This is a genomic window from Salmonella sp. 3C (assembly GCF_025426275.1).
GTDB lineage: Bacteria > Pseudomonadota > Gammaproteobacteria > Enterobacterales > Enterobacteriaceae > Salmonella > Salmonella enterica.
Map to the genome: position 1 here is coordinate 1,845,108 of NZ_CP104858.1, position 57,671 is coordinate 1,902,778.

The 57,671-nt window shown below is 52.6% G+C and carries 50 protein-coding genes, 2 tRNA genes and 3 rRNA genes (1 of these 55 only partly in view); 42 read left to right on the forward strand and 13 right to left on the reverse strand.

Annotation, left to right across the window (positions count from 1 at the left end):
* The 7 genes from dapF to corA form a co-directional block, all read left to right on the forward strand.
* Nucleotides 1-499 carry the 3' portion of a diaminopimelate epimerase gene (gene dapF, locus N7E69_RS08795; RefSeq protein WP_001160674.1) on the forward strand. The gene continues 326 nt to the left of window position 1, outside the view, so the window shows 499 of its 825 coding nt (coding positions 327-825); its start codon lies off the left edge, out of view; its stop codon occupies nt 497-499.
* The gene (locus N7E69_RS08800; protein ID WP_000812763.1) at nt 496-1,203 is read left to right on the forward strand and encodes a DUF484 domain-containing protein; all 708 of its coding nucleotides are present in this window, start codon (nt 496-498) and stop codon (nt 1,201-1,203) included. Before dapF ends, N7E69_RS08800 begins: the two co-directional genes overlap by 4 nt.
* The gene (xerC, locus tag N7E69_RS08805; protein ID WP_000132878.1) at nt 1,200-2,102 is read left to right on the forward strand and encodes a tyrosine recombinase XerC; all 903 of its coding nucleotides are present in this window, start codon (nt 1,200-1,202) and stop codon (nt 2,100-2,102) included. Before N7E69_RS08800 ends, xerC begins: the two co-directional genes overlap by 4 nt.
* Nucleotides 2,102-2,818, forward strand: coding sequence for a 5-amino-6-(5-phospho-D-ribitylamino)uracil phosphatase YigB (yigB, locus tag N7E69_RS08810; RefSeq protein WP_001213560.1), 717 nt, complete (start codon nt 2,102-2,104; stop codon nt 2,816-2,818). Before xerC ends, yigB begins: the two co-directional genes overlap by 1 nt.
* Nucleotides 2,819-2,953: 135 nt before the next feature.
* Nucleotides 2,954-5,116: a DNA helicase II gene (gene uvrD, locus N7E69_RS08815; RefSeq protein ID WP_000383436.1), complete on the forward strand. Its 2,163-nt coding sequence runs from the start codon at nt 2,954-2,956 to the stop codon at nt 5,114-5,116.
* Nucleotides 5,117-5,375: 259 nt separating this feature from the next.
* Nucleotides 5,376-5,432 (forward strand): YsgD/CorL family protein, encoded by a 57-nt coding sequence (ysgD, locus tag N7E69_RS08820; protein WP_212723238.1) that lies wholly within the window; start codon nt 5,376-5,378, stop codon nt 5,430-5,432.
* A 155-nt stretch (nt 5,433-5,587) separates the two neighbouring features.
* Nucleotides 5,588-6,538: a magnesium/cobalt transporter CorA gene (corA, locus tag N7E69_RS08825; protein WP_000947139.1), complete on the forward strand. Its 951-nt coding sequence runs from the start codon at nt 5,588-5,590 to the stop codon at nt 6,536-6,538.
* A 47-nt stretch (nt 6,539-6,585) separates the two neighbouring features.
* Here corA and N7E69_RS08830 read toward each other — a convergent pair whose 3' ends face one another.
* Complete coding sequence (locus N7E69_RS08830; protein ID WP_000619297.1) at nt 6,586-6,966, reverse strand: hypothetical protein; 381 nt, start codon at nt 6,964-6,966, stop codon at nt 6,586-6,588.
* A 174-nt stretch (nt 6,967-7,140) separates the two neighbouring features.
* Between N7E69_RS08830 and N7E69_RS08835 the strand changes: the two genes are divergently transcribed.
* A complete protein-coding gene (locus tag N7E69_RS08835; RefSeq protein WP_001170054.1) occupies nt 7,141-7,437 on the forward strand; it encodes a hypothetical protein in 297 nt (98 codons plus the stop codon).
* Nucleotides 7,438-7,476: 39 nt separating this feature from the next.
* Here N7E69_RS08835 and rarD read toward each other — a convergent pair whose 3' ends face one another.
* Together rarD and yigI are read right to left on the reverse strand one after the other, a co-directional pair.
* Nucleotides 7,477-8,364 (reverse strand): EamA family transporter RarD, encoded by an 888-nt coding sequence (gene rarD, locus N7E69_RS08840; protein ID WP_000339081.1) that lies wholly within the window; start codon nt 8,362-8,364, stop codon nt 7,477-7,479.
* Between the two features lie 43 nt (nt 8,365-8,407).
* Nucleotides 8,408-8,875 carry an acyl-CoA thioesterase YigI gene (gene yigI / locus N7E69_RS08845; protein ID WP_001277136.1) on the reverse strand — a complete coding sequence of 156 codons (468 nt, stop codon included), beginning with the start codon at nt 8,873-8,875 and terminating at the stop codon, nt 8,408-8,410.
* Between the two features lie 164 nt (nt 8,876-9,039).
* Here yigI and pldA point away from each other — a divergent pair, with 164 nt between their 5' ends.
* From pldA to rhtC, 3 genes are all read left to right on the forward strand, one after another.
* On the forward strand, nt 9,040-9,909 hold the full coding sequence (pldA, locus tag N7E69_RS08850) for a phospholipase A (RefSeq protein WP_001201692.1): 870 nt from the start codon (nt 9,040-9,042) through the stop codon (nt 9,907-9,909).
* A gap of 83 nt (nt 9,910-9,992) precedes the next feature.
* Nucleotides 9,993-11,822: an ATP-dependent DNA helicase RecQ gene (recQ, locus tag N7E69_RS08855; protein ID WP_001664819.1), complete on the forward strand. Its 1,830-nt coding sequence runs from the start codon at nt 9,993-9,995 to the stop codon at nt 11,820-11,822.
* A 63-nt stretch (nt 11,823-11,885) separates the two neighbouring features.
* A complete protein-coding gene (gene rhtC / locus N7E69_RS08860) occupies nt 11,886-12,506 on the forward strand; it encodes a threonine export protein RhtC (protein ID WP_000928814.1) in 621 nt (206 codons plus the stop codon).
* Nucleotides 12,507-12,545: 39 nt separating this feature from the next.
* Here the strand turns inward: rhtC and rhtB are convergent, their stop codons facing one another.
* On the reverse strand, nt 12,546-13,166 hold the full coding sequence (gene rhtB, locus N7E69_RS08865) for a homoserine/homoserine lactone efflux protein (RefSeq protein ID WP_000142525.1): 621 nt from the start codon (nt 13,164-13,166) through the stop codon (nt 12,546-12,548).
* A gap of 110 nt (nt 13,167-13,276) precedes the next feature.
* On the opposite strand from rhtB, the gene pldB reads away from it, so the two are divergent.
* The 3 genes from pldB to N7E69_RS08880 all read left to right on the forward strand — a co-directional run bounded on the left by pldB (nt 13,277) and on the right by N7E69_RS08880 (nt 16,089).
* Complete coding sequence (pldB, locus tag N7E69_RS08870; protein WP_000487685.1) at nt 13,277-14,293, forward strand: lysophospholipase L2; 1,017 nt, start codon at nt 13,277-13,279, stop codon at nt 14,291-14,293.
* Between the two features lie 15 nt (nt 14,294-14,308).
* The gene (yigL, locus tag N7E69_RS08875) at nt 14,309-15,109 is read left to right on the forward strand and encodes a sugar/pyridoxal phosphate phosphatase YigL (protein ID WP_000285338.1); all 801 of its coding nucleotides are present in this window, start codon (nt 14,309-14,311) and stop codon (nt 15,107-15,109) included.
* Between the two features lie 80 nt (nt 15,110-15,189).
* On the forward strand, nt 15,190-16,089 hold the full coding sequence (locus tag N7E69_RS08880) for a carboxylate/amino acid/amine transporter (RefSeq protein WP_001196257.1): 900 nt from the start codon (nt 15,190-15,192) through the stop codon (nt 16,087-16,089).
* On the opposite strand, the gene metR is transcribed toward N7E69_RS08880, so the two are convergent.
* The gene (metR, locus tag N7E69_RS08885) at nt 15,977-16,930 is read right to left on the reverse strand and encodes an HTH-type transcriptional regulator MetR (protein WP_000569791.1); all 954 of its coding nucleotides are present in this window, start codon (nt 16,928-16,930) and stop codon (nt 15,977-15,979) included. The genes N7E69_RS08880 and metR overlap by 113 nt on opposite strands.
* Nucleotides 16,931-17,178: 248 nt before the next feature.
* Here metR and metE point away from each other — a divergent pair, with 248 nt between their 5' ends.
* Together metE and N7E69_RS08895 are read left to right on the forward strand one after the other, a co-directional pair.
* Nucleotides 17,179-19,443, forward strand: coding sequence for a 5-methyltetrahydropteroyltriglutamate--homocysteine S-methyltransferase (gene metE / locus N7E69_RS08890; protein WP_000154200.1), 2,265 nt, complete (start codon nt 17,179-17,181; stop codon nt 19,441-19,443).
* Nucleotides 19,444-19,785: 342 nt separating this feature from the next.
* Nucleotides 19,786-21,129, forward strand: a complete 1,344-nt coding sequence (locus tag N7E69_RS08895) for an anaerobic sulfatase maturase (RefSeq protein ID WP_000017955.1) — start codon at nt 19,786-19,788, stop codon at nt 21,127-21,129.
* 79 nt (nt 21,130-21,208) lie between these two features.
* Here the strand turns inward: N7E69_RS08895 and N7E69_RS08900 are convergent, their stop codons facing one another.
* Nucleotides 21,209-21,964, reverse strand: coding sequence for a dienelactone hydrolase family protein (locus N7E69_RS08900; protein WP_000582017.1), 756 nt, complete (start codon nt 21,962-21,964; stop codon nt 21,209-21,211).
* A gap of 308 nt (nt 21,965-22,272) precedes the next feature.
* On the opposite strand from N7E69_RS08900, the gene udp reads away from it, so the two are divergent.
* From udp to tatD, 9 genes are all read left to right on the forward strand, one after another.
* Nucleotides 22,273-23,034 carry a uridine phosphorylase gene (gene udp / locus N7E69_RS08905; RefSeq protein ID WP_000045169.1) on the forward strand — a complete coding sequence of 254 codons (762 nt, stop codon included), beginning with the start codon at nt 22,273-22,275 and terminating at the stop codon, nt 23,032-23,034.
* 139 nt (nt 23,035-23,173) lie between these two features.
* The gene (rmuC, locus tag N7E69_RS08910) at nt 23,174-24,604 is read left to right on the forward strand and encodes a DNA recombination protein RmuC (protein ID WP_000355562.1); all 1,431 of its coding nucleotides are present in this window, start codon (nt 23,174-23,176) and stop codon (nt 24,602-24,604) included.
* Between the two features lie 95 nt (nt 24,605-24,699).
* The gene (gene ubiE, locus N7E69_RS08915) at nt 24,700-25,455 is read left to right on the forward strand and encodes a bifunctional demethylmenaquinone methyltransferase/2-methoxy-6-polyprenyl-1,4-benzoquinol methylase UbiE (protein WP_000229009.1); all 756 of its coding nucleotides are present in this window, start codon (nt 24,700-24,702) and stop codon (nt 25,453-25,455) included.
* Nucleotides 25,456-25,464: 9 nt separating this feature from the next.
* Nucleotides 25,465-26,070 (forward strand): ubiquinone biosynthesis protein UbiJ, encoded by a 606-nt coding sequence (ubiJ, locus tag N7E69_RS08920; protein WP_001116092.1) that lies wholly within the window; start codon nt 25,465-25,467, stop codon nt 26,068-26,070.
* Nucleotides 26,067-27,707, forward strand: coding sequence for a ubiquinone biosynthesis regulatory protein kinase UbiB (gene ubiB / locus N7E69_RS08925; protein ID WP_000187559.1), 1,641 nt, complete (start codon nt 26,067-26,069; stop codon nt 27,705-27,707). The genes ubiJ and ubiB overlap by 4 nt, the downstream gene beginning before the upstream one ends.
* Before the next feature lie 205 nt (nt 27,708-27,912).
* On the forward strand, nt 27,913-28,167 hold the full coding sequence (gene tatA, locus N7E69_RS08930; protein ID WP_000508972.1) for a Sec-independent protein translocase subunit TatA: 255 nt from the start codon (nt 27,913-27,915) through the stop codon (nt 28,165-28,167).
* A gap of 3 nt (nt 28,168-28,170) precedes the next feature.
* Complete coding sequence (gene tatB, locus N7E69_RS08935; protein ID WP_000459612.1) at nt 28,171-28,719, forward strand: Sec-independent protein translocase protein TatB; 549 nt, start codon at nt 28,171-28,173, stop codon at nt 28,717-28,719.
* 2 nt (nt 28,720-28,721) lie between these two features.
* On the forward strand, nt 28,722-29,501 hold the full coding sequence (gene tatC / locus N7E69_RS08940; protein ID WP_000257554.1) for a Sec-independent protein translocase subunit TatC: 780 nt from the start codon (nt 28,722-28,724) through the stop codon (nt 29,499-29,501).
* Nucleotides 29,502-29,542: 41 nt separating this feature from the next.
* The gene (gene tatD / locus N7E69_RS08945; RefSeq protein ID WP_000459637.1) at nt 29,543-30,325 is read left to right on the forward strand and encodes a 3'-5' ssDNA/RNA exonuclease TatD; all 783 of its coding nucleotides are present in this window, start codon (nt 29,543-29,545) and stop codon (nt 30,323-30,325) included.
* A 7-nt stretch (nt 30,326-30,332) separates the two neighbouring features.
* Here tatD and rfaH read toward each other — a convergent pair whose 3' ends face one another.
* Complete coding sequence (gene rfaH, locus N7E69_RS08950; protein WP_001192409.1) at nt 30,333-30,821, reverse strand: transcription/translation regulatory transformer protein RfaH; 489 nt, start codon at nt 30,819-30,821, stop codon at nt 30,333-30,335.
* 185 nt (nt 30,822-31,006) lie between these two features.
* On the opposite strand from rfaH, the gene ubiD reads away from it, so the two are divergent.
* From ubiD to N7E69_RS08965, 3 genes are all read left to right on the forward strand, one after another.
* Nucleotides 31,007-32,485: a 4-hydroxy-3-polyprenylbenzoate decarboxylase gene (gene ubiD / locus N7E69_RS08955; protein ID WP_000339754.1), complete on the forward strand. Its 1,479-nt coding sequence runs from the start codon at nt 31,007-31,009 to the stop codon at nt 32,483-32,485.
* Nucleotides 32,486-32,570: 85 nt separating this feature from the next.
* Complete coding sequence (gene fre / locus N7E69_RS08960; protein ID WP_000209832.1) at nt 32,571-33,272, forward strand: NAD(P)H-flavin reductase; 702 nt, start codon at nt 32,571-32,573, stop codon at nt 33,270-33,272.
* Between the two features lie 202 nt (nt 33,273-33,474).
* Nucleotides 33,475-35,298 (forward strand): aryl-sulfate sulfotransferase, encoded by a 1,824-nt coding sequence (locus tag N7E69_RS08965; RefSeq protein WP_000669887.1) that lies wholly within the window; start codon nt 33,475-33,477, stop codon nt 35,296-35,298.
* 196 nt (nt 35,299-35,494) lie between these two features.
* Here the strand turns inward: N7E69_RS08965 and fadA are convergent, their stop codons facing one another.
* Together fadA and fadB are read right to left on the reverse strand one after the other, a co-directional pair.
* Nucleotides 35,495-36,658: an acetyl-CoA C-acyltransferase FadA gene (gene fadA, locus N7E69_RS08970; protein WP_000438783.1), complete on the reverse strand. Its 1,164-nt coding sequence runs from the start codon at nt 36,656-36,658 to the stop codon at nt 35,495-35,497.
* A gap of 9 nt (nt 36,659-36,667) precedes the next feature.
* A complete protein-coding gene (gene fadB, locus N7E69_RS08975) occupies nt 36,668-38,857 on the reverse strand; it encodes a fatty acid oxidation complex subunit alpha FadB (RefSeq protein ID WP_000966003.1) in 2,190 nt (729 codons plus the stop codon).
* Nucleotides 38,858-39,046: 189 nt separating this feature from the next.
* Here fadB and pepQ point away from each other — a divergent pair, with 189 nt between their 5' ends.
* The 9 genes from pepQ to rrf all read left to right on the forward strand — a co-directional run bounded on the left by pepQ (nt 39,047) and on the right by rrf (nt 48,694).
* Entirely contained in the window at nt 39,047-40,378 is a 1,332-nt protein-coding gene (pepQ, locus tag N7E69_RS08980; RefSeq protein ID WP_000444529.1) for a Xaa-Pro dipeptidase, read from the forward strand.
* Nucleotides 40,378-40,992, forward strand: a complete 615-nt coding sequence (locus N7E69_RS08985; RefSeq protein ID WP_000378897.1) for an IMPACT family protein — start codon at nt 40,378-40,380, stop codon at nt 40,990-40,992. Before pepQ ends, N7E69_RS08985 begins: the two co-directional genes overlap by 1 nt.
* A 38-nt stretch (nt 40,993-41,030) precedes the next feature.
* Nucleotides 41,031-42,482 (forward strand): Trk system potassium transporter TrkH, encoded by a 1,452-nt coding sequence (gene trkH, locus N7E69_RS08990; protein WP_000545688.1) that lies wholly within the window; start codon nt 41,031-41,033, stop codon nt 42,480-42,482.
* 11 nt (nt 42,483-42,493) lie between these two features.
* The gene (hemG, locus tag N7E69_RS08995; protein WP_000853982.1) at nt 42,494-43,039 is read left to right on the forward strand and encodes a menaquinone-dependent protoporphyrinogen IX dehydrogenase; all 546 of its coding nucleotides are present in this window, start codon (nt 42,494-42,496) and stop codon (nt 43,037-43,039) included.
* Nucleotides 43,040-43,416: 377 nt separating this feature from the next.
* A 16S ribosomal RNA gene (locus N7E69_RS09000) occupies nt 43,417-44,958 on the forward strand.
* Between the two features lie 69 nt (nt 44,959-45,027).
* Nucleotides 45,028-45,104: transfer RNA gene (locus N7E69_RS09005), tRNA-Ile, on the forward strand.
* A 111-nt stretch (nt 45,105-45,215) separates the two neighbouring features.
* Nucleotides 45,216-45,291 (forward strand) — tRNA-Ala (locus tag N7E69_RS09010).
* Between the two features lie 182 nt (nt 45,292-45,473).
* Nucleotides 45,474-48,381: ribosomal RNA gene (locus N7E69_RS09015) — 23S ribosomal RNA — on the forward strand.
* Between the two features lie 197 nt (nt 48,382-48,578).
* A 5S ribosomal RNA gene (rrf, locus tag N7E69_RS09020) occupies nt 48,579-48,694 on the forward strand.
* Together the 16S, 23S and 5S rRNA genes with 2 tRNA genes alongside form the textbook arrangement of a ribosomal RNA operon.
* 302 nt (nt 48,695-48,996) lie before the next feature.
* On the opposite strand, the gene mobB is transcribed toward rrf, so the two are convergent.
* Nucleotides 48,997-49,512 (reverse strand): molybdopterin-guanine dinucleotide biosynthesis protein MobB, encoded by a 516-nt coding sequence (gene mobB / locus N7E69_RS09025; RefSeq protein ID WP_072103999.1) that lies wholly within the window; start codon nt 49,510-49,512, stop codon nt 48,997-48,999.
* Nucleotides 49,509-50,093, reverse strand: coding sequence for a molybdenum cofactor guanylyltransferase MobA (mobA, locus tag N7E69_RS09030; RefSeq protein ID WP_001046879.1), 585 nt, complete (start codon nt 50,091-50,093; stop codon nt 49,509-49,511). The genes mobB and mobA overlap by 4 nt, the downstream gene beginning before the upstream one ends.
* 69 nt (nt 50,094-50,162) lie before the next feature.
* Here mobA and N7E69_RS09035 point away from each other — a divergent pair, with 69 nt between their 5' ends.
* The 3 genes from N7E69_RS09035 (at nt 50,163) to dsbA (ending at nt 52,135) form a co-directional block, all read left to right on the forward strand.
* On the forward strand, nt 50,163-50,432 hold the full coding sequence (locus N7E69_RS09035; protein ID WP_000649858.1) for a YihD family protein: 270 nt from the start codon (nt 50,163-50,165) through the stop codon (nt 50,430-50,432).
* Nucleotides 50,433-50,508: 76 nt separating this feature from the next.
* Complete coding sequence (locus N7E69_RS09040; RefSeq protein ID WP_000999264.1) at nt 50,509-51,495, forward strand: serine/threonine protein kinase; 987 nt, start codon at nt 50,509-50,511, stop codon at nt 51,493-51,495.
* 16 nt (nt 51,496-51,511) lie between these two features.
* A complete protein-coding gene (gene dsbA / locus N7E69_RS09045) occupies nt 51,512-52,135 on the forward strand; it encodes a thiol:disulfide interchange protein DsbA (protein WP_000725364.1) in 624 nt (207 codons plus the stop codon).
* 12 nt (nt 52,136-52,147) lie between these two features.
* Here dsbA and N7E69_RS09050 read toward each other — a convergent pair whose 3' ends face one another.
* Nucleotides 52,148-53,056: an acyltransferase gene (locus N7E69_RS09050; protein WP_000196894.1), complete on the reverse strand. Its 909-nt coding sequence runs from the start codon at nt 53,054-53,056 to the stop codon at nt 52,148-52,150.
* 387 nt (nt 53,057-53,443) lie between these two features.
* Here N7E69_RS09050 and polA point away from each other — a divergent pair, with 387 nt between their 5' ends.
* Nucleotides 53,444-56,230, forward strand: a complete 2,787-nt coding sequence (gene polA, locus N7E69_RS09055; RefSeq protein WP_000249966.1) for a DNA polymerase I — start codon at nt 53,444-53,446, stop codon at nt 56,228-56,230.
* Nucleotides 56,231-56,564: 334 nt separating this feature from the next.
* On the opposite strand, the gene yihA is transcribed toward polA, so the two are convergent.
* Nucleotides 56,565-57,197 carry a ribosome biogenesis GTP-binding protein YihA/YsxC gene (gene yihA / locus N7E69_RS09060; RefSeq protein ID WP_000183331.1) on the reverse strand — a complete coding sequence of 211 codons (633 nt, stop codon included), beginning with the start codon at nt 57,195-57,197 and terminating at the stop codon, nt 56,565-56,567.
* A 239-nt stretch (nt 57,198-57,436) separates the two neighbouring features.
* On the opposite strand from yihA, the gene N7E69_RS09065 reads away from it, so the two are divergent.
* The gene (locus N7E69_RS09065) at nt 57,437-57,661 is read left to right on the forward strand and encodes a hypothetical protein (RefSeq protein WP_001541209.1); all 225 of its coding nucleotides are present in this window, start codon (nt 57,437-57,439) and stop codon (nt 57,659-57,661) included.
* Nucleotides 57,662-57,671 lie beyond the last annotated feature (10 nt).

A 57,671-nucleotide genomic window follows, 5' to 3' on the forward strand; every position in this document is an offset into this window, starting at 1 on the left:
GGAAGATGAACTGGTGCGGGTGAATATGGGGGAGCCAAACTTTGAACCCGCGCAGGTGACTTTTCGCGCCAACAAAGCGGAAAAGACGTATATTATGCGAGCGGCGGAACAGACCATACTGTGCGGCGTGGTTTCAATGGGCAATCCGCACTGTGTCATTCAGGTTGATAACGTCGACACGGCGGCCGTTGAAACACTGGGGCCGGTTCTGGAAAGCCATGAGCGTTTTCCGGAGCGCGCCAACATTGGTTTTATGCAGGTTGTAAGACGTGAGCATATCCGGCTGCGAGTCTATGAACGCGGCGCAGGGGAGACCCGCGCGTGCGGCAGCGGCGCGTGCGCTGCCGTTGCCGTGGGGATTCAGCAGGGGCTGCTGGCTGAAGAAGTACGCGTGGAATTACCGGGCGGTCGGCTGGATATCGCCTGGAAAGGTCCGGGTCATCCGTTATACATGACTGGTCCGGCGGCACATATCTACGACGGATTTATCCATTTATGAAGCAACCAGAGGAAGAACTACAGGAAACGCTCACGGAACTGGACGATCGAGCGGTCGTCGATTACCTGCGCCATCACCCTGAGTTTTTTATCCGTAACGCCCATGCCGTGGAAGCGATGCGTGTTCCACATCCCGTGCGGGGAACGGTTTCGCTCGTTGAGTGGCATATGGCCCGCGCGCGTAATCACATCAATGTGCTTGAAGAAAATATGACGCTGCTGATGGAACAGGCTCATGCCAATGAAAGCCTGTTTTATCGCTTGCTGCATCTGCAAAGCCGTCTGGTCGCCGCGGATAGTCTGGATGAGATGCTGGTGCGGTTTCACCGCTGGGCGCGCGATTTGGGGCTTGCCGGCGCGACGCTGCGTTTGTTCCCGGATCGGTGGCGTCTTGGCGCGCCATCGCGCTATACGCATCTGGCTTTAAACCGTCAGGCCTTCGAGCCGCTGCGTATTCAACGACTGGGACAGTCGCAGCATTATCTTGGCCCGCTAAACGGCCCGGAACTGCTGGTGGTCTTGCCGGAGGCGAAGGCTGTAGGCTCGGTAGCTATGTCGATGATGGGCAGCGATGGCGACCTCGGGGTGATTCTCTTCAGCAGCCGTGACCCGCACCACTATCAGCCGGGGCAGGGGACGCAGCTTTTACAGGAGATCGCGCTGATGCTGCCGGAACTGCTGGAACGCTGGATTAAACGCGTATGACGGATGTCGCGCTTTCTCAGGATGTCTCGCGGTTCCTGCGCTATTTAGGCGTGGAGCGCCAGCTTAGCCCCATTACCGTGCAGAACTACCAGCGTCAGCTTGATGCCATTATCGCTTTAGCCGGAGAAACCGGGCTGAAAAGCTGGCAACAATGTGACGCTGCGATTGTGCGCAGTTTTGCGGTGCGCAGTCGGCGTAAAGGGCTTGGCCCTGCCAGTCTGGCGCTACGTCTCTCGGCATTGCGAAGCTTTTTTGACTGGTTAGTCAGTCAGGGCGAATTGAAAGCTAACCCGGCGAAGGGCGTCTCCGCACCGAAAGCGCCGCGTCATCTGCCGAAAAATATTGATGTCGACGACGTTAACCGCCTGCTGGACATCGATCTTAACGATCCGCTCGCCGTACGTGACCGGGCGATGCTGGAGGTCATGTACGGCGCGGGGCTGCGTTTATCCGAACTGGTTGGCCTGGATATAAAGCACCTCGATCTTGATACCGGCGAAGTGTGGGTAATGGGTAAAGGCAGCAAAGAGCGACGCCTGCCGATTGGCCGTAACGCGGTGACGTGGATTGAGCACTGGCTGGATCTGCGCGGCCTGTTCGCCAGCGATGAAGAGGCGTTATTCCTGTCGAAGCTCGGCAAGCGTATCTCCGCGCGCAATGTCCAAAAACGGTTCGCCGAATGGGGCATAAAGCAGGGGCTAAACAGCCACGTGCATCCACATAAGCTGCGCCATTCGTTCGCGACCCATATGCTGGAATCGAGCGGCGATCTGCGCGGCGTGCAAGAGCTGCTGGGTCATGCCAACCTTTCCACCACCCAAATTTATACTCATCTTGATTTTCAACATCTTGCTTCAGTGTACGACGCGGCGCATCCGCGCGCTAAACGGGGGAAATAATGCGTTTTTACCGGCCTTTGGGGCGTATTGCCGCGCTCACCTTTGACCTGGATGATACCCTTTATGATAACCGTCCGGTGATTTTGCGTACTGAGCAGGAAGCGCTCGCTTTTATGCAAAATTATCACCCGTCGCTACGTTCGTTTCAAAACGTCGATTTACAGCGGATACGGCAGGCGGTGCGTGAAGCGGAGCCGGAAATCTATCATGACGTTACCCGCTGGCGCCATCGTGCGATAGAGCAGGCCATGCGGGATGCGGGATTATCGGCGCAGGAGGCCATTGCCGGCGCGAATGCGGCGATGATGCATTTTGCCAAATGGCGCAGCCAGATTGAGGTTCCGCAGGCTACCCATGAGACATTACAGCAGCTTGCGAAAAAATGGCCGCTGGTGGCGATCACTAACGGCAACGCCCAGCCGGAACTATTTGGTCTCGGCGATTACTTTAAGTTTGTACTGCGCGCCGGCCCGGATGGACGTTCCAAGCCGTTTAGCGACATGTATTTCCTGGCGGCGGAAAAGCTGCATGTGCCGATCGGCGAGATCCTGCATGTCGGCGACGATCTGACTACCGATGTGGCTGGCGCTATTCGCTGTGGGATGCAGGCCTGCTGGATTAAACCTGAAAATGCCGACCTGATGCGGACGCAGGACAGCCGTTTACTGCCGCATATCGAAATTTCGCGGTTGGCATCTCTCACCTCGCTGATATAATCACCAGTAGTTCTGTATAAATTCCCAGTTATTCTGGCGGATGGCGCTATGCTTATCCGCCCTACGATAAGTAGCCCCGGTAAGCGAAGCGCCACCGGGCGTTTTTAGTTTTCATGTTTTTACGCGGCGGTGCCAATGGACGTTTCTTACCTGCTCGACAGCCTTAATGATAAACAGCGCGAAGCGGTGGCCGCGCCACGTAGCAACATGCTGGTGCTGGCGGGCGCGGGAAGCGGGAAAACCCGCGTGCTGGTGCACCGTATCGCCTGGTTACTGAGCGTAGAAAACAATTCGCCATACTCCATCATGGCGGTGACCTTTACCAATAAAGCGGCGGCGGAAATGCGCCATCGTATTGGCCAGTTGATGGGGACCAGCCAGGGCGGAATGTGGGTAGGGACGTTCCACGGTCTGGCGCACCGCCTGCTGCGCGCGCATCATATGGACGCTAATTTGCCGCAGGATTTCCAGATTCTCGACAGCGAAGATCAGATGCGTTTGCTTAAACGCCTGATTAAGGCGATGAATCTTGATGAGAAGCAGTGGCCGCCGCGTCAGGCGATGTGGTACATCAATAGCCAGAAAGACGAAGGGCTACGCCCGCACCATATCCAAAGCTATGGCAATCCGGTGGAACAGACCTGGCAGAAGGTGTATCAGGCCTATCAGGAAGCGTGCGATCGCGCTGGTCTGGTGGATTTCGCCGAGCTACTGCTGCGCGCTCATGAACTATGGCTGAACAAGCCGCACATCCTGCAACACTATCGCGAGCGGTTTACTAACATCCTGGTGGACGAATTCCAGGATACCAACAACATTCAGTACGCCTGGGTTCGTCTGCTGGCGGGCGATACCGGTAAGGTGATGATTGTCGGCGACGATGACCAGTCGATTTACGGCTGGCGCGGGGCCCAGGTAGAGAACATCCAGCGCTTCCTCAATGATTTCCCCGGCGCGCAGACCATTCGTCTGGAGCAGAATTACCGCTCGACCAGCAACATCCTTAGCGCGGCGAACGCTCTGATTGAGAATAACAATGGGCGTTTGGGTAAAAAGCTGTGGACTGACGGCGTTGATGGCGAACCGATATCGCTGTACTGCGCTTTCAACGAACTGGATGAAGCGCGCTTTGTGGTTAACCGTATCAAAACCTGGCAGGACAACGGCGGCGCGCTTGCGCAATGCGCCATCCTTTATCGCAGCAACGCCCAGTCGCGCGTGCTGGAAGAAGCGTTATTACAGGCCAGTATGCCGTACCGGATTTACGGCGGTATGCGCTTCTTCGAACGCCAGGAGATCAAAGATGCGCTCTCTTATCTGCGTTTGATTGCCAATCGCAACGATGATGCCGCCTTTGAACGCGTGGTGAATACCCCAACGCGCGGTATCGGCGACCGCACGCTGGACGTGGTGCGCCAGACCTCGCGCGATCGCCAGCTAACATTGTGGCAGGCGTGCCGTGAATTGTTACAGGAAAAAGCCCTGGCCGGGCGTGCGGCCAGCGCGCTGCAACGCTTTATGGAACTGATCGACGCTCTGGCGCAGGAAACTGCCGACATGCCGCTGCATGTGCAGACTGACCGGGTGATCAAAGATTCCGGCCTGCGCACCATGTATGAGCAAGAAAAAGGCGAGAAAGGCCAGACGCGCATCGAAAACTTAGAGGAACTGGTGACGGCGACGCGGCAGTTCAGCTACAACGACGAAGATGAAGATTTAATGCCATTGCAGGCCTTCCTCTCTCACGCGGCGCTGGAAGCGGGCGAGGGGCAGGCGGATACCTGGCAGGATGCGGTACAGCTGATGACGCTGCACTCGGCCAAAGGGCTGGAGTTCCCGCAGGTGTTTATCGTCGGGATGGAAGAGGGGATGTTCCCCAGCCAGATGTCGCTGGATGAGGGCGGGCGTTTGGAAGAGGAGCGTCGTCTGGCCTACGTCGGCGTTACCCGTGCCATGCAGAAACTGACGCTAACCTATGCCGAAACTCGCCGTCTGTATGGTAAAGAGGTCTACCATCGCCCGTCGCGTTTTATCGGCGAGTTGCCGGAGGAGTGCGTGGAAGAGGTCCGTCTGCGCGCCACCGTCAGTCGTCCGGTGAGCCATCAACGAATGGGAACGCCGCTGGCGGAAAACGACACAGGCTACAAACTCGGCCAACGCGTGCGCCATGCGAAGTTCGGCGAGGGAACTATTGTCAACCTGGAGGGCAGCGGCGAGCATAGCCGGTTGCAGGTGGCTTTTCAGGGGCAAGGGATCAAATGGCTGGTTGCCGCGTATGCGAAGCTGGAAACGGTTTGACCGGCTCTCATATTGCCGGATGGCACCTCTTATCCGGCCTACGTGCTGGCTAACATTTTGATTTGTAGGCCGGATAAGGCGAAGCCGCCATCCGGCGATATATTGATGTTAATATTCTGAAATCATAGATAAATACTCTCACTCTGCTAACCTTTCTGCATAAGGGGAAATTATTGCTTTTTCGCGTTTCGTTGCGTGTTGACGGCAAATTTTTGCTGGCGTAACATGCGCCCACGATTACGCTAAGAGGACATTCGCCTTGGACACACCCAGTAGATACTGGCTCATTATCCTGTCATCCAGGATCAACTCCTAAGGCTATCCCTTTTTGCTGATAGCCTTAGCGGTTGTCAGCGACCTTTCATTTTTTCCCGTCGCGTTGAGTCAGGCTGTTTAATGGTCTGAAACCCAATTTGTTTCTGTGTGCCCATCTGAACTGTCCGATATTTTTACGCATTGGGAGTCCCGGTCATGCTGAGCGCATTTCAACTGGAAAAAAACCGACTGACCCGGCTGGAAGTCGAGGAGTCACAAAGCCTGATTGATGCCGTATGGGTCGATTTGGTCGAACCGGACGACGACGAGCGATTGCGCGTACAATCTGAGCTGGGCCAGAGTCTGGCGACGCGTCCTGAACTGGAAGATATCGAAGCATCCGCGCGCTTCTTTGAAGACGAAGACGGACTGCATATCCACTCCTTCTTCTTCTTCGAAGATGCGGAAGATCATGCCGGTAACTCTACGGTGGCATTCACTATTCGCGATGGCCGTCTGTTTACGCTGCGTGAACGTGAACTGCCCGCCTTCCGTTTGTATCGTATGCGCGCCCGCAGCCAGGCGATGGTCGACGGTAATGCTTATGAATTACTGCTCGATCTGTTCGAAACCAAAATTGAACAGCTAGCGGATGAGATCGAAAACATTTACAGCGATCTGGAAAAACTGAGCCGCGTCATTATGGAAGGGCATCAGGGCGATGAATACGACGAAGCGCTCTCCACGCTGGCGGAGCTGGAAGATATCGGCTGGAAAGTACGCCTGTGTCTGATGGATACCCAGCGCGCGCTGAACTTCCTGGTGCGCAAGGCGCGCTTACCGGGCGGACAGCTGGAGCAGGCGCGTGAGATCCTGCGCGATATCGAATCTCTGCTACCGCACAATGAATCGCTGTTCCAGAAGGTGAACTTCCTGATGCAGGCGGCGATGGGGTTCATCAACATCGAGCAGAACCGCATTATCAAAATCTTCTCGGTGGTTTCCGTGGTGTTCCTGCCGCCGACGCTGGTCGCTTCCAGCTATGGGATGAACTTCGAGTTTATGCCGGAACTTAAGTGGAGCTTTGGTTATCCAGGCGCGATTATCTTTATGATTCTGGCGGGGCTTGCGCCGTATCTGTACTTTAAGCGTAAGAACTGGTTGTAAAATATACGGACTGGCGATTTAACCGCCAGTCCGTTGGAAGTTCTTCATCATGAGGAAAGTTCTTGTTTTGAAGAAGCGATGAAAGATAGCAGTAGTGTTGTGAGTATTACCCAGGCAATATTGAGTTGTATACCAATGTTATCGCAATCAGCCCCATTGAGTGCGACACTGACTGTACAGAAGACATTTACACCTATAGACAATGCGATGAAATAAAGTGCCCTGCAACCTGAATCTCTGATTCTCTTCGCGCCAATATTAATATGGATATAGGTATTGGCAATAATAAATATTAAATTAAGATATTGGTTTTTAGGCATTATAGTAAATAATATTATCCACGATGATAATGTATAAATAACAAATTTTGCTCGCTTCAATGTATCCCTTGGGGAAGGGTGAAAAATATCTTTAATAATCCTAATCATATTATTTTTTCCATATTGATAACCAACTTCAGATCTCACATGTAAATATATTACACTGAATTTTCTAATGACAGCAATGGTAATTAATGTCATGATAATTACGCTGTACAGCAATCGATAATAATTAAATATATTATCTGGTAATTAACAATTTCAATGAATGGATTTCATAAAATGCAAAAGAAAAATTTCTGGCAAATTTATTTTGGTAAAGACCCTTTTTCTAAAGCCGAATTCATTAAAGCTTGGATTGGATGGTGGGTGATTGCTATTGTCCTGCTCGGTGTACTGTCGATTTGTACTTCATTAAATTTGAGGGGGATTGGAATAGCGTTGGGATTCGGCTTTTGCCAGATCCATGCCCGCTATTTAACGTTTGTTGGTTGGAATAAGTTTATTGGTGTGTTGGGCGTGTTTCCAGTAACAAATATTATATTATTTATTGTATTGCTATTTACTAAGAAGAAATAACATAAAATGGCAGCCAGATAATAGCTGCCATTTTATTATTTAATGCTTACGCCGCTGCGTATAAATCGCATCCATCACGAAAATCGCCAGCGCGACCCAGATAAACGCAAATGTCACCATCTTATCCGCGCCCGGCACTTCGCCATAAAACGTCACCGCCAGTAAAAACATCAGCGTTGGGCCGATATACTGGAAAAAGCCCAGTGTAGAAAGACGCAGACGCGTAGCCGCTCCGGTGAAGCACAGCAGCGGAATCGTAGTGACCACACCCGCCGCCATTAACAGCAAGTTCAACGATAGTGCGTTTTGTCCCATATGGCTGGTAGGGCTATCGGCGATGCCAAACAGATAAATTGCCGCGACCGGCAACAGCCATAGCGTTTCGACCAGCATACCCGTCTGCGCTTCAACGGCGATCTTCTTACGCACCAGGCCGTAAAACGCAAAACTAAACGCCAGCCCCAGCGCGATAATCGGCAGTGAACCAAACGTCCAGAGTTGCACCAGCACGCCGCACACCGCCAGAATCACCGCCAGCCACTGCATTCGACGGAAGCGTTCGCCAAGAAAAATCATCCCCAGCAAGATGTTAACCAGTGGATTAATGAAATAACCCAGGCTGGCCTCCAGCATATGGTGATTATTTACCGCCCAAATGAATAATAGCCAGTTACCGCCGACCAGTACGGCGGACAGGGCCAGCAGGAAAATCTTCTTTGGCGTTTTCAGTAAGCGCTTAACCTGTCGCCACTGCCGGCTGACGCTAAGCAGCGCCACCATAAAGAAAAATGACCAAATCACGCGGTGCGTCAGGATCTCATCTGCGGGAACGTAATAGATCAGCTTGAAATACGCGGGGGCGATCCCCCAAATAAAATAGGCGGCAAGAGCGAGTAATACGCCCTGCCGTGTTTGTTTTGCGTCCATCCGGAAAACTCGTATCTGAATTGTAACAACAGTTTACCTGCTTTTATCCCACCATATAAGTAGCGGTGGCGCTGGCGATGTACAGCTGATCTTCATTGTGTAATTCCACGCGGGCGACGGCCACTTTATTCCCTGCGCGCAGCAGGCTACTGGTGGCCGTAAAGCGGTTGCCTCTGCCCGGACGCAGGTAGTCAACGCGCAGGTCAATCGTTCCCATCCGCGACAGGCGCTGGCGTAGTTCATCTTCGCTGATGGTTTCGTGGCGAGTTAGCGTGCTGCCGACGCATACCAGTCCGGCGGCGACATCCAGCGCAGAGGCGATCACGCCGCCGTGTAAAATGCTTTGCGCCCAGTTGCCGACCATCATCGGCTGGTTGTTGAAGGCCAGTTGGGCGAACGCTTTTTCATAGCGTTCCAGCTCCAGCCCTAACGCCCGATTAAACGGCATGTGGTAGACAAACATTTCACCCACTAATTTCAGAGCTTGTTCAGCGGTAAGTACAGCGGACATAGATTCCTGACACTCCATTGGTTAATGAAATGTTGATATTATGCTTCTTAATTGTTGTTTTCTACTTTAAGAAGGGATAACTAACGGCTATGTGTGTAAATATGTAAAAATGGTTGGCAGAGAATGATTCAAGCTGAAAATACTTCGTCAGGAGAACGTCAAGAATGCGGGCGATTTTGAGAGGGTTGTTGCCAGCCACGCTACTGCCATTAGCGGCATATGCACAAGAAGCTACGATAAAAGAGGTTCATGATGCGCCTGCAGTACGGGGAAGTATCATCGCTAACATGCTACAGGAGCATGATAACCCTTTTACGCTTTACCCTTATGACACGAACTACTTGATCTACACGAACACCAGCGATCTGAACAAAGAGGCCATAAGTACCTACAACTGGTCTGAAAACGCACGTAAAGATGAAGTGAAATTTCAGTTGAGCCTGGCGTTTCCGCTGTGGCGCGGAATACTGGGGCCGAACTCGGTACTGGGCGCTTCCTATACGCAGAAATCCTGGTGGCAGCTTTCCAACAGTAAAGAGTCTTCGCCGTTTCGCGAAACCAACTACGAACCGCAGCTTTTTCTTGGTTTTGCTACCGATTATCGCTTTGCCGGCTGGACGCTGCGCGACGTAGAGATGGGCTACAACCATGACTCTAACGGACGTTCGGACCCCACCTCGCGTAGCTGGAACCGTCTGTATACCCGTCTGATGGCCGAAAACGGTAACTGGCTGGTAGAGGTCAAACCGTGGTACGTGATTGGCAGTACCGACGATAATCCGGACATCACCAAATATATGGGTTATTACCAGCTTAAAATCGGTTATCACCTGGGCGAGGCGGTATTAAGCGCCAAAGGCCAGTACAACTGGAATACAGGCTACGGCGGCGCGGAAGTTGGATTAAGCTATCCGGTCACCAAACATGTCCGGCTTTATACCCAGGTGTACAGCGGCTATGGCGAATCGCTGATCGACTATAATTTTAATCAGACACGTGTCGGCGTCGGCGTGATGCTTAACGATATCTTCTGATTGGATTGTGTTTTAAACATTGCAGTTTCTCTCGCAGGCGCTGAAAATAGCGCCTGTTTTGATTTATGGTGAACGGGGTTAATGTGGCGCAGGCGGAAGTGTTGAATCTGGAATCAGGGGCCAAACAGGTTTTGCAGGAAACCTTTGGCTACCAACAGTTTCGCCCGGGCCAGGAAGCGATTATTGATACTGCGCTCTCCGGTCGCGACTGTCTGGTCGTCATGCCCACCGGCGGCGGCAAATCTCTGTGCTATCAAATCCCCGCGTTGTTGCTGGACGGGTTGACCGTCGTCGTTTCGCCCCTGATCTCGTTGATGAAAGACCAGGTCGATCAGCTACTGGCGAACGGGGTGGCGGCGGCGTGCCTGAACTCCACTCAAAGCCGCGAGCAGCAGCTTGAGGTGATGGCGGGGTGCCGTACCGGACAGATTCGTCTGCTGTATATTGCGCCGGAACGCCTGATGCTGGACAACTTTCTTGATCATCTGGCGCACTGGAATCCGGTATTGCTGGCGGTGGATGAAGCGCACTGTATCTCGCAATGGGGACATGATTTCCGTCCGGAATATGCGGCGCTCGGTCAGCTTCGCCAGCGTTTTCCCGCTTTGCCGTTTATGGCATTGACCGCCACCGCCGACGACACCACGCGCCTGGATATTATTCGTCTGCTTGGGCTTAACGATCCGTTAATCCAGATCAGTAGCTTTGACCGACCGAATATCCGCTACATGCTGATGGAGAAGTTTAAGCCGCTCGACCAGCTAATGCGCTATGTTCAGGAGCAACGCGGCAAATCGGGTATCATCTACTGCAACAGTCGGGCGAAAGTGGAAGATACCGCCGCGCGCTTGCAAAGTCGCGGCATTAGCGCGGCGGCCTATCATGCGGGGCTGGAAAACGCTATTCGCGCCGATGTGCAGGAAAAATTTCAGCGCGACGATCTGCAAATCGTGGTGGCGACCGTCGCTTTTGGAATGGGCATAAACAAACCTAACGTACGTTTCGTCGTGCATTTCGATATCCCGCGTAATATTGAATCCTACTATCAGGAAACGGGCCGCGCCGGGCGCGACGGACTGCCTGCGGAAGCCATGCTATTTTACGATCCGGCTGACATGGCCTGGCTACGTCGTTGTCTGGAAGAGAAACCAGCCGGACAGCTTCAGGATATTGAACGGCATAAACTGAATGCGATGGGCGCTTTTGCTGAAGCGCAAACCTGCCGCCGCCTGGTATTGCTTAATTACTTTGGCGAAGGCCGACAAGAACCGTGCGGCAACTGCGATATCTGTCTCGATCCGCCCAAACAATATGATGGCTTAAACGATGCCCAGATTGCGCTTTCTACCATTGGTCGGGTTAACCAGCGTTTTGGCATGGGCTACGTTGTCGAGGTGATCCGCGGCGCGAATAACCAACGCATCCGCGATTTCGGTCATGACAAACTCAAGGTTTATGGCATGGGACGCGAAAAGAGCCATGAGCACTGGGTGAGCGTGATTCGCCAGCTCATTCATCTGGGGCTGGTAATGCAAAATATTGCGCAGCACTCCGCATTACAGTTGACGGATGCCGCGCGTCCGGTACTCCGTGGAGACGTTCCGCTAAAGCTTGCGGTGCCGCGCATCGTCGCCCTCAAACCCCGCGTGATGCAGAAATCGTTCGGCGGTAATTACGATCGCAAATTGTTCGCTAAGTTGCGCAAGCTGCGTAAAGCTATCGCTGATGAAGAGAATATCCCGCCGTATGTGGTCTTTAACGACGCCACGTTGATAGAAATGGCGGAACAGATGCCGGTTTCCGCCAGCGAGATGTTAAGCGTTAACGGGGTTGGGATGCGCAAACTGGAGCGCTTCGGGAAAGAATTTATGGCGCTCATCCGCGCGCATGTCGATGGTGATGACGAAGAGTAGTCAGCCCGGCAAAAAAGTGCCAGGATGGTGACTCACTGAGCTATTTCCCCGCGAGCCATTTTTATGTTGATGCTATTTTTCACCGTGGCAATGGTGCACATCGTTGCGCTAATGAGCCCCGGCCCCGACTTTTTCTTCGTGTCTCAAACTGCTGTCAGCCGTTCGCGTAAAGAAGCGATGATGGGCGTACTGGGCATTACCTGCGGCGTGATGGTATGGGCGGGCGTGGCGCTGCTTGGCCTGCATCTCATCATCGAAAAAATGGCCTGGCTGCATACGATCATTATGGTAGGCGGCGGCCTGTACCTGTGCTGGATGGGCTATCAGATGCTGCGCGGCGCGCTGAAAAAACAGGATGCGGCGGCGTCTTCTCCGCACATTGAACTGGCGCAGAGCGGGCGCAGTTTTCTCAAAGGGCTGTTGACCAATCTGTCGAATCCTAAAGCGATTATCTATTTTGGTTCCGTTTTTTCACTGTTTGTCGGCGATAACGTCGGCGCTGCGGCGCGCTGGGGTATTTTCGCGTTAATCACCCTGGAAACGCTGGCCTGGTTTACCGTAGTCGCCAGCCTGTTCGCGCTGCCGAAAATGCGCCGCGGCTATCAGCGTCTGGCGAAATGGATTGATGGCTTTGCCGGCGCTCTGTTTGCGGGCTTTGGTATTCACCTGATTATTTCGCGCTAATTTACCTCCGTGCCGGATAAACATCATCCGGCACGACTATCACGCGTGTCTTGCCGACGCCAGGAGCGCGCCTACCAGCATAAACAACGAACCAAACGCTTTATTCAGCGCCTTCATCTGCTTTGGTCCTTTAATCCAGGCGGCAATGCGCTGCGCCAGCGTGGCGTAACCGGTCATCACAATCATATCCACCACAATCGTGGTGACGCCGAGAATGAGGTACTGCGCCAGTTGCGGTTGCTGCGGCATGATGAATTGCGGAAACAGGGCGGCAAGAAAGACAATGCTTTTGGGATTGGTTAGATTGACAAATATCGCCCGTTTGAAGAGCCGACCCCGTGATTGCGTCTGGGCGAGAGTATGCAGATCGATAGCGCCTGCGGCGCGCCACTGCTGAATACCCAGCCAGATAAGATAAGCCGCGCCAGCCCATTTCAGGATTTCAAAAGCGATGAGCGAGCGCGAAAAGAGCGTACCCAGTCCGACGCCCACCAGTACGATATGTATCCCCAGCCCGGTCTGGAGTCCGGCGATAGAAGCCACTGCGCCACGATATCCATGGTTGATAGACGTCGTCATGGTATTGATGGCGCCTGAACCCGGAGAAAGACTCAGCAGAGTTGAGGTCAGTAGATAGGCGAACCACCATTCAAAGGTCATGCGAAACTCCCTGGTTGTCTGTTTTTGTGCCACAATACGCTACTGCCGCTGTGTTGTGTCAGGCACGACGCAAAAAACGATTTTACCTGGTAAACGAGGCCGAAAACCCGATGTTTCAGCAGCAAAATGACTGGGAAACAAGAGAAAATGCGTTTGCCGCTTTTGCTATGGGGCCGCTGACCGATTTCTGGCGTCAGCGGGAAGAGGCGGAGTTTATCGGCGTGGGTAACATTCCGGTGCGCTTTGTCCGTTTTCGAAATGATTCCAACGATCGGACGATCGTCATTTGTCCTGGCCGCATTGAGAGTTATGTAAAATACGCTGAACTGGCGTATGACCTTTTTCATCTCGGTTTTGATATCTTCATCATCGACCACCGTGGTCAAGGGCGCTCCGGGCGGATGTTATCGGACCCGCATCGGGGTCATGTCGATCATTTTAACGATTATGTTGAGGACTTAGCGGCGTTCTGGCAGCAGGAAATTGAGCCGGGGCCGTGGCGTAAGCGTTATATCCTGGCGCACTCAATGGGGGGCGCGATAGCCACCCTGTTCCTGCAACGCCATCGTGTGCGGTGCGACGCTATTGCGCTCACCGCGCCGATGTTTGGTATTGTGATACGCTTGCCTTCCTTTATGGTGCGCCATATTCTCGACTGGGCCGAGGGGCACCAGCGTATCCGTGAAGATTACGCTATTGGTACCGGTCAGTGGCGGGCGTTGCCGTTTGGGATGAATGCGCTGACCCACAGCCGCCAGCGTTATCAGCGCAACTTACGATTTTATGCCGACGAGCCGCAGCTGCGCGTTGGCGGCCCCACCTGGCATTGGGTACGCGAAGGCATTCTGGCGGGTGAGCAGGTTTTGGCTGGGGCGAGCGATGACACGACGCCTACGCTACTGATTCAGGCGGAAGAAGAGCGGGTAGTGGATAACCGCACCCACGATCGTTTTTGTGAAATTCGCGCCGCGGCGGGATACCCTTGTGAAGGGGGAAAACCGCTGGTTATCAAAGGCGCGTACCATGAGATCCTTTTTGAAAAGGACGCCATGCGCTCAGTCGCGCTTAACGCCATTGTTGAATTTTTCAACAAGCCTAATTTATCCAGCGGAAATCGCTTTGCTTAGAGGTTAAATTTTATTATGTATCAGGTTGTTGCGTCTGATTTAGATGGCACGCTGCTCTCCCCCGACCATACGTTGTCCCCTTATGCCAAAGAGACTCTGAAGCTGTTGACCGCACGCGGCATCCATTTTGTCTTTGCCACTGGTCGTCATCATGTCGATGTAGGGCAAATCCGCGATAATCTTGAAATCAAGTCTTACATGATCACCTCCAACGGCGCGCGAGTGCACGATACCGACGGGAATTTGGTTTTTACGCATAATCTGGACAGCGACATTGCCAGCGACCTGTTCGGGGTGGTGAATGCGAACCCGGACATCGTGACTAACGTTTATCGCGACGACGAATGGTTTATGAATCGTCATCGCCCCGATGAAATGCGTTTTTTCAAAGAGGCGGTATTTAACTACTCGTTGTTTGAGCCTGCGCTGCTGGAGCCGGAGGGCGTCAGCAAAGTGTTTTTCACCAGCGACACTCATGAAAAGTTGTTGCCGCTGGAGCAGGCGATTAACGCGCGCTGGGGCGATCGGGTAAACGTGAGCTTCTCTACGCTAACCTGTCTGGAAGTGATGGCGGGCGGAGTGTCGAAAGGTCATGCGCTGGAAGCGGTCGCTCAGGCGATGGGGTACAGTCTGAAAGAGTGTATCGCCTTTGGCGACGGAATGAACGACGCTGAAATGCTCACGATGGCGGGCAAAGGCTGCATCATGGGCAATGCGCACCAGCGTCTGAAAGACCTGTATCCCGAACTTGAGGTGATCGGCATCAACGCGGATAACGCCGTGCCGCATTACCTGCGCGATCTTTTCTTACGCTGATGTGATTGTTTGTTAGTTGACCAGTTGTCAACTTCACTCTCCGCTACAATGGGTGTTCCCTGTTTTAAGAGACATCCATTGTGGCGCTACTCATCATTACCACTATCCTGTGGGCTTTCTCCTTTAGTTTATTTGGCGAGTATCTTGCCGGGCATGTCGATAGCTATTTCGCGGTGCTGATACGCGTTGGGCTGGCGGCGCTCGTTTTTCTGCCGTTTTTGCGTACTCGCGGGCACAACCTAAAAACCATCAGCCTGTATATGCTGGTGGGGGCGATGCAGCTTGGCATCATGTATATGTTGAGCTTCCATGCTTACCTCTATCTGACCGTATCCGAACTGCTGCTGTTTACCGTTCTGACGCCGCTCTATATCACGCTGATTTACGATGTGATGAGTCAGCGTCGTTTGCGCTGGGGCTATGCATTTAGCGCGTTGCTGGCGGTGATTGGCGCCGGGATTATTCGCTACGATCGCGTGACCGACCATTTTTGGGTCGGTTTGCTCCTGGTGCAGCTTTCTAATATCAGTTTCGCTATCGGAATGGTGGGGTATAAACGTCTGATGGAGACCCGTCCCATGCCGCAGCACAACGCCTTTGCATGGTTCTATCTGGGGGCGTTTTTGGTGGCGGCGGTGGCGTGGTCGCTGTTGGGGAACGCGCAAAAGCTGCCGGAAACCACGCTGCAATGGAGCATTCTGGTGTTTCTCGGCGTGGTGGCGTCCGGCATTGGCTACTTTATGTGGAACTATGGCGCTACCCAGGTAGATGCCGGGACGCTGGGTATCATGAATAATATGCATGTTCCCGCAGGACTACTGGTTAATCTTGCCATCTGGCATCAGCAGCCCCACTGGCCAAGCTTTATTACAGGCGCGGCTGTGATCCTGGCTTCGCTGTGGGTGCATCGAAAATGGGTCGCTCCGCGCTCCGCACAAACGGCAGATGATCGCAGGCGTGATCCCGCGTCGAGCGAATAAACGCCTCGGTCACCGCCTGACGCTGGTCGCCGTCGCGCACGGCGGCATACAGGCGGCTCCACAGACCATCGCCCAGGGTTTTGGTCACCACCAGACCCTGGCGCTCAACGCTTTCCACCACCCAGTGCGGCAGGGCGGCAATGCCCATTCTGGCCGCCACCATCTGAATCAGCAGTAGCGTATTATCCACGCTTTTCAGCAGCGGACTGATACCCGCCGGTTGCAGGAAATGTCGCCAGACATCCAGTCGGCTGCGCTGCACCGGGTAAATCAACAGCGTTTCGCTGGCTAAATCTTCCGGCGTAATCTGCGTTTTGCTAGCCAGCGGATGGTCGGGCGCCAGCACCAGTCGGACTTCAAAATCAAACATCGGCGAATAATGCAGCCCGCTGCGCGGCAAAATATCCGACGTCATCACCAAATCCAGCTCGCCTTGTTGCAAGGCCGGTTGCGGATCAAAAGTGACGCCGGATGTGAAATCCATTTCTACCTGCGGCCAGCTTGCACGGAAGTTTTCCAGCGCCGGGGTCAGCCACTGAATACAGCTATGACATTCAATAGCGATGCGCAGACGAGTTTGCTGCGGTTTGTTGCACGCCTGCAGCGCACGGCTGATTTGCGGCAGCACCTGGTTTGCCAGTTGCAGCAGAACTTCCCCCTGCGGCGTAAAGCGCAGCGGCTGGCTTTTACGCACGAACAGGCGGAAGCCAAGGCGTTGTTCCAGATCGCTGAACTGATGAGACAGAGCGGATTGGGTCTGGTGCAGCACCGCCGCCGCGGCAGCCAGCGATCCACTATTCCGCAATGCCTGGAGTGTTTTCAGATGTTTAATTTCGATCATGAAAGTCCTTCACTTCGCCATGAACAAATTGCGCTTGAGGAATATACAGTACCTTTACATTATGGATGTGTAAACATCCAGACGTCTAAAACTCGTCATATTTCGACTTGCAGATGCGTTGGCTTCCTTGCTTACCCCAGTCACTTACTTCAGTAAGCTCCTGGGGATGCGCTGTGTCGCCGCCTTCCTGCAAGCCGAACTATTTAGAGTTTTACTTTCAGATTCAATAAAATAAGAGAGGAAGTAAAATGACAATATTGACTCATACCCTCGGTTTTCCTCGCGTTGGCCTGCGTCGCGAGTTGAAAAAAGCGCAAGAGAGCTACTGGGCGGGGAACACAACGCGTGAAGCGTTACTGACGGTGGGGCGCGAACTGCGCGCGCGTCACTGGGAGCAGCAGAAACAAGCGGGTATTGACCTGTTACCGGTAGGCGACTTTGCCTGGTACGACCATGTTCTGACCACCAGCCTGCTGTTAGGCAATGTGCCGGCTCGTCATCAGAACAACGACGGTTCCGTGGACATCGACACTCTGTTCCGCATTGGCCGCGGTCGCGCGCCAACCGGCGAACCGGCGGCGGCAGCGGAAATGACCAAATGGTTTAATACTAACTATCACTACATAGTACCGGAGTTCAGCAAAGGCCAGCAGTTCAGACTCACCTGGACACAGTTGCTGGAGGAGGTGGACGAAGCGCTGGCGCTGGGGCATAAGATCAAACCCGTACTGCTGGGGCCTGTCACGTATCTGTGGCTGGGTAAAGTGAAAGGCGAGCCGTTTGACCGCCTGACGTTGCTGAAAGACATTTTGCCGGTGTATCAGCACGTGCTGGCTGAACTGGCAAAACGTGGTATTGAGTGGGTCCAAATTGATGAGCCAGCGCTGGTGCTGGAACTGCCGCAGGCGTGGCTGGATGCCTTCAAACCGGCTTACGACGCGCTCGCCGGCCAGGTGAAGCTGTTGCTGACGACCTATTTTGAAGGCGTGACGCCAAACCTGGACACTATTATCGCGCTACCGGTACAGGGGCTACATGTTGACCTCATTCATGGCAAAGATGATGTAGCGGAACTGCATCAACGTCTGCCGGTCGACTGGCTGCTCTCCGCAGGCTTGATTAACGGGCGTAATGTCTGGCGCGCCGATTTGACCGAAAAATACGCGCAGATTAATGCCATTGTGGGCAAACGCGCGCTGTGGGTAGCATCCTCCTGCTCTTTGCTGCACAGCCCGATCGATCTCAGCGTCGAAACGCGTCTGGATACGGAAGTTAAAAGCTGGTTTGCCTTTGCGCTGCAAAAATGCGGTGAACTGGCGTTGCTGCGCGATGCGCTGAACAGCGGCGAAACGGCGGCGCTTGAGGAATGGAGCGCACCGATTCAGGCTCGTCGTCACTCCCGTCGCGTACATAATGCCGCGGTAGAAAAACGCCTGGCGGCGATCACCGCGCAGGACAGCCAGCGTGAGAATCCGTATGAGGTGCGCGCTGAAGCGCAACGCGCCCGCTTTAAACTTCCCGCCTGGCCGACGACGACTATCGGTTCGTTTCCGCAAACCACGGAAATTCGCGGCCTGCGTCTGGACTTCAAAAAGGGCAACCTCGACGCGAATAACTACCGCACCGGCATCGCCGAACATATCAAACAGGCTATCATCGAGCAGGAGCGTTTAGGGCTGGATGTGCTGGTACACGGCGAAGCCGAGCGAAACGACATGGTGGAATACTTCGGCGAGCATCTGGACGGCTTCGTCTTTACCCAGAATGGTTGGGTGCAAAGCTATGGCTCCCGCTGTGTGAAACCGCCGGTAGTGATTGGCGATATCAGCCGTCCGGCACCGATTACCGTGGAGTGGGCGAAATATGCCCAGTCGCTGACCGACAAGCCAGTAAAAGGGATGTTGACCGGCCCGGTGACTATTCTTTGCTGGTCATTCCCCCGCGAAGACGTGACCCGCGAAACGATTGCGAAACAGATTGCGCTGGCGCTGCGTGATGAAGTCGCGGATCTGGAGGCGGCGGGGATTGGGATTATTCAGATCGACGAACCGGCGCTGCGCGAAGGTCTACCGCTGCGTCGCAGCGACTGGGACGCCTATCTGGAATGGGGTGTGGAAGCCTTCCGCATCAACGCGGCGGTGGCGAAGGATGAAACCCAGATCCACACCCACATGTGTTACTGCGAGTTCAACGACATTATGGATTCGATCGCCGCGCTGGATGCGGATGTGATCACCATTGAGACCTCCCGCTCGGATATGGAGTTGCTGGAGTCGTTTGAAGCGTTCGACTACCCGAACGAAATCGGGCCGGGCGTGTACGATATTCACTCGCCGAACGTGCCGAGCGTCGAGTGGATTGAAGCCCTGCTGAAGAAGGCGGCACAGCGTATACCGGCACAACGCCTGTGGGTGAATCCGGACTGCGGTCTGAAAACTCGCGGTTGGCCTGAAACCCGCGCGGCGTTAGCGAACATGGTCAAAGCGGCGCACAATCTGCGTCAGGCGAAATAACCCATCCTGGCCGCTGCGTTTATCCGGCAGCAATGCGGCGCTACCCTTTGACGGGTAGCGCCCGTGCCTGACCTGATTAACAGCGCCTCTATCTCCTCTTTTTTCTCATTTCCCTTTTCTTATTTTCCGCGCTGTCTTTTTCAGGATCTGGCTATTTGGCGATCTTGATAATAAAAAGGTTCTCCGTATGAATGACAACCAGGCGGATAGCGTCCCTGGAAGCAGCGCGGCGGATTTTATTGCCTCGCAGATCGTTTTTCCTGTCATGATCGCCCAGCGCTCTCATAGCACAAAACGAGGTTTTCCATTCTGTTATGTTCCCTGGCGACGATAAACGTCGCATTGTCTCATGGCGCTGGTGAACCTTATTTTTTAACGGAGATGTCTGACATGGCGGTAGCAGGTTGTCACGTAATGGCCAAACCCGGCGGCGCGATCTGCAATATTGATTGCACATATTGCTTCTATCTTGAAAAAGAGGCGCTGTACCCGGAACGCAATAAAAACTGGCGGATGTCGGACGAGACGCTGGAACAATTTATACGCCAGCATATTGCCGCGCAGAGTGGCGACCGCATTGACTTTGCCTGGCAGGGCGGCGAACCGACCATGATGGGGCTACCGTTTTTCCGCCGGGTTGTCACATTATGTGAAAAGTACGGCGATGGGCGAAAAATCACTCATGCGTTGCAGACGAACGGCATCCTGGTGAATGACGAGTGGGCGCGCTTTTTCGCTGAACAGCATTTTCTCATCGGTCTCTCTATCGACGGCCCGGCGTCGTTACACAACCACTATCGGCTTAATCGCGCTGGAAAAGGAACTCATGAACAGGTCGTCGCAGCAATGGCGCGGCTTAAAGCGCACCATGTCGACTTTAATACCTTAACCGTCGTGGGAAAACATAACGTCGGTCATGCAGCAGACGTCTACGAATTTCTTCTGGCGGCGGGATCGCGTTTTATTCAGTTTATCCCGCTGGTGGAGCGAATGAGCACCGATAACTCATCGGTACTTAATCTGGTGATGCCCGGCGAAAGCGCGGCGACGCTGGCGCCATGGACGGTACCGTCGTGGCAATATGGCGAATTTCTCAACCAGATCTTTGATATCTGGGTTCGTCGCGACGTAGACCGCGTCTATGTGCAGATGTTTGACGTGGCGTTAGCCGCCTGGACGGCGCAGCAGCCGGTACTGTGTGTACATTCCGAGACTTGTGGACATGCCTTCGCGTTGGAGTCGAACGGCGATCTCTACAACTGCGACCACTTTGTCTACCCGGAGCATCTGCTGGGAAATATCCACCAGCACAGCATCAAAGCCTTAAATAATAGCGAGCGGGCTATTGCGTTTGGCGAGGCCAAGCGGGAGACCCTGACCGCCGATTGTCGTCGCTGTGACTACCGCTTTGCGTGTCATGGCGGCTGTCCGAAGCATCGCTTTGCCGTCTCGCCGTCCGGTCATCCTGCGCATAATTACTTGTGTGCGGGCTATAAGCATTTTTTCCAGCACGTTACGCCGTATATGAATGTCTGGCGGGAGCTGCTGGCGCAAGGCTATCCGATGGCATCGATCATGCGCTGGCTGGCGCAGGACGCGCGTAAAGACACAGGAGCCGTCAGTCGTAACCATCTCTGTCCCTGTGGCAGCGGCAAAAAATATAAAAAATGCTGTGGTAAAGCATAGCTAACGTGGCGATGACGCTTTGTTGAGCCTATACCGACTCCGGTCTCGTAGGCCCAACAAACATCGTAATGCGCTGTGGTTAGCCTTTTTTCCCGCCGTACTGCGCGAACCATTCCAGCATTCTTTGCCAGCCGTCTTTCGCTGAGGCTTCGTGGTAGCCCGGACGATAATCGGCATTAAACGCGTGCCCTGCATCGGGATAGACCACGATTTCCGCCTTCGCATTAGCGGCGCGTAGCGCCTGACGCATGGTTTCCACGCTCTCCTGTGGAATACTGGTATCCTGCCCGCCGTATAAACCCAGTACCGGCGCGTTAAGATCGGTGGCGATATCAACGGGATGCTTCGGCGAATTGAGTGACGTGTCGCCCACCAGCTTGCCGTACCATGCTACCGCCGCTTTTAACTGTGGGTTGTGCGCGGCGTACAGCCAGGTAATCCGGCCTCCCCAACAAAAACCGGTGATCATCAGCCGATGCGCATCCCCGCCGTTGCGCGAAGCCCAACTGGCGACGTGATCCAGGTCGGCAAGGACTTGCGAATCGGGTACTTTAGCCACCAGCCCGCTCAATAATGTGGGTATATCGGCGAAATCATTGGGGTCGCCTTCGCGGAAATAGAGCTCCGGCGCGATAGCGAGATAGCCTTCCAGCGCCAGTCGTCGGCAAATATCGCGAATGTGTTCATGTACGCCAAAAATTTCCTGTACCACAATGACCACCGGCAGCGCGCCGTCGCTCGCTTTTGGTCTGGCGTAATAGGCGGGCATATCGTCGCCCTGAGAGGGAATCGACGTTATCCCCGCGCTAATGGCCCCATCAGGCGTATGAATCATCGTAGGGGCAAGTGGGGAGGCTGCAGGTGCAAAGCCGGATGCGTTGTCATGGTATTCTCCGTACCCTTAAAAAATAGCGCAATCTTAACTATAGACAGTGTGTAACAAACCACATTGCCTTAAAGCGGCTATCTTTTGTGCAATGCCTGGCGATATTGATTATTTATTGTGATGAACATCACTTTTTAATGGTAAGCGAGTGCAATTGTTTTACGTCATAGTGATGGCTGTCACGAAAATATCTTTATGCCTTAGGTAAAGTGTCTCTTTGCTTCTTCTGACAAACCCGATTCACAGAGGAGTTTTATATGTCCAAGTCTGATGTTTTTCATCTCGGCCTCACCAAAAACGATTTACAAGGGGCCCAGCTCGCCATCGTCCCTGGCGATCCTGAGCGTGTGGAAAAGATCGCCGCGCTGATGGATAAGCCGGTTAAGCTGGCATCTCACCGCGAATTCACCTCCTGGCGCGCTGAGCTGGATGGCAAAGCAGTTATCGTTTGCTCTACCGGTATCGGTGGCCCGTCTACCTCTATTGCCGTGGAAGAACTGGCGCAACTGGGTATTCGTACCTTCTTGCGTATCGGCACCACGGGGGCTATTCAGCCGCACATTAACGTCGGCGACGTTCTGGTAACGACCGCATCCGTACGTCTGGATGGGGCGAGCCTGCATTTTGCGCCGATGGAATTCCCGGCGGTTGCCGACTTTGCCTGCACCACTGCGCTGGTTGAAGCCGCGAAATCGATTGGCGCCACGACTCACGTTGGCGTAACCGCCTCTTCCGACACTTTCTATCCGGGTCAGGAACGTTACGACACCTATTCTGGCCGCGTTGTTCGTCGCTTCAAAGGCTCTATGGAAGAGTGGCAGGCGATGGGCGTGATGAACTACGAAATGGAATCCGCTACGCTGTTAACCATGTGCGCAAGCCAGGGTTTACGCGCAGGTATGGTGGCGGGCGTTATCGTCAACCGTACCCAACAAGAGATTCCGAATGCGGAAACGATGAAACAAACTGAAAGCCACGCGGTGAAAATCGTCGTGGAAGCGGCCCGTCGTCTGCTGTAATTCTCCTCTCTTTTGCAAAGGCCGACGCGTTCGGCCTTTTCTTTTTGCGTGGCGCCTCGCAGGAAATCCCTTTTAAACTGGACGTTTATACAGCACAATTCTATTTTGTGCAGGACAGTGTGGTTCCAGGAGAGGTGTTGTGGATATTACTCTTATGATAAGCGCCGTCGTGGCGCTGGCGGCTGGGGCGGTGATTGGCTGGCTGGCGACGAAAGCGCACGCCGATCAAATCCGCGCCGATCTTATCGAAGAACGGCGTGAGCTGGATATCGAACTTAGCGCGGCCCGGCAGCAATTAGCGCAAGAAGCGCACTGGCGCAGTGAATGCGAGTTACTTAATAACGAACTGCGTAGCCTGCACAGTATTAATACCTCTCTGGAAGCCGATCTGCGTGAAGTCACGACCCGTCTGGAAGCGACTCAGCAACACGCGGAAGACAAAATCCGTCAGATGATCAACAGCGAACAGCGTTTAAGCGAGCAGTTTGAAAATCTGGCGAACCGTATTTTTGAACACAGTAATCGTCGCGTAGACGAACAAAACCGACAAAGCCTGAATAGCCTGCTGACGCCGCTGCGTGAGCAACTGGACGGTTTTCGCCGCCAGGTTCAGGAGAGTTTTGGCAAAGAAGCGCAGGAGCGGCATACGCTGGCGCACGAAATTCGTAATTTGCAGCAGCTTAACGCGCAAATGGCGCAGGAAGCGATCAACCTGACGCGCGCCCTGAAAGGGGACAATAAGGCGCAAGGAAACTGGGGCGAAGTTGTGCTGGCGCGGGTGCTGGAGGCATCCGGACTGCGTGAAGGCTACGAATACGAAACCCAGGTTAGTATTGAGAACGATGCGCGCTCGCGGATGCAGCCGGATGTCATCGTCCGCTTGCCGCAGGGCAAAGATGTGGTCATCGACGCTAAAATGACGTTGGTCGCCTACGAGCGTTACTTTAACGCTGAAGATGACTACACGCGCGAGGCCGCTTTACAAGAGCACATCGCCTCGGTGCGCAATCATATTCGCTTACTGGGGCGTAAAGACTACCAGCAGCTTCCCGGCCTCCGCTCGCTGGACTATGTTCTGATGTTTATCCCCGTAGAACCCGCTTTCCTGCTGGCGTTAGATAAACAGCCCGAACTGATAACCGAGGCGCTGAAAAATAACATTATGCTGGTAAGCCCCACGACGCTGCTGGTGGCGTTACGGACAATCGCCAACCTGTGGCGCTATGAACACCAGAGCCGCAATGCGCAGCACATCGCAGACAGAGCCAGTAAGCTCTATGATAAAATGCGGTTGTTCGTTGATGATATGTCAGCGATCGGTCAGAGTCTGGATAAAGCGCAGGATAACTACCGCCAGGCGATGAAAAAACTTGCGTCGGGGCGTGGCAACGTTTTGGCGCAGGCGGAGGCCTTCCGGGGGCTAGGCGTGGAAATCAAACGCGAGATTAATCCGGATTTAGCGGAACAGGCCGTTACGCAAGATGAAGAATATCGTTTACGATCGATCCCTGAAGGGCGGCAGGATGAACATTATCCCAATGATGAACGGGTGAAGCAGCAGTTAAGTTAACCCATACGGAGTAGTTTAGTCCTGGCGCAGAGTAGGGCAAATTGGCCCAATCTGTTACACTTCTTGAACATTTTTATCGATAAGCAGGCACTGAGATGGTGGAAGATTCACAAGAAACGACGCACTTTGGCTTTCAGACCGTCGCTAAAGAGCAGAAAGCTGACATGGTGGCCCACGTTTTTCATTCTGTGGCGTCAAAGTACGATGTGATGAATGACTTAATGTCATTTGGCATTCATCGTTTGTGGAAGCGCTTCACCATTGATTGCAGTGGCGTGCGTCGTGGACAAACCGTTCTCGATTTAGCGGGCGGGACGGGCGATCTTACCGCGAAATTTTCACGTATGGTCGGGGAAACTGGCAAAGTTATCCTGGCGGATATTAATGATTCCATGCTCAAAATGGGGCGTGAGAAGCTGCGCAATATCGGCGTGATCGGCAACGTAGAGTATGTGCAGGCGAATGCCGAAGCTCTGCCTTTCCCTGATAATACGTTTGATTGCATTACCATTTCGTTTGGTTTGCGCAATGTAACGGAAAAAGAAAAAGCGCTGCGGTCAATGTTCCGTGTGTTGAAACCCGGCGGACGTTTACTGGTGCTTGAATTTTCCAAGCCTATCATTGAGCCGCTGAGTAAAGCGTATGACGCCTATTCTTTTCATATTTTACCGCGTATTGGCTCGATGGTCGCGAACGATGCGGATAGCTATCGGTATCTCGCGGAATCCATCCGTATGCATCCCGATCAGGATACCTTAAAAGCCATGATGCAGGACGCCGGATTTGAGAGCGTGGATTATTACAATCTGACGGCGGGTGTTGTGGCATTGCACCGTGGTTATAAATTCTAGGAGGGTGGAATGCCTTTTAAACCCTTAGTGACCGCAGGAATTGAAGGTCTCCTCAATACGTTTCTGTATCGTTCGCCAGCGCTGAAATCAGCCAGAACGCGCTTACAGGGAAAAGTACTGTGTGTGAAACTAAAGGGATTTTCGACGCCATTAGTCCTGGTATTCAGCGAACGCCAGGTTGATGTGCTGGGGGCATGGGAAGGCGAAGCGGACTGTACGGTAATCACTCAAGCTAGCGTTTTGCCAAAACTACGCGATCGTCAGCAGCTGGCCGCGCTTATTCGCAGCGGCGAACTGGAAGTGCAGGGCGATATTCAGGTCGTGCAAAATTTTGTGGCGCTCGCCGATCTCGCCGAATTCGATCCTGCGGAGCTGTTGGCGCCATACACGGGTGATATTGCGGCGGAAAGTATCGGTAAGGTCGTGCGTGGCGGGGCTAAATTCCTGCGCCACGGGTTTCAACGTCAGCAGCGTTATGCCGCTGAAGCGATCACTGAAGAGTGGCGTATGGCGCCTGGCCCGCTGGAAGTCGCATGGTTTGCCGAAGAAACCGCGGCTGTTGAGCGCGCCGTAGATGCTCTGACCACACGGCTGGAAAAACTGGAGGCCAAATGACGCCAGGTGAAGTACGGCGCCTATATTTCATCATCCGCACGTTTTTAAGCTACGGCCTTGATGAACTCATCCCCCGAATGCGTCTTACACTGCCACTCCGATTATGGCGCTATTCGCTGTTCTGGATGCCAAACCGGCATAAAGATAAATTGCTGGGTGAACGATTAAGACTGGCGTTGCAAGAGCTGGGACCGGTCTGGATCAAATTTGGTCAGATGCTCTCCACGCGCCGTGACCTGTTCCCGCCGCAAATCGCCGATCAGCTCGCTTTGCTTCAGGATAAAGTCGCGCCATTCGATGGTCGGCTGGCGAAAGCCCAGATTGAAGAGGCGATGGGGGGGCTACCAGTCGAAGCCTGGTTTGACGACTTTGATATCCAGCCTTTAGCGTCGGCGTCAATCGCCCAGGTACATACCGCGCGATTGAAATCAAACGGTAAAGAAGTGGTTATTAAGGTCATTCGCCCGGATATTTTGCCGGTAATTCAGGCAGACCTGAAACTGATTTATCGCCTTGCTCGCTGGGTACCACGCCTGTTGCCGGATGGGCGTCGTCTGCGCCCGACGGAAGTGGTGCGTGAGTATGAGAAAACGCTGATCGATGAGCTGAATCTGCTGCGGGAATCGGCCAACGCGATTCAGTTACGTCGCAATTTTGAAAATAGTCCCATGCTGTATATCCCGGAGGTGTACTCCGATTACTGTAGCCAGAACATGATGGTGATGGAGCGGATATACGGCATTCCGGTTTCGGATGTGGCGGCGCTGGAAAAGAACGGCACCAACATGAAACTGCTGGCGGAACGCGGGGTTAAAGTTTTCTTCACCCAGGTTTTCCGCGACAGCTTTTTCCATGCGGACATGCATCCGGGAAATATTTTTGTCAGCCATGAACACCCTGAAAACCCGCAATATATCGGCATTGACTGCGGTATCGTCGGGTCGCTAAACAAAGAAGATAAGCGTTATCTGGCTGAAAACTTTATCGCGTTTTTTAATCGCGATTACCGAAAGGTGGCGGAGCTGCATGTCGATTCAGGCTGGGTTCCGCCAGATACCAACGTTGAAGATTTTGAGTTTGCCATCCGCACCGTCTGTGAACCTATCTTTGAAAAGCCGCTCGCGGAAATCTCGTTTGGTCATGTGTTGTTAAACCTTTTCAATACAGCGCGTCGATTTAACATGGAAGTCCAGCCGCAACTGGTGTTGTTGCAGAAAACATTATTGTATGTTGAAGGGGTTGGGCGGCAACTTTATCCTCAGCTTGATTTGTGGAAAACGGCGAAGCCGTTTCTTGAGTCTTGGATCAAAGATCAGGTGGGTATTCCGGCTCTCACGCGGGCTCTTAAAGAAAAAGCGCCGTTCTGGGTCGAAAAAATGCCAGAAATACCTGAACTGGTGTACGACAGTTTGCGCCAGGGCAAATATTTACAGCACAGTGTTGATAAGATTGCGCGCGAGTTACAGGTAAACCATGTGCGCCAAAGTCAGTCTCGTTATTTATTGGGAATTGGCGCAACGCTGTTACTGAGCGGGTCATTCTTACTCGTCAACCGCCCTGAATGGGGATTGATGCCTGGCTGGCTCATGGTCGGCGGCGTAGTTGTCTGGCTGGTTGGCTGGCGTAAAACTCGTTGAGATTTTTTATCGCTCAACGCCGGTTGTGTCACGCAGGTACATATTATCACTCGAGGCAATACTCAGGCCGCAAGTCAATGTCGTCCCGGTCGTATGTAAAAGTATGTGAATAGGGCGGGCGAAAGCGGCTAACAAAGAGGCAGCGCGAAGGATAATGTGTATAATGCGGCCCTATTAATTCATCATCTATCACAGAGGAACATGTATGGGTGGTATCAGTATTTGGCAGTTGTTGATTGTTGCCGTTATCGTCGTACTGCTGTTCGGCACCAAAAAACTCGGTTCCATCGGTTCCGATCTTGGCGCGTCTATCAAAGGCTTTAAAAAGGCCATGAGCGATGATGATGCCAAACAGGATAAAACCAGTCAGGACGCTGATTTTACCGCTAAATCTATCGCGGATAAGCAAGGCGAAGCGAAAAAGGAAGACGCTAAAAGCCAAGATAAAGAGCAGGTATAATCCGTGTTTGATATCGGTTTTAGCGAACTGCTGTTAGTGTTCGTTATCGGCCTCATTGTGTTGGGGCCGCAACGATTGCCAGTAGCGGTAAAAACGGTAGCGGGCTGGATTCGCGCGTTGCGGTCCCTTGCGACAACGGTTCAGAATGAACTGACTCAGGAACTGAAACTTCAGGAGTTCCAGGACAGTCTGAAAAAAGTCGAAAAGGCGAGCCTGGAAAATCTGACTCCCGAACTGAAAGCATCTATGGATGAACTGCGTCAGGCGGCGGAGTCGATGAAACGCACCTACAGCGCTAACGATCCCGAACAAGCGAGCGATGAAGCGCATACCATCCATAATCCGGTGGTAAAAGGGAACGAAACGCAGCATGAGGGCGTCACCCCTGCCGCCGCTGAAACACAGGCGAGCGCGCCGGAACAAAAGCCGGAGCCCGTTAAAGCTAACGTGCCTGAGTCGACGGAAACCGCTTCCGTAGCCACGATAGACGCCGAGAAGAAATCCGCTGCGCCTGTTGTCGAATCTTCCCCCTCGTCGAGTGATAAACCGTAAACATGGCTGTAGAAGATACTCAACCGCTTATCACGCATCTGATCGAGTTGCGTAAGCGCCTGCTAAACTGCATCGTCGCAGTGCTTCTGATTTTTCTGGCGTTAATTTATTTCGCCAATGATATTTATCATTTAGTCGCCGCACCGCTGATTAAACAGATGCCGCAAGGGGCGACAATGATTGCGACGGATGTGGCGTCGCCGTTTTTTACGCCTATCAAACTCACCTTCATGGTGTCTTTGATCTTATCCGCGCCTGTCATTTTGTACCAGGTTTGGGCCTTTATCGCCCCGGCGCTGTATAAGCATGAGCGTCGTCTGGTCGTACCGCTGCTGGTATCCAGTTCGCTGCTTTTCTACATTGGTATGGCCTTCGCCTATTTTGTCGTATTCCCTTTGGCCTTTGGTTTCCTGACGCATACGGCGCCGGAAGGGGTACAGGTTTCGACAGATATCGCCAGCTATCTTAGCTTTGTCATGGCGCTTTTTATGGCCTTTGGCGTAGCCTTTGAAGTGCCGGTGGCGATTGTGTTGCTGTGCTGGATGGGCATCACCACGCCAGAAGATTTGCGTAAAAAACGGCCTTATATCCTGGTCGGGGCATTCATTGTGGGAATGCTGCTTACGCCGCCAGATGTTTTCTCGCAAACGTTGCTGGCGATACCGATGTACTGCCTGTTTGAAATTGGCGTTTTCTGCTCACGCTTTTATGTCGGTAAGCGACGGACGCGCGACGAAGATAACGAGGCCGAAACCGAAAAGGCCGAGCACACTGAAGACTAAACACAACCGCCCGCCAGGGCGGTTGTCATATGGGGGCAAGCATGTTTGATATTGGCGTTAATTTAACCAGTAGCCAGTTTGCAAAAGATCGTGATGATGTGGTCGCCCGTGCGTTTGCGGCGGGAGTAAAAGGTATGCTACTGACCGGAACGAACATCCATGAAAGTCAGCAGGCGTTAAAACTGGCGCGGCGCTACCCCCATTGTTGGTCGACGGCTGGCGTCCATCCCCATGACAGCAGTCAGTGGTCACCCGCGTCTGAAGACGCCATTATTGCGCTGGCGAACCAGCCGGAAGTCGTCGCTATCGGTGAGTGCGGGCTGGATTTCAATCGCAATTTTTCCACGCCGCAGGAGCAGGAGCGTGCCTTTCAGGCGCAGCTACAAATTGCCGCCGAATTGCAGATGCCAATCTTTATGCACTGCCGGGACGCGCATGAGCGATTTCTGGCATTGCTTGATCCCTGGCTGGATAGTCTTCCTGGTGCAATACTGCACTGCTTTACCGGTTCACGCCAGCAAATGCAGGCCTGTGTGGATAGAGGGCTCTATATCGGTATTACCGGGTGGGTTTGCGACGAACGACGCGGGCTTGAGCTACGTGAACTCTTACCGTTTATTCCAGCGGAAAAGCTACTGATAGAAACCGACGCGCCGTATCTGTTGCCCCGCGATCTTACGCCGAAACCAACGTCACGACGCAACGAGCCCGCGTATCTGCCTCACATCCTGGAGCGCATTGCGCTATGGCGTGGTGAAGATCCGCAATGGTTAGCGGCGATGACAGATGCCAACGCCAGAACCTTATTTGAGGTCGTATTCTGAACGATAGCTAAATCTTGCGAAAACCGGTGTTTTTTACGCTCTGCTTCACTTCTTTATTGAGTAAATTAAGCAGTAATATCGAACGCGTTTCGCCATCCGGTTCGGTAAAAATCGCTTTCAGCCCTTCAAATGCGCCTTCCGTGATGATGACGCTATCGCCGGGATAGGGGGTTTCAGGATCGACAACGCCTTCGGGCTTGTAGATAGAAAGCTGATGAATAACGCTGGAAGGCACGATCGCAGGATGCGCGCCAAAGCGCACAAAATGGCTGACGCCGCGCGTGGCGTTGATTGTAGTGGTATGTATCACTTCCGGATCAAATTCAACGAACAGATAATTAGGAAAGAGCGGTTCGCTGACGGAGGTACGTTTTCCGCGTACCATTTTTTCCAGGGTGATCATCGGTGTCAGGCAACTTACCGCTTGTCTTTCGAGGTGTTCCTGAGCACGCTGAAGTTGCCCGCGTTTGCAGTACAGTAAATACCAGGATTGCATAATGACTCTTATCCGCTTGTTCGGGGCGCAAGCATAGCAAAAGCCATGCGCGAAGTTAATTATACACTTCATCCTTTAAGCCGTATCTGGATTAGCGTTGGTTGCCAGAGTTCACGCTAATTTAACAAAAATACAGCATCCCGATGATGAACGCCGTATAATGATGCGCTTACCAAGAGGCTACAATGGACGCCATGAAATATCACGATTTACGCGACTTCCTGACGCTACTTGAGCTGCAGGGGGAACTAAAACGCATCACGCTACCTGTGGATCCTCATCTGGAAATCACGGAAATCGCTGACCGCACGCTGCGTGCCGGTGGACCGGCGTTGCTGTTTGAAAATCCTAAAGGTTACGCCATGCCGGTGCTGTGCAACCTTTTTGGCACGCCAAAACGCGTGGCGATGGGCATGGGGCAGGATGATGTTTCCGCCTTACGGGAAGTGGGTAAATTATTAGCGTTTCTTAAAGAACCTGAGCCGCCGAAAGGCTTTCGCGATCTGTTTGACAAGCTGCCGCAGTTTAAGCAAGTGCTGAATATGCCGACGAAACGGTTACGCGGCGCGCCTTGCCAACAGAAAATCGCGTCTGGCGATGATGTCGATTTAACGCGTCTTCCTGTCATGACCTGTTGGCCGGACGACGCCGCGCCGCTGATTACCTGGGGACTGACGGTAACGCGTGGCCCGCACAAAGAACGGCAAAACCTGGGCATTTATCGTCAGCAGTTGATAGGTAAAAATAAGCTTATTATGCGCTGGCTGTCTCACCGAGGCGGCGCGCTGGATTTTCAGGAGTGGTTAGCCGCGCGTCCGGGTGAACGTTTCCCGGTCTCCGTCGCATTGGGCGCCGATCCGGCGACGATACTTGGCGCCGTGACTCCTGTTCCCGATACTCTGTCGGAGTATGCCTTTGCGGGCCTGCTGCGCGGCACGAAAACTGAAGTGGTTAAATGCCTTTCTAACGATCTGGAAGTGCCTGCCAGCGCCGAGATTATCCTTGAAGGTTACATTGAGCCGGGAGAGATGGCGCCGGAAGGACCGTATGGCGATCATACGGGCTATTATAATGAAGTGGATAACTTTCCGGTCTTTACCGTCACGCATATTACGCAGCGTGAGGATGCCATCTATCACTCCACCTATACCGGGCGTCCGCCCGATGAGCCTGCGGTATTAGGGGTGGCGCTCAATGAAGTCTTCGTGCCTATTCTGCAAAAACAGTTTCCGGAAATCGTCGACTTTTATCTGCCGCCGGAAGGGTGTTCTTACCGCCTGGCGGTAGTGACGATGAAAAAGCAGTACGCTGGTCATGCGAAACGCGTCATGATGGGCGTCTGGTCGTTTTTGCGCCAGTTTATGTATACGAAGTTTGTTATCGTTTGCGATGATGACGTTAACGCACGCGACTGGAATGATGTGATCTGGGCGATTACCACCCGTATGGACCCTGCGCGGGATACGGTGCTGGTTGAAAATACGCCGATTGACTACCTGGATTTTGCCTCGCCGGTCTCCGGGCTGGGTTCAAAAATGGGGCTGGATGCCACAAACAAATGGCCGGGCGAAACCCAACGCGAGTGGGGTCGTCCTATTGTTAAAGATCCTGAAGTTACCGCGCGTATTGATGCGATTTGGGATGAGCTGGCTATCTTTAAATAACTGAAAGCGGACATCGACATTTCAGGCTGCGGCGACTCGGCTTGAAAAATGTCGGTATTGACCCGACACCCGACAGAGGGAGCGCATGACAACCTTAAGCTGTAAAGTGACCTCGGTAGAAGCTATCACCGATACCGTATATCGGGTTCGTTTAGTGCCGGACGCGGCGTTTTCATTCCGCGCTGGTCAGTATTTGATGGTCGTAATGGACGAGCGTGACAAACGCCCGTTTTCGATGGCTTCAACGCCGGACGAGAAAGGGTTTATTGAATTACACATTGGCGCTTCCGAGCTCAATCTGTATGCGATGGCGGTCATGGATCGAATTCTGAAAGACCGGGAAATCGTCGTCGATATTCCGCATGGCGACGCCTGGCTACGTGACGATGAAGAGCGTCCGTTGATTCTGATCGCGGGCGGTACGGGCTTTTCTTATGTGCGCTCCATCCTGTTGACGGCGTTAGCGCGCAACCCGAACCGCGATGTTACCATTTACTGGGGTGGTCGCGAAGAAAAGCACCTCTATGATCTCTCTGAGCTGGAAGCACTCTCTGTTAACCATCCGAATTTGCGTATTGAACCTGTTGTCGAGCAGCCGGAAGAAGGCTGGCGTGGACGTACAGGAACGGTACTTACGGCGGTATTGCAGGATTATGGTACGCTGGCGGGGCACGATATTTATATTGCCGGACGTTTTGAGATGGCGAAAATCGCCCGCGATCTGTTCTGTCATGAGCGTAACGCGCGGGAAGATCGTCTGTTTGGCGATGCGTTCGCATTTATTTAACTATTTTATGGGACGCAGTAGCGTCCCTTTTTACGTTAGCCTACCTAAAAGTCCTCTTAAATATTAATTAATCGTCAACTATAAAACCTTATGATATTGAATATCTACAGGCTTTGTATTGCGTGTAATAAATTAAGTAATATTATGTCCTGAGGCTATCAATAAAAATAGTTAGTTATTTATTTATAAGATGGAGAGTGTTATGAAATTTAAATATGCTTTAACTTCTCTCGCATTATCTGTTGCAATTTTGTCATCAGTACCTTCTACTGCTTTCGCCATCGGCGGCGCCAGCGGCGCTAAAGTGGACTATCAGGTCCAGGGAAAAATTGGCGAAGTTGTTATGAACCCCTATGATATCGCGCCGCTAACCGCCGTTATTCGTAATGGCGGTTACCAGTTACGTGACGTGCATGTACGGATTGTCCCCAAAGAAAATGGCCAGGAGATCGCGTATAAAGTTAATAATAAATACCTTTTAACGTATGGCGGTATCCCCGTCTTTGGTCTTTACCCAGATTATGTCAATACCGTTGAAGTTGAATATACAAGGATCCAGGGTAGTAAAACCGAAAATATAAAAGAAAGCTATAAAATGTATGCACCGCCTGCCTATATTGAATCAGCGGGTACAAAAGAAGAACAATCAGCACTCTTTACTATCGATGTTAAAAAGGTTTCCCCAGAATTTAAAGATCGCTTGTATCTTTTGAATAATACGAAAGATAAGTCTGGGAATGGAACGCGTACTGTCTGGAACAACCCTACTGGGGGTGCATTAGAATGGAACTTCACTACAGCTAACGCTATTATCGACACCTCCGGTGATATTCGTTGGTTTATGAATCCAAGTTCAATTTATGATTTAAAGTCAATTTATCGTGCTGGCGTTATGATGGGCTTTAAACAAAACCAGGATGGCGCACTATCGTGGGGCTACGGTCAGCGTTATGTGAAATACGATATCATGGGGCGTGAAATCTTTAACCGCCGCCTGCCGGATAATTATAACGATTTTTCACACTCAATGGATAACGCGGCCAACGGTCACTACTTCCTGCGTGTAGCCAGCTCTAACTATAAACGCCCTGATGGGAAAAATGTTCGTACCGTGCGTGATGTGATTGCCGAAGTTGATCAGAACGGCGTGGTAGTGGATGAATGGCGTCTGTTTGATATCCTCGATCCTTATCGTGATGTGATAATGAAAACCCTCGATCAGGGCGCTGTGTGCCTGAATATCGACGCCAGCCAGTCCGGCCATACGTTGAGCGAAGAAGATCTGGCGGCGCTGGACTCCTCCGACAAATTCGGGGATATCGTGGGTAGTGGGGCTGGCCGCAACTGGGCGCATGTCAACAGCGTCGACTATGACAGTGAAGATGATTCCATCATCATCAGCTCCCGCCACCAGAGTGCGATTATCAAAATCGGCCGCGATAAGAAAGTGAAGTGGATACTGGGTACGCCTGCTGGCTGGAAAGCGCCATTTAATGCCGCAATTCTGACGCCTGTGGATAGCAAAGGCCAAAAAATCGCCTGCCAGGACAGTGGCTGCGAGGGTGACTTCGACTGGACATGGACGCAACATACGGCCTTTAAAATTGATAGTAAGAGTAAAGGCGATATCTTATACCTTTCCGCTTTCGACAATGGCGATGGCCGCGGCTTAGAACAGCCTGCTATGCAGAGTATGAAATACAGCCGCTCCGTGATTTACAAAATCGACCAGAAAAACAAGACAGTCCAACAGATCTGGCAATACGGTAAAGAGCGCGGGAACGAGTGGTTTAGCCCGGTAACCTCTATCACCGAGTACCAGACTGACAAGAATTCTGTGTTCGTGTATTCCGCAACAGCAGGTGGTGCGTTTGATTTATCGGTAGGCGCATTTACCAGCTTGCCTAATCCGTATCTGGAAGAGTTCAAATGGGGAGAAAAAGAGCCTGCGGTTGAAATGCAAATACATGGTGCGCGTGGATATCAGGCTATGCCATTTAGCCTGACCAAAGCGCTTACTGAGTAGAGCGGGCCATACGGTGAAAAAACCCGCCCCTGACGGGCGGGAAAAACGGCAACTAAACTGTTTCCCGTCATAATTCGCGCAGCCTCTTTGTTGGCTGCCTTTGCTCACCCCGGGCACATAGTTATCTATGTGCCCGGGGATTCGCTCAGTTGCCGCTGCGCTGCAATGCGAGTTATTTAGGGGATATTATCTTTGATTAAACCCGCTCAAACACCGTGGCGATGCCCTGACCCAGACCAATACACATCGTCGCCAGACCAAACTGTGCGTCTTTGCGCTCCATCAGGTTGATAAGCGTGGTGCTGATACGTGCTCCGGAGCAGCCGAGCGGATGACCAAGCGCGATCGCACCGCCGTTGAGGTTGATCTTCTCGTCTATCTGCTCCATCAATCCCAGATCCTTAATGCATGGCAGGATCTGTGCGGCAAACGCTTCGTTCATCTCAAACACATCGATATCGCTGGCTGACAGTCCCGCTTTTTTCAACGCCAGTTTTGACGCCGGAACCGGCCCGTAACCCATAATTGACGGATCACAACCCACCACTGCCATTGAGCGAATACGGGCGCGAGGTTTCAGGCCCAGCTCACGGGCACGACTTTCGCTCATTACCAGCATGGCGGCTGCGCCATCGGAAAGCGCGGATGAGGTGCCCGCCGTGACCGTGCCACTAACCGGATCAAATGCCGGACGCAGCGTTGATAGCGCTTCGACCGTGGTTTCCGGGCGGATCACTTCATCGTAGCTAAACTGCTTCAACACGCCATCGGCATCATGACCGCCAGTCGGGATAATCTCCGTTTTGAATGCGCCAGACTGGGTGGCGGCCCAGGCGCGAGCGTGAGAACGCGCGGCGAACTGGTCCTGCATTTCCCGGCTAATGCCGTGCAGGCGGGAGAGCATTTCCGCCGTTAGCCCCATCATCCCTGCCGCTTTGGCGACGTTGCGGCTCAGACCCGGGTGAAAATCCACGCCGTGGCTCATCGGCACGTGCCCCATATGCTCCACGCCGCCAACCAGACAAACCTGCGCATCGCCGGTCATGATCATTCGCGCTGCATCGTGTAACGCCTGCATCGAGGAACCACACAGACGGTTGACGGTGACCGCCGGTACCGAATGGGGAATTTCTGCCAGCAGCGCGGCGTTACGGGCAATGTTGAAGCCTTGCTCCAGCGTTTGTTGTACGCAGCCCCAGTAAATATCATCGAGGGTCGCCGCTGTAAGCGACGGATTACGCGCCAGCAGGCTACGCATTAAGTGGGCGGAGAGATCTTCTGCCCGCACGTTGCGAAACGCGCCGCCCTTCGAACGGCCCATCGGGGTGCGAATAGCATCGACAATGACAACCTGTTCCATTGTGACTCCTTAAGCCGTTTTCAGAGAACCAACCGGACGGGCTGGTTCAACCGGGGGATAATACGGTTCGTTATGGCGCGCTTTATTACGCAGCCCTTCCGGCACTTCATACAGCGGGCCGAGGTGTTGATACTGCTGCGCCATATCAAGATATTTCGCGCTGCCCTGTGTATCCAGCCAGCGGAATGCGCCGCCGTGGAACGGAGGGAAGCCCAGGCCGTAGACCAGCGCCATATCGGCTTCCGCCGGGCTTGCGATAATGCCTTCTTCCAGACAGCGAACCACTTCGTTAATCATCGGGATCATCATACGGGCGATTATCTCGTCGTCGCTGAAGTCGCGTTTCGTCTGACTGACGCTTGCCAGCAGGTCATCCACCGCAGCATCTTCTTCTTTCTTCGGCTTACCCTTGCTGTCTTCTTTATAGCGCCAGAAGCCCAGACCGTTTTTTTGCCCAAAACGGCTGGCGTCAAACAATGCGTCGATCGCGTCGCGATACTCTTTCTGCATCCGTTGTGGGAAGCCTGCCGCCATTACCGCCTGCGCGTGGTGGGCGGTATCAATACCCACCACGTCGAGCAGATAGGCCGGGCCCATCGGCCAGCCGAACTGTTTTTCCATCACTTTATCGACTTTGCGGAAATCCGCGCCGTCGCGCAGCAGTTGACTGAAACCGGCGAAATAGGGGAACAGCACGCGGTTAACAAAGAAGCCGGGGCAGTCGTTGACTACAATCGGCGTCTTGCCCATTTTGCTGGCCCAGGCGACGACTTTGGCGATGGTTTCGTCTGAACTCTTCTCGCCGCGAATGATTTCAACCAGCGGCATCCGGTGTACCGGGTTGAAGAAGTGCATTCCGCAAAAGTTTTCCGGACGTTCCAGGGCGCTTGCCAGTTCGCCAATTGGGATGGTGGAGGTATTTGAGGCCAGCACGGTTTCCGGGCGCACTTTCTGCTCGGTTTCCGCCAGTACCGCTTTTTTCACTTTCGGATTTTCGACTACCGCTTCGACAACAACATCTACGCGATCGAAACCGGCATAATCGAGAGTCGGGTGGATGGTCGAAATGACGCCCGCCAGCTTCAGACCGTCGATCTTGCCGCGCTCCAGCTGTTTGTTCAGCAGCTTGGCCGCTTCGGTCATGCCGAGGTTCAACGATTTATCGTTGATATCTTTCATGATGACCGGTACGCCTTTCCAGGCCGACTGGTAAGCGATACCGCCGCCCATAATGCCCGCGCCCAGTACGGCTGCCTGTTTCGGCGTCTCAATATCTTTGGTCAGCTTTTTGGCTTTACCTTTTACATATTGATCGTTGAGGAAGATACCGACCAGCGCACGAGCCTCATTGGTATGCGCCAGCGGAACAAAGCTTTTATTTTCCAGATTCAGCGCTTCTTCACGACCAAAACGCGCGGCGGCTTCAATGGTTTTCACTGCGGTCATCGGCGCCGGATAATGTTTACCCGCCGTTTGTGCGACCATGCCTTTAGCGATGGTAAAGCTCATCGCCGCTTCAATCTTACTGAGTTTCAACGGTTCCAGTTTCGGCTGGCGTTTAGCTCTCCAGTCGAGATCGCCGGTAATGGCCTGGCGTAACACCGCTATCGCGCCTTCAATTAGCTTCTCTTGTTTGACCACGCCGTCCACAAGGCCGATTTTCAGCGCGTGCTCAGCACCGACATCTTTACCTGCCGCGATAATCTCCAGCGCGCTGTCTGCGCCCAGCATACGCGGCAGACGAACGGAGCCGCCGAAACCCGGCATGATGCCCAGTTTAGTTTCCGGCAGACCGATACGGAGGTCTGGCGTCGCCAGACGGTAATCGGTGGCCAGCACGCATTCGCACCCGCCGCCCAACGCATAGCCGTTTACGGCGGCAAGGGTCGGTACGGGTAAATCTTCCAGACGGTTAAAGACGCTATTAGCGAAATGCAGCCATTGGCTTAACTGCTCTTCGGGGACGAGGAACAGTGAAAGAAATTCGGTGATGTCCGCGCCGACAATAAAGGCCGCTTTATTAGAGCGCAGCAGCAGCCCTTTTAAATCGTGTTGCTTTTCCAGCACCTCAAGCGCCTGGCCGAGGCTGGCGACGGTTGCGGTGTCGAGTTTATTGACCGAGCCTGGAGCATCGAACACCAGTTCGGCGATGCCATCTTCCAGCCAGTCGAGGTACAGGGTGTCGCCTTTATAAAGCATGTCAGTCTCCTGAATCCACAAGGTGATCTGGTCGTACCAGATGAAGCGAAGTGTGTATTTTGTGTTAATAAAATGCAAATAAATGATTAAAGAAATGCCGATGTGATCACGCTCGGCAGAGATCACGCTCTCGTGGGGCGATGTGCTAAGATGCGGAAACTTGAGGTCAAAAAAACAGAAGGGTAAAAAATGGAATCACTGGCCGCGCTCTATAAAAATCATATTGTTACCTTACAAGAACGGACGCGCGATGTTCTGGCGCGCTTTAAGCTGGATGCGTTACTTATTCATTCCGGCGAGCTTTTCAACGTCTTTCTCGACGATCACCCTTATCCGTTTAAGGTCAATCCGCAGTTTAAAGCGTGGGTGCCGGTAACTCAGGTTCCAAATTGCTGGCTGCTGGTCGATGGCGTCAACAAACCCAAATTGTGGTTTTATCTGCCGGTCGATTACTGGCATAACGTTGAACCGCTGCCAACGTCATTCTGGACAGAAGAAGTCGAGGTCGTCGCCTTACCGAAAGCGGATGGCATCGGCAGCCAACTGCCTGCCGCGCGTGGCAATATCGGCTATATCGGCCCGGTTCCTGAGCGCGCGCTACAATTGGATATCGCCGCCAGCAACATCAACCCGAAAGGTGTTATCGACTATCTGCATTACTACCGCGCCTATAAAACGGATTATGAACTGGCCTGTATGCGCGAAGCGCAGAAAATGGCGGTGAGCGGTCATCGGGCGGCGGAAGAGGCCTTCCGTTCCGGCATGAGTGAGTTCGACATCAACCTGGCGTACCTGACCGCCACGGGACATCGCGATACTGATGTTCCATACAGCAACATTGTGGCGCTGAACGAACATGCCGCCGTGCTGCATTACACGAAACTGGATCATCAGGCACCGTCTGAAATGCGCAGTTTCCTGCTGGATGCGGGCGCGGAATACAATGGCTACGCGGCGGATCTGACGCGGACCTGGTCGGCGAAAAGCGATAACGACTACGCCCACCTGGTGAAAGATGTTAACGACGAACAGTTGGCGCTGATCGCTACCATGAAGGCGGGCGTCAGCTATGTGGATTATCATATTCAGTTCCATCAACGTATCGCGAAGCTGCTGCGTAAACATCAAATCATTACCGACATGAGTGAAGAGGCGATGGTGGAAAATGATCTTACCGGGCCGTTTATGCCGCACGGTATTGGTCATCCGTTGGGTCTGCAGGTACACGATGTGGCCGGGTTTATGCAGGATGATTCCGGTACGCATCTCGCTGCACCGTCCAAATACCCGTATCTGCGCTGCACGCGTGTGTTACAGCCGCGAATGGTGTTGACCATCGAACCGGGGATTTACTTCATCGAATCGCTGTTAGCGCCGTGGCGCGAAGGCCCGTTCAGCAAGCACTTCAACTGGCAGAAAATTGAAGCGCTCAAGCCTTTCGGCGGTATTCGCATTGAAGATAACGTGGTCATCCACGAAAACGGCGTGGAAAACATGACGCGGGATTTAAAACTGGCGTAATGGACAGTTGGTTAATCCCTGCAGCGCCGGTCACCGTTGTTGAAGAGATCAAAAAAAGCCGCTTTATTACGCTATTGGCGCATACCGATGGCGTAGACGCGGCGAAAGCGTTTGTTGAGTCAGTCAGAGCTGAGCACCCTGATGCGCGCCACCATTGTGTGGCGTGGGTGGCGGGTGCGCCGGACGACTCACAGCAACTGGGCTTTTCAGACGACGGCGAACCGGCGGGAACGGCAGGCAAGCCGATGCTTGCGCAATTGATGGGCAGCGGCGTCGGAGAAATTACTGCCGTCGTCGTGCGCTACTATGGTGGTATTCTGCTGGGTACGGGCGGGCTGGTAAAAGCCTATGGCGGCGGTGTGAATCAGGCATTACGTCAGCTTGCCACACAACGCAAGACGCCATTAACCGAATATACTTTGCAGTGTGAGTACGGTCAGTTGGCCGGAATCGAAGCATTATTAGGACAGTTTGCCGGGAAGATCGTTTCCAGCGATTATCAGGCGTCTGTTCGGCTCAGGGTGGCGCTTCCTTTTGCTCATGTGAATGCATTTTCCACAAAACTGGCGGATTTTAGCCGTGGTTCATTGCAATTGTTAGCGATTGAAGAATAATCCCCACCTCATTTTTAAGAATAAAGGAAGCGGCAGAGATGCATTTTCGCGCCATTACCCGAATCGTTGGACTACTGGTTATCTTATTTTCGGGGACAATGATTCTCCCGGGACTGGTAGCGCTAATATATCGTGATGGCGCAGGAAGAGCGTTCACGCAGACCTTTTTTGTCGCGCTGGCGATCGGTTCCATACTGTGGTGGCCAAACCGTAGGGAAAAGGGCGAGCTGAAATCCCGCGAAGGATTTCTTATCGTGGTGCTGTTCTGGACCGTGCTGGGCAGCGTGGGTGCGCTGCCGTTTATTTTCTCGGAAAGCCCAAACCTCACCATTACCGATGCTTTTTTTGAATCGTTCTCCGGGTTAACCACCACGGGCGCCACTACGCTGGTGGGGCTGGACTCATTACCGCACGCCATTCTCTTTTATCGTCAGATGCTGCAATGGTTTGGGGGTATGGGGATCATTGTGCTGGCGGTGGCGATTCTCCCTATCCTCGGCGTCGGGGGGATGCAGCTCTATCGGGCGGAAATGCCGGGGCCGCTCAAAGATAACAAAATGCGCCCGCGTATTGCCGAGACGGCGAAAACGCTGTGGCTTATCTATGTCTTGCTAACGGTAGCCTGCGCGCTGGCGCTATGGTTTGCAGGGATGCCCGCGTTTGACGCTATCGGACACAGCTTCTCCACTATCGCTATCGGCGGCTTCTCAACGCATGACGCCAGCGTAGGCTATTTTGATAGTCCCACTATTAATACCATCATCGCTATTTTCCTGCTGATCTCCGGTTGTAACTATGGCCTGCATTTCTCTTTATTAAGCGGGCGTAGCCTGAAAGTATACTGGCGCGATCCGGAATTCCGCATGTTCATCGGCGTACAGTTGACGCTGGTGGTGATCTGCACGCTGGTACTGTGGTTCCATAATATCTACGACTCGGCGCTGACAACGCTAAATCAGGCATTCTTCCAGGTTGTGTCGATGGCGACAACGGCAGGGTTTACCACGGACAGCATTGCGCGCTGGCCGCTGTTTTTGCCCGTCTTGCTGCTATGTTCCGCGTTTATTGGCGGTTGCGCCGGGTCAACGGGCGGGGGGTTAAAGGTCATCCGTATTCTGTTGTTGTTTAAACAGGGGAACCGCGAACTCAAACGTCTGGTGCATCCGAATGCCGTTTACAGTATTAAGCTGGGGAACCGGGCGCTGCCAGAACGTATTCTGGAAGCCGTCTGGGGATTCTTTTCTGCCTACGCGCTGGTATTTATCGTCAGTATGCTGGCCATTATCGCTACAGGCGTAGATGATTTCTCGGCTTTCGCCTCGGTAGTGGCTACGCTTAATAACCTGGGACCGGGGCTGGGGGTGGTTGCTGATAACTTCGCCAGTATGAATCCGGTTGCGAAATGGATACTCATCGCCAACATGCTATTTGGTCGTCTGGAAGTATTCACTTTGCTGGTACTTTTTACCCCGACTTTCTGGCGTGAATAATGGAGTAACACGTGAAAACATTGATTCTTTTCTCTACCCGGGACGGACAAACGCGCGAAATTGCCTCTTATCTGGCTTCTGAACTCAAAGAGATGGGGATCTGGGCCGATGTCGTTAATCTGCATCGCGCAGAAGAGCCGGACTGGGATAGCTATGATCGCGTAGTGATTGGCGCGTCTATTCGTTATGGTCATTACCACAGCGCCTTTCAGGAGTTTGTTAAGAAATATGCCACGCGGTTGAACGGAATGCCGAGCGCCTTTTATTCCGTTAACCTGGTGGCGCGTAAAGCTGAAAAACGGACGCCGCAGACTAACAGCTACGCGCGTAAGTTTTTAATGAGCTCTCCGTGGCGACCTGACTACTGTGCCGTCATTGCAGGCGCGCTTCGCTATCCCCGCTATCGCTGGTATGACCGTCTGATGATCAAGCTTATTATGAAGATGTCGGGCGGCGAAACGGATACCAGTAAAGAAGTGGTGTACACCGACTGGGAGCAGGTTGCGCACTTTGCCCGTGAAATAGCCCATTTAACCAACAAATCGTCGGCAAAATAAACGCAAAGAATAAAAAGTGCGCACTCAGAAAATTATTTTAAATTTCCTCTTGTCAGGCAGAAATAACTCCCTATAATGCGCCACCACTGACACGGAACAACGGCACACAGGCCGCCGGGTCAGCGGGGTTCAGACCAGAACCTCACGGAGAAAAGCGAAAATAATCGCTTGACTCTGAAGCGGGAAAGCGTAATATGCACACCCCGCGCCGCTGAGAAAAAGCGAAGCGGCACTGCTCTTTAACAATTTATCAGACAATCTGTGTGGGCACTCGAAGATACGGATTCTTAACGTCCTCGGACGAAAAACGAATACCAAGTCTCAAGAGTGAACACGTAATTCATTACGAAGTTTAATTCTTTGAGCATCAAACTTTTAAATTGAAGAGTTTGATCATGGCTCAGATTGAACGCTGGCGGCAGGCCTAACACATGCAAGTCGAACGGTAACAGGAAGCAGCTTGCTGCTTTGCTGACGAGTGGCGGACGGGTGAGTAATGTCTGGGAAACTGCCTGATGGAGGGGGATAACTACTGGAAACGGTGGCTAATACCGCATAACGTCGCAAGACCAAAGAGGGGGACCTTCGGGCCTCTTGCCATCAGATGTGCCCAGATGGGATTAGCTTGTTGGTGAGGTAACGGCTCACCAAGGCGACGATCCCTAGCTGGTCTGAGAGGATGACCAGCCACACTGGAACTGAGACACGGTCCAGACTCCTACGGGAGGCAGCAGTGGGGAATATTGCACAATGGGCGCAAGCCTGATGCAGCCATGCCGCGTGTATGAAGAAGGCCTTCGGGTTGTAAAGTACTTTCAGCGGGGAGGAAGGTGTTGTGGTTAATAACCGCAGCAATTGACGTTACCCGCAGAAGAAGCACCGGCTAACTCCGTGCCAGCAGCCGCGGTAATACGGAGGGTGCAAGCGTTAATCGGAATTACTGGGCGTAAAGCGCACGCAGGCGGTCTGTCAAGTCGGATGTGAAATCCCCGGGCTCAACCTGGGAACTGCATTCGAAACTGGCAGGCTTGAGTCTTGTAGAGGGGGGTAGAATTCCAGGTGTAGCGGTGAAATGCGTAGAGATCTGGAGGAATACCGGTGGCGAAGGCGGCCCCCTGGACAAAGACTGACGCTCAGGTGCGAAAGCGTGGGGAGCAAACAGGATTAGATACCCTGGTAGTCCACGCCGTAAACGATGTCTACTTGGAGGTTGTGCCCTTGAGGCGTGGCTTCCGGAGCTAACGCGTTAAGTAGACCGCCTGGGGAGTACGGCCGCAAGGTTAAAACTCAAATGAATTGACGGGGGCCCGCACAAGCGGTGGAGCATGTGGTTTAATTCGATGCAACGCGAAGAACCTTACCTGGTCTTGACATCCACAGAAGAATCCAGAGATGGATTTGTGCCTTCGGGAACTGTGAGACAGGTGCTGCATGGCTGTCGTCAGCTCGTGTTGTGAAATGTTGGGTTAAGTCCCGCAACGAGCGCAACCCTTATCCTTTGTTGCCAGCGGTTAGGCCGGGAACTCAAAGGAGACTGCCAGTGATAAACTGGAGGAAGGTGGGGATGACGTCAAGTCATCATGGCCCTTACGACCAGGGCTACACACGTGCTACAATGGCGCATACAAAGAGAAGCGACCTCGCGAGAGCAAGCGGACCTCATAAAGTGCGTCGTAGTCCGGATTGGAGTCTGCAACTCGACTCCATGAAGTCGGAATCGCTAGTAATCGTGGATCAGAATGCCACGGTGAATACGTTCCCGGGCCTTGTACACACCGCCCGTCACACCATGGGAGTGGGTTGCAAAAGAAGTAGGTAGCTTAACCTTCGGGAGGGCGCTTACCACTTTGTGATTCATGACTGGGGTGAAGTCGTAACAAGGTAACCGTAGGGGAACCTGCGGTTGGATCACCTCCTTACCTTAAAGAACTGTTCTTTGCAGTGCTCACACAGATTGTCTGATGAAAAACGAGCAGTAAAACCTCTACAGGCTTGTAGCTCAGGTGGTTAGAGCGCACCCCTGATAAGGGTGAGGTCGGTGGTTCAAGTCCACTCAGGCCTACCAAATTTTCCCTGAATACTGCGTTGTGAAATAACTCACATACTGATGTATGCTTCGTTATTCCACGCCTTGTCTCAGGAAAAATTATCGGTAAAGAGGTTCTGACTACACGATGGGGCTATAGCTCAGCTGGGAGAGCGCCTGCTTTGCACGCAGGAGGTCTGCGGTTCGATCCCGCATAGCTCCACCATATCGTGAGTGTTTACGAAAAAATACTTCAGAGTGTACCTGAAAGGGTTCACTGCGAAGTTTTGCTCTTTAAAAATCTGGATCAAGCTGAAAATTGAAACACAGAACAACGAAAGTTGTTCGTGAGTCTCTCAAATTTTCGCAACACGATGATGAATCGTAAGAAACATCTTCGGGTTGTGAGGTTAAGCGACTAAGCGTACACGGTGGATGCCCTGGCAGTCAGAGGCGATGAAGGGCGTGCTAATCTGCGATAAGCGCCGGTAAGGTGATATGAACCGTTATAACCGGCGATACCCGAATGGGGAAACCCAGTGTGATTCGTCACACTATCATTAACTGAATCCATAGGTTAATGAGGCGAACCGGGGGAACTGAAACATCTAAGTACCCCGAGGAAAAGAAATCAACCGAGATTCCCCCAGTAGCGGCGAGCGAACGGGGAGGAGCCCAGAGCCTGAATCAGCATGTGTGTTAGTGGAAGCGTCTGGAAAGGCGCGCGATACAGGGTGACAGCCCCGTACACAAAAGCGCATGTGCTGTGAGCTCGATGAGTAGGGCGGGACACGTGGTATCCTGTCTGAATATGGGGGGACCATCCTCCAAGGCTAAATACTCCTGACTGACCGATAGTGAACCAGTACCGTGAGGGAAAGGCGAAAAGAACCCCGGCGAGGGGAGTGAAAAAGAACCTGAAACCGTGTACGTACAAGCAGTGGGAGCACAGGTTTACCTGTGTGACTGCGTACCTTTTGTATAATGGGTCAGCGACTTATATTCTGTAGCAAGGTTAACCGAATAGGGGAGCCGGAGGGAAACCGAGTCTTAATTGGGCGTTAAGTTGCAGGGTATAGACCCGAAACCCGGTGATCTAGCCATGGGCAGGTTGAAGGTTGGGTAACACTAACTGGAGGACCGAACCGACTAATGTTGAAAAATTAGCGGATGACCTGTGGCTGGGGGTGAAAGGCCAATCAAACCGGGAGATAGCTGGTTCTCCCCGAAAGCTATTTAGGTAGCGCCTCGTGAATTCATCTCCGGGGGTAGAGCACTGTTTCGGCTAGGGGGCCATCCCGGCTTACCAACCCGATGCAAACTGCGAATACCGGAGAATGTTATCACGGGAGACACACGGCGGGTGCTAACGTCCGTCGTGAAGAGGGAAACAACCCAGACCGCCAGCTAAGGTCCCAAAGTCATGGTTAAGTGGGAAACGATGTGGGAAGGCCCAGACAGCCAGGATGTTGGCTTAGAAGCAGCCATCATTTAAAGAAAGCGTAATAGCTCACTGGTCGAGTCGGCCTGCGCGGAAGATGTAACGGGGCTAAACCATGCACCGAAGCTGCGGCAGCGACGCTTATGCGTTGTTGGGTAGGGGAGCGTTCTGTAAGCCTGTGAAGGTGGCCTGTGAGGGTTGCTGGAGGTATCAGAAGTGCGAATGCTGACATAAGTAACGATAAAGCGGGTGAAAAGCCCGCTCGCCGGAAGACCAAGGGTTCCTGTCCAACGTTAATCGGGGCAGGGTGAGTCGACCCCTAAGGCGAGGCCGAAAGGCGTAGTCGATGGGAAACGGGTTAATATTCCCGTACTTGGTGTTACTGCGAAGGGGGGACGGAGAAGGCTATGTTGGCCGGGCGACGGTTGTCCCGGTTTAAGCGTGTAGGTGTGTGTTCCAGGTAAATCCGGTTCACTTTAACACTGAGGCGTGATGACGAGGCACTACGGTGCTGAAGTAACAAATGCCCTGCTTCCAGGAAAAGCCTCTAAGCATCAGGTAACATCAAATCGTACCCCAAACCGACACAGGTGGTCAGGTAGAGAATACCAAGGCGCTTGAGAGAACTCGGGTGAAGGAACTAGGCAAAATGGTGCCGTAACTTCGGGAGAAGGCACGCTGACACGTAGGTGAAGTGATTTACTCACGGAGCTGAAGTCAGTCGAAGATACCAGCTGGCTGCAACTGTTTATTAAAAACACAGCACTGTGCAAACACGAAAGTGGACGTATACGGTGTGACGCCTGCCCGGTGCCGGAAGGTTAATTGATGGGGTCAGCGCAAGCGAAGCTCCTGATCGAAGCCCCGGTAAACGGCGGCCGTAACTATAACGGTCCTAAGGTAGCGAAATTCCTTGTCGGGTAAGTTCCGACCTGCACGAATGGCGTAATGATGGCCAGGCTGTCTCCACCCGAGACTCAGTGAAATTGAACTCGCTGTGAAGATGCAGTGTACCCGCGGCAAGACGGAAAGACCCCGTGAACCTTTACTATAGCTTGACACTGAACATTGAGCCTTGATGTGTAGGATAGGTGGGAGGCTTTGAAGTGTGGACGCCAGTCTGCATGGAGCCGACCTTGAAATACCACCCTTTAATGTTTGATGTTCTAACGTGGACCCGTTACCCGGGTTGCGGACAGTGTCTGGTGGGTAGTTTGACTGGGGCGGTCTCCTCCTAAAGAGTAACGGAGGAGCACGAAGGTTGGCTAATCCTGGTCGGACATCAGGAGGTTAGTGCAATGGCATAAGCCAGCTTGACTGCGAGCGTGACGGCGCGAGCAGGTGCGAAAGCAGGTCATAGTGATCCGGTGGTTCTGAATGGAAGGGCCATCGCTCAACGGATAAAAGGTACTCCGGGGATAACAGGCTGATACCGCCCAAGAGTTCATATCGACGGCGGTGTTTGGCACCTCGATGTCGGCTCATCACATCCTGGGGCTGAAGTAGGTCCCAAGGGTATGGCTGTTCGCCATTTAAAGTGGTACGCGAGCTGGGTTTAGAACGTCGTGAGACAGTTCGGTCCCTATCTGCCGTGGGCGCTGGAGAACTGAGGGGGGCTGCTCCTAGTACGAGAGGACCGGAGTGGACGCATCACTGGTGTTCGGGTTGTCATGCCAATGGCACTGCCCGGTAGCTAAATGCGGAAGAGATAAGTGCTGAAAGCATCTAAGCACGAAACTTGCCCCGAGATGAGTTCTCCCTGAGACTTAAAGTCTCCTGAAGGAACGTTGAAGACGACGACGTTGATAGGCCGGGTGTGTAAGCGCAGCGATGCGTTGAGCTAACCGGTACTAATGAACCGTGAGGCTTAACCCTACAACGCCGAAGATGTTTTGGCGGATGAGAAGACGATTTTCAGCAGTGATTCAGAGTTGAGTACGCAATACTTTGCGCAGCAGCAAGGCGGCAAGCGAAGGAAAGGAAGGAGCATACAGAAGTATGTGACTGAGTTTACGAGCGCAGGCAACGCCGCTGATGCGATAAAGAATTGCGTACAGAGCACAAAGAATTTGCCTGGCGGCACTAGCGCGGTGGTCCCACCTGACCCCATGCCGAACTCAGAAGTGAAACGCCGTAGCGCCGATGGTAGTGTGGGGTCTCCCCATGCGAGAGTAGGGAACTGCCAGGCATCAAATAGAATGAAAGGCTCAGTCGAAAGACTGGGCCTTTTGTTTTATCTGTAGTCTGTCGGTGAGCACTCTCCTGAGGAGGAGAAATCCGCCGGGAGCGGATTTGAACGTTGCGCAGCAACGGCCCGTAGGGTGGCGGGCAGGACGCCCGCCATAAACTGCCAGGCATCAATTTAGTGAAGAAGCCCATCCGTCAGGATGGGCTTTTTTGCGTGTGCGGTAACTGTAAAAATGTAGGCCTGATAAGCGCAGCGCCATCAGGCAACCGGCACCGCCGGATGGCGGCTCCGCCTTATTCGGCCTACAAGGAACGTGCTTTCTCTAACCACCGCAAAATGAAGGCAGAAATCTGCGATACATCATTAAGATCCAAAACGGGTACCGCTACGGCAAGTGGAATATCACTGGCAACTGCAATAACATGCTCATCAAGAATTAATTCTTCCTCGCTGTGCCCACATCCCTGACGAAAAAGTAAGATCTTCGCAACTGCCTCGTGTTTAAACCCTTCTACCAGCACCATATCCAGCTTTGATGCATCCATCCGGCTCACCAGCCATGCCAGATCCAACTCTTCTTGCCCCGGCGTTTCAGTCATTAACGCCCAGCGCTGCTGACTGGCAACCAGCGTTTGTGCTGCCCCGGCCTTACGTAATTCGTAGCTATCTTTACCCGGTTTATCAACATCCATATCATGATGGGTATGCTTAATCAGCCCTGGCCGAATACCGTGCGCACAAAGTGCTGGGAGCAGTTTTTTCAGCAGTGTTGTTTTTCCCGTGCCGCTCCACGCGGCAATGGCGAGTAGCGGTATCATGGTCTCTTTTGCCATTGCGCGAGTTCCTCCGGCGTGTTGACGTTCACAAATGCCTCCTTACAATCGCTGAAATCAACGGCGTGTCCGCCTACCTGGCGCATAAAAATCATTACTCGCCGTTCGCCTGCTTGCAAATAAGCTGTCAACTGGGGCTCAACGGCACGATTAATCAACGCGATCGTTGGATGATCGCGCTCTCCATCATGAACCCAAACCACGGGTGCGCCATGACGCTGCGCTGCTAAACGATCGACCAGGTTGTGGGGGATACAGGGATTGTCACAGGGACAAAACAGAAACCAGTCGCCTGCTACCTGCTGAAAAACGGAAAGCATACCCGCCAGCGGACCGGGAAAGTCAGCGATTGAATCCGGAATGACTTTCAGGCCGCTGGCCTGGTAGATATCCAGATGGCGATTAGCACTAATGACGACCGTTGCAAGTTGTGGCGCGAGCGCGTCGGCAACGTGTCGCCAGAGCGGTTTCCCGTCCAGTTCAAGCAGACCTTTATCCGCACCTCCCATCCGCCGGGCTTTACCGCCTGCCAGCACCACGCCGGTTATTACTTCATCCAGATTCACCGATATCGCCTCTTTTATTGTGAGATTGACCCTGCTACCGTGTCTGTATCAAGAATAAGGAGCACAGCTATGAAATGTAAACGCCTGAATGAAGTCATTGAACTCCTCCAGCCAGCTTGGCAGAAAGAGCCTGATCTTAATCTGACGCAATTTTTGCAGAAACTGGCGAAAGAGTCAGGTTTTGACGGCAAACTGGAAGATTTAACTGATGATATCCTGATCTACCATCTGAAAATGCGCGATTCCGCCAAAGACGCCGCCATTCCAGGGATTCAAAAAGACTATGAAGAGGACTTTAAAACGGCGCTTTTACGCGCCCGCGGCGTTATTAAAGAGTAAAACCTTGTAAGCGGCGCCACCGAAATCGCCACGAAATGATATCCTGAATCATTCGTAGTATTTTCCGGATGATGGGATGAACGACAACGCTTTTACTTTCCAGACGCTACACCCGGAAACCATCATGGATGCGCTGTTTGAACAGGGGATCAGGGTGGATTCCGGGCTAACTCCACTAAACAGTTATGAAAACCGCGTCTATCAGTTTCAGGATGAAGACCGTCGACGTTTTGTCGTTAAGTTTTATCGTCCTGAACGCTGGTCTGTTGATCAAATTCGGGAAGAACATCAATTCGCGCTTGAACTGGTGAAGGATGAGGTTCCGGTTGCTGCTCCGCTCGCGTTTAATGGCCAGACGCTGTTAGCGCATCAGGGCTATCATTATGCCATTTTCCCCAGCGTAGGCGGTCGTCAGTTTGAAGCAGACAATATCGATCAGATGGAGGCGGTAGGGCGTTATCTTGGCCGATTGCATCAGACGGGGCGAAAACGTCCTTTCACTTTCCGGCCTGACATTGGGCTTGCGGAGTATCTTTTTGAACCTCGCCAGGTATTCGAAGATGCCGCACTGATTCCCTCCGGGCAAAAAGCGGCTTTCCTGAAAGCCACTGATACTCTACTGTCTGCAGTTACCGAATGCTGGCGCACCGATTTCGCCACGCTGCGATTGCACGGCGATTGTCATGCCGGCAACATTCTATGGCGTGATGGACCGCTGTTTGTCGATTTAGATGATGCCCGTAACGGCCCGGCGATACAGGATTTATGGATGCTGCTGAACGGCGACAAAGCCGAACAGCGAATGCAGCTTGAAACCATTATTGAAGCTTATGAAGAAGTTAGTGAGTTCGATACGGCTGAAATTGGTCTCATTGAACCTTTACGCGCCATGCGTTTAGTTTATTATCTTGCCTGGTTGATTCGTCGTTGGGGCGATCCTGCGTTTCCAAAAAACTTTCCCTGGTTAACAGGGGAAGATTACTGGCAGCGACAGACAACGACTTTTATTGAGCAGACTAAAATTTTGCACGAACCCCCTTTACAATTAACGCCAATGTATTAATCGGAGAGAGTTGATCATGAAAAAGATTTGGCTGGCGCTGGCTGGTATGGTTTTAGCTTTTAGCGCCTCGGCAGCACAGATCAGCGACGGTAAACAGTATATCACGCTGGATAAACCGGTCGCTGGCGAACCCCAGGTACTGGAGTTTTTCTCCTTCTACTGCCCACATTGTTATCAGTTTGAAGAAGTGCTTCATGTGTCTGACAATGTGAAGAAAAAGCTGCCGGAAGGCACCAAAATGACCAAGTACCACGTTGAGTTCCTGGGGCCGTTGGGCAAGGAGCTCACCCAGGCATGGGCGGTGGCGATGGCGTTGGGTGTAGAAGATAAAGTCACGGTCCCGCTGTTTGAAGCCGTACAGAAAACCCAGACAGTACAATCTGCCGCGGATATCCGTAAAGTGTTCGTTGATGCGGGCGTCAAGGGCGAAGATTACGATGCGGCATGGAACAGCTTCGTGGTGAAATCACTGGTTGCGCAACAGGAGAAAGCCGCGGCTGACCTGCAACTGCAGGGCGTTCCGGCGATGTTCGTCAATGGCAAATACCAGATTAACCCACAAGGCATGGATACCAGCAGCATGGATGTTTTTGTTCAGCAGTATGCTGATACTGTGAAATATTTGGTTGATAAAAAATAAAAAGAACGCCGGTCACTGACCGGCGTTTTTATAAGATGTTTTAATCTCTTCTATCTGTATATCTTTCTTATCCCACAGCGTATTAAGCCAACGTTGAAAACGGCGTTTGAATGTTTTGTCGTTCACGTAATCGCCGTGCAGTTCTTCATTTATGGGTTCCAGTTGCACCCGAACAACAATACGCGTCAGCCTACCGCTTAGCATATCGTAGAAAGGGTGGCGATCGTTGTTTGGGTAACACAACGTAATATTAAGCAGCTTATCGAACTGTGAGCCTAAAACGTTAATCGCCATTGCAATACCGGCTGCTTTTGGCGGCAACAGATGTTGATAAGGTGAATGCGTTTGCTGACGTTTCTCATGCGTAAATCGCGAGCCTTCAACAAAGTTAACGATAGTGGTGGGATACCGACGAAACTTTTCGCAAGAGCGACGAGTTGTTTCAACATCTTTGCCGCGTCGATCGGGGTGGCGGAGCAGGTAGCTACGGGAGTAGCGCTTCATAAACGGCATATCTAATGCCCAGCACGCCAAGCCAATGAACGGTACCCAGGCCAATTGCTGTTTAAGAAAGTACTTATTCATTGGGATATGCTTGCGGAACAGAACGCAAAGCACAACGATATCGGCCCAGCTGCGATGATTACAAATCAGTAAATACCAATTTTTCTTGCTCAGCCCTTCTAACCCTTCTACATCCCATTGCAAGTGCGGATTAAGGCGTAACAGCGCTGCAAGACCAGCACACCAGCAATACATCATGAAATTGCAGAAAATGGAGACCTTGCGCCAGATACAGGGAACAGGCAAAAGGAGCTTTACCATACCGGCAACGATGATCGGTACTGAGCAAACAATAGTGACCAGGATGGTCAATACGATACTCAATGGGAGCGTGATAGCCGCGAGTATTCTCGTCATAATAAATTATTCAAAAGTTAGCCATAAACGGTGCGCGAAAAGGGCGCAAGAGGCTGATTCTATCAGAAAACGATGCTAATGATGGCGCTGAGTGAAATAGAAACACTCGTAACAACTATCCACATTATGATAACGGCATGAATCAGATAATCAGAAAAACGTGATGTTAACAACTCATTGAAAATAATGGTTAATTATTAAGATGAGAAGGCTATCGCGCTGATTTTAAAGTAATGGTAAGAATTTACACACAAAGTTATCCACAGGTTGTTTTGCGAGCGATCCTGAAGATCGACAAAACTTTTCCGCAAATGCGGCGAAAAACTCAAGTTTTCCTCCTGTATGTGGCATCCTTTAACCATAATCTGTTAAACAGGCACGGACATTATGGTTCAGATCCCAGAAAACCCACTTATTCTCGTAGATGGCTCATCCTATCTCTATCGCGCCTATCATGCGTTTCCGCCGTTAACCAACAGCGCGGGAGAACCTACGGGCGCAATGTATGGTGTCCTCAACATGTTGCGCAGCCTGATCATGCAGTATCAGCCGACGCATGCTGCGGTGGTGTTTGACGCCAAAGGAAAAACCTTCCGTGATGAGCTCTTTGAACACTACAAATCGCATCGTCCTCCGATGCCGGATGATCTGCGAGCGCAAATAGAGCCGTTACATGCCATGGTTAAAGCCATGGGGTTACCTCTGCTGGCAGTCTCTGGCGTAGAAGCGGATGACGTTATCGGTACACTGGCGCGAGAAGCGGAGAAGGTGGGGCGTCCGGTATTAATCAGCACCGGCGATAAAGATATGGCACAGTTGGTGACGCCGAATATTACGCTGATCAACACCATGACTAACACCATCCTCGGCCCGGATGAAGTCGTTAATAAGTACGGCGTGCCGCCTGAGCTGATTATCGACTTTCTGGCGCTGATGGGGGACTCCTCGGATAATATTCCAGGCGTACCAGGCGTGGGTGAGAAGACGGCGCAAGCCTTGCTTCAGGGATTGGGCGGCCTGGATACGCTGTACGCCGAGCCGGAAAAAATTGCCGGTCTCACTTTCCGCGGCGCCAAAACGATGGCCGGTAAATTAGCGCAGAATAAAGACGTAGCGTACCTGTCTTATAAACTCGCCACCATTAAAACGGATGTTGAGCTGGAGCTGACCTGCGAACAGCTTGAAGTGCAGCAGCCGATTGCGGATGAACTGCTGGGCCTGTTTAAAAAATATGAGTTCAAGCGCTGGACGGCGGACGTCGAGGCAGGCAAGTGGCTACAGGCAAAGGGCGCGAAACCGGCGGCCAAACCGCAGGAAACGGTCGTTATTGATGAATCGCCCAGCGAACCGGCAGCGGCGCTCTCTTATGAAAATTATGTCACGATTCTGGACGACGTTACGCTGGAAAGCTGGATTGAAAAGCTGAAAAAAGCGCCAGTTTTTGCTTTCGACACGGAGACCGACAGTCTGGATAATATCGCCGCCAACCTGGTGGGCCTCTCGTTTGCTATCGAACCTGGCGTTGCCGCGTATGTACCTGTCGCGCATGATTATCTGGACGCTCCGGATCAAATCTCCCGCCAGCGTGCTCTGGAACTGCTGAAGCCGCTGCTGGAAGATGAAAAAGTGCGCAAAGTGGGGCAAAACCTCAAGTACGATCGCGGCGTCTTGCAAAATTACGGTATTGAGCTGCGCGGTATCGCCTTCGATACCATGCTTGAGTCTTACATTCTGAACAGCGTCGCCGGACGCCATGATATGGACAGTTTGTCCGATCGTTGGCTGAAGCACAAAACTATCACCTTTGAAGACATTGCCGGTAAAGGTAAAAACCAGCTCACCTTTAACCAGATCGCACTGGAGGAAGCGGGGCGCTATGCGGCAGAAGATGCGGATGTCACTTTACAGTTGCATCTCAAAATGTGGCCTGAGCTCCAGCAGCACAAAGGCCCGCTGAATGTTTTCGAAAACATCGAAATGCCGTTGGTGCCTGTACTGTCACGCGTTGAGCGCAATGGCGTAAAAATCGATCCTGCCGTCCTGCACAAACATTCGGAAGAAATCACGCTACGTCTGGCGGAACTGGAAAAGAAAGCGCATGACATTGCGGGCGAGGCGTTCAACCTGTCCTCGACGAAGCAGTTGCAGACCATCCTGTTTGAAAAGCAGGGTATTAAGCCGCTGAAGAAAACGCCTGGCGGCGCGCCGTCAACGTCGGAAGAGGTGCTGGAAGAGCTGGCGCTGGACTATCCGCTGCCGAAAGTGATTCTGGAGTATCGTGGTCTGGCGAAGCTAAAATCCACCTATACCGATAAGCTGCCGCTGATGATTAACCCGAAAACCGGGCGCGTCCATACGTCCTATCATCAGGCGGTAACGGCGACGGGACGTTTATCGTCCACCGATCCGAACCTGCAAAATATTCCGGTGCGCAATGAAGAAGGCCGCCGCATTCGTCAGGCATTTATTGCGCCTGAGGATTATCTCATCGTGTCTGCGGACTATTCACAGATTGAGCTGCGTATTATGGCGCATCTTTCCCGTGATAAAGGACTGCTCACGGCGTTCGCCGAAGGGAAGGATATTCACCGCGCAACGGCGGCGGAAGTCTTTGGCTTGCCGCTGGATAGCGTGACCGGGGAACAGCGCCGAAGTGCGAAAGCCATTAACTTTGGCCTGATTTACGGGATGAGCGCCTTCGGTCTTTCTCGCCAGCTTAATATTCCGCGTAAAGAGGCGCAGAAGTATATGGATCTCTACTTCGAACGCTACCCTGGCGTGCTGGAATATATGGAGCGCACCCGCGCTCAGGCAAAAGAACAAGGCTATGTGGAAACGCTGGAGGGACGCCGCCTTTACCTGCCGGATATTAAATCTAGCAACGCGGCGCGGCGCGCGGGGGCGGAACGCGCGGCGATCAATGCTCCCATGCAAGGAACGGCTGCCGATATCATCAAGCGCGCCATGATTGCCGTCGATGCCTGGCTACAGGCCGAGCAGCCACGCGTGCGGATGATTATGCAGGTACACGATGAATTAGTGTTCGAGGTGCATAAAGACGACTTAGATGCGGTAGCAAAACGTATCCATCAGTTGATGGAAAACTGCACGCGTATTGATGTGCCGTTGCTGGTGGAAGTCGGTAGCGGAGAAAATTGGGATCAAGCGCACTAAGCATTTAAGGAATAACGCGCTTTTTTCGTAATTAAGCAACATAAGCACGGGGGTTTTGTGATGGGTATTAGAATTCCCTATGTAAAGAATGAAAAAAAATTACGAAAAGGTCTTTCTGTGTTGCTCAAAAAAGAGTAAAGTTATTCACGTAGGGTACAGAGGTAAGATGTTCTATCTTTCAGACCTTTTACTTCACGTAATCGGATTTGGCTGAATATTTTAGCCGCCCCAGTCAGTTTATGACTGGGGCGTTTTTTATTGTGCGCAAGAAAAGTTTCGCTCACACCGTAGGCCGGATAAGACGCGCAGCGGCGCCATCCGGCATAGCGGGTGATTATTCCCCGTCCTGAATCTCTTCGACCGGTGCCAGTTCACTAAACCAGCTATCCAGCTTCTGACGTAACTTATCCACGCCCTGCTTTTTCAGCGAGGAAAACGCTTCTACCTGCACATCGCCATTAAAAGCCAGCACGGCTTCACGTACCATATTCAACTGCGCCTTGCGCGCGCCGCTGGCCAGTTTGTCCGCTTTGGTCAGCAGAACCAGAACCTGGATATTGCTCTCTACAGCCCACTGGATCATCTGTTGGTCGAGGTCTTTCAACGGATGGCGGATATCCATTAAAACGACTAAGCCCTGTAGGCTTTGACGTTTCTCCAGATATTCCCCCAGCGCGCGTTGCCACTTGCGTTTCATCTCTTCCGGGACTTCCGCATAGCCATAGCCCGGCAGGTCGACCAACCGTTTGCCCTCTACGACTTCAAACAGGTTAATCAATTGGGTACGGCCCGGCGTTTTAGAGGTGCGCGCCAGGCTTTTTTGGTTGGTCAACGTGTTCAGGGCGCTGGATTTGCCTGCATTGGAACGGCCAGCAAAAGCCACTTCAATTCCGCAATCGGAAGGTAAATGGCGAATATCAGGCGCACTCATCACAAAATGCGTCTGTTGATAATTCAGGTTAGTCAAAGCGGTCGTCTCCGTCAGTCAAAGCATTGTGGCGATTATACCTGAACGCCAGCAAAAGACGGATTTTTCGGCGCGGCGGTGCTGTAAGTAAAAGCCATACGCTTTGTGAGACATTGACCATTGCACTTATGCGACATGGCAGAGTCGTTGTCAGGCTCAAAGCCAGTTAATATAGTTAAATCATGAATTTATAGAAAGGTAATTGTCTGAAAAAAAGGGATTTGCCGTGTCGGTATCTTGTGAGTTTACCCCAAAAGAGTAAAGTAATGCACATAGCGAGGACGCTAACAGGATCAACGACTCAGGATGAGGGTCAGGAGCGCCAGGAGGCGAAGACACAGGATTGTCAGGAAGACAAACGTCCGGAGACGTTAGTAAAAGGAAATGGAAACAACATGGAATGTTCCAGGCTAAGGGAAAAACAGGGCGTGTTGATAGCCAACAGGGATGGTGGAACCCGTTAAGGGTCGTGAG

Bases quoted from the DNA above. Each gene is read 5' to 3' on its own strand.
- N7E69_RS09050 (WP_000196894.1), bottom strand. From the start codon at position 53,056: ATGACGAGAATACTCGCGGCTATCACGCTCCCATTGAGTATCGTATTG.
- fadA (WP_000438783.1), bottom strand. From the start codon at position 36,658: ATGGAACAGGTTGTCATTGTCGATGCTATTCGCACCCCGATGGGCCGT.
- N7E69_RS08800 (WP_000812763.1), top strand. From the start codon at position 496: ATGAAGCAACCAGAGGAAGAACTACAGGAAACGCTCACGGAACTGGAC.
- corA (WP_000947139.1), top strand. From the start codon at position 5,588: ATGCTGAGCGCATTTCAACTGGAAAAAAACCGACTGACCCGGCTGGAA.
- N7E69_RS09035 (WP_000649858.1), top strand. From the start codon at position 50,163: ATGAAATGTAAACGCCTGAATGAAGTCATTGAACTCCTCCAGCCAGCT.
- ubiD (WP_000339754.1), top strand. From the start codon at position 31,007: ATGGACGCCATGAAATATCACGATTTACGCGACTTCCTGACGCTACTT.
- uvrD (WP_000383436.1), top strand. From the start codon at position 2,954: ATGGACGTTTCTTACCTGCTCGACAGCCTTAATGATAAACAGCGCGAA.
- tatA (WP_000508972.1), top strand. From the start codon at position 27,913: ATGGGTGGTATCAGTATTTGGCAGTTGTTGATTGTTGCCGTTATCGTC.
- N7E69_RS09040 (WP_000999264.1), top strand. From the start codon at position 50,509: ATGAACGACAACGCTTTTACTTTCCAGACGCTACACCCGGAAACCATC.
- tatC (WP_000257554.1), top strand. From the start codon at position 28,722: ATGGCTGTAGAAGATACTCAACCGCTTATCACGCATCTGATCGAGTTG.
- fadB (WP_000966003.1), bottom strand. From the start codon at position 38,857: ATGCTTTATAAAGGCGACACCCTGTACCTCGACTGGCTGGAAGATGGC.
- ubiE (WP_000229009.1), top strand. From the start codon at position 24,700: ATGGTGGAAGATTCACAAGAAACGACGCACTTTGGCTTTCAGACCGTC.
- pepQ (WP_000444529.1), top strand. From the start codon at position 39,047: ATGGAATCACTGGCCGCGCTCTATAAAAATCATATTGTTACCTTACAA.
- rhtC (WP_000928814.1), top strand. From the start codon at position 11,886: ATGTTGATGCTATTTTTCACCGTGGCAATGGTGCACATCGTTGCGCTA.
- pldA (WP_001201692.1), top strand. From the start codon at position 9,040: ATGCGGGCGATTTTGAGAGGGTTGTTGCCAGCCACGCTACTGCCATTA.
- rarD (WP_000339081.1), bottom strand. From the start codon at position 8,364: ATGGACGCAAAACAAACACGGCAGGGCGTATTACTCGCTCTTGCCGCC.
- udp (WP_000045169.1), top strand. From the start codon at position 22,273: ATGTCCAAGTCTGATGTTTTTCATCTCGGCCTCACCAAAAACGATTTA.
- N7E69_RS08835 (WP_001170054.1), top strand. From the start codon at position 7,141: ATGCAAAAGAAAAATTTCTGGCAAATTTATTTTGGTAAAGACCCTTTT.
- mobB (WP_072103999.1), bottom strand. From the start codon at position 49,512: ATGATACCGCTACTCGCCATTGCCGCGTGGAGCGGCACGGGAAAAACA.
- fre (WP_000209832.1), top strand. From the start codon at position 32,571: ATGACAACCTTAAGCTGTAAAGTGACCTCGGTAGAAGCTATCACCGAT.
- metE (WP_000154200.1), top strand. From the start codon at position 17,179: ATGACAATATTGACTCATACCCTCGGTTTTCCTCGCGTTGGCCTGCGT.
- yigI (WP_001277136.1), bottom strand. From the start codon at position 8,875: ATGTCCGCTGTACTTACCGCTGAACAAGCTCTGAAATTAGTGGGTGAA.
- xerC (WP_000132878.1), top strand. From the start codon at position 1,200: ATGACGGATGTCGCGCTTTCTCAGGATGTCTCGCGGTTCCTGCGCTAT.
- rhtB (WP_000142525.1), bottom strand. From the start codon at position 13,166: ATGACCTTTGAATGGTGGTTCGCCTATCTACTGACCTCAACTCTGCTG.
- dsbA (WP_000725364.1), top strand. From the start codon at position 51,512: ATGAAAAAGATTTGGCTGGCGCTGGCTGGTATGGTTTTAGCTTTTAGC.
- N7E69_RS08900 (WP_000582017.1), bottom strand. From the start codon at position 21,964: ATGATTCATACGCCTGATGGGGCCATTAGCGCGGGGATAACGTCGATT.
- N7E69_RS08965 (WP_000669887.1), top strand. From the start codon at position 33,475: ATGAAATTTAAATATGCTTTAACTTCTCTCGCATTATCTGTTGCAATT.
- N7E69_RS08985 (WP_000378897.1), top strand. From the start codon at position 40,378: ATGGACAGTTGGTTAATCCCTGCAGCGCCGGTCACCGTTGTTGAAGAG.
- rfaH (WP_001192409.1), bottom strand. From the start codon at position 30,821: ATGCAATCCTGGTATTTACTGTACTGCAAACGCGGGCAACTTCAGCGT.
- ubiB (WP_000187559.1), top strand. From the start codon at position 26,067: ATGACGCCAGGTGAAGTACGGCGCCTATATTTCATCATCCGCACGTTT.
- yigL (WP_000285338.1), top strand. From the start codon at position 14,309: ATGTATCAGGTTGTTGCGTCTGATTTAGATGGCACGCTGCTCTCCCCC.
- trkH (WP_000545688.1), top strand. From the start codon at position 41,031: ATGCATTTTCGCGCCATTACCCGAATCGTTGGACTACTGGTTATCTTA.
- metR (WP_000569791.1), bottom strand. From the start codon at position 16,930: ATGATCGAAATTAAACATCTGAAAACACTCCAGGCATTGCGGAATAGT.
- tatD (WP_000459637.1), top strand. From the start codon at position 29,543: ATGTTTGATATTGGCGTTAATTTAACCAGTAGCCAGTTTGCAAAAGAT.
- yigB (WP_001213560.1), top strand. From the start codon at position 2,102: ATGCGTTTTTACCGGCCTTTGGGGCGTATTGCCGCGCTCACCTTTGAC.
- pldB (WP_000487685.1), top strand. From the start codon at position 13,277: ATGTTTCAGCAGCAAAATGACTGGGAAACAAGAGAAAATGCGTTTGCC.
- ubiJ (WP_001116092.1), top strand. From the start codon at position 25,465: ATGCCTTTTAAACCCTTAGTGACCGCAGGAATTGAAGGTCTCCTCAAT.
- N7E69_RS08830 (WP_000619297.1), bottom strand. From the start codon at position 6,966: ATGATTAGGATTATTAAAGATATTTTTCACCCTTCCCCAAGGGATACA.
- polA (WP_000249966.1), top strand. From the start codon at position 53,444: ATGGTTCAGATCCCAGAAAACCCACTTATTCTCGTAGATGGCTCATCC.